Source organism: Sphingobacterium kitahiroshimense, from assembly GCF_025961315.1.
GTDB classification, from domain to species: Bacteria; Bacteroidota; Bacteroidia; order Sphingobacteriales; family Sphingobacteriaceae; genus Sphingobacterium; species Sphingobacterium anhuiense.
In genome coordinates this window covers 1-57,671 of record NZ_JAOQNK010000001.1, presented here as the reverse complement: position 1 = coordinate 57,671, position 57,671 = coordinate 1, and the positions used below count along the sequence as shown (strand labels likewise).

The following is a 57,671-nucleotide window of genomic DNA, read 5'->3' as shown; positions in this document are numbered from 1 at the left end:
TGACGGGCATCAAAGAAAACTGAATACCGAAAGAACAAGACTGCTTCAGCAAACCGCAAATATAGACAGGGAATTTTTCAACACGAAGAATGAAACCCGCAAAAAAGCACTCTTAGAACTCATTCGCTCTATTGATGAACAGTTGCAATCCATACAGCAACAAATCACGGATTACGATTCCCTGCTGAACTACTATCAGAAGCAAATTGCAAGCGGGCAAAGTTCAGTGATAGACTATATCACTGTGCTGCGTGGCAGTGCTTCCTTACAGATAAACCGGGTGGCTTTACAGACTAACAGACTGATAGCCGTCAACAACTATAACTATTGGAATTGGTAAGTAAAATTTAAAATAAATTAATGATAATGCGATTTTCAGTTATACCCTTATTAGCCATAACCTGCTGTTTTATGGCTTGTAAAAACAAACAAAACGAGCCTGATACTATCCAGCCGAAATCAACGGTCAGTGTTATATCTGCCCATACAGGAATGATGGCACACACCGAACAACTATCAGCAACCGCACACTATTTGCGCCGCAATACAGTTACAGCCCCCGTTGCTGGCTATGTCCATTTTGTGAAAATTAATTTTAACGACCATGTTGCCAAAGGGCAACTTCTTTATACCATTGAAACAAAAGAGCGTAGGGCATTGGGCAGTTTTGAAAGCCAAGATATGAACGATAAAAATTATGGGCTTATCAATGTGTATGCGCCGATGAACGGCATTATCACTGCCATACCACAATCACAGAATGGTGTATTTGTTTCCGAGGGCAGCGCATTATGTGATATTTCGGATAATCACAGCCTTTACTTTCAGGTAAATATTCCTTACGAGTATGCTAAATACGTAAAAGAAAATAAGTCCTGCATTATTACACTACCTGACAATACGTCTATTAATGCACAAATGGAAATGCCCATTATGCAATCTCTTACAGGATTGCAAACCATTCCATATATGGCAAAACCTCAAACTGATATTTATATTCCTGAAGGCATTATTGCGACAGTAAAACTTGTAACCTATCAAAATAGCGCAGCCATAATGTTGCCTAAGAAAGCCGTATTGAGCGATGAGCTAATGCAGGAGTTTTGGGTGATGAAATTAATAAACGATTCGACTGCCGTAAAAGTTCCTGTAACCATTGGAGCGCAGAATGACACCATGATTGAGATTAAACGTCCGGCGTTCAACAGCAGCGACAAAATACTCAATTCAGGTAATTATGGTTTAAGTGATACAGCACTCGTAAAAGTGCTTTAAAATATAGCCCAATCATATAAATGTACACTTGGTCTTATGAATCAAAAAAATTATTATAAAAAATACAGAAAGCCATTTTTGTTTATTGGCTTATTATTAGTAACGCTTGGGATTTTTACTTACAATAAAATGCAGACCGCATTATTCCCGGAAGTAATGTTTCCTAAAGTGAAGCTCATTGCAGACGTAGGTTCTACTCCCATAGACCGGATGATGGTAACAGTTACCAAACCTATTGAGAGTGCTGTTAAAAGAGTAAAAGGCGTAACAGTAGTAAAAAGTGTTACCAGCAGGGGCAGTTCCGATGTTCAGATATATTTCAATTGGGGTGTAGATGTGGATAACGCCAAGTTGCAGATAGAAAGCCGCCTAAATGAGATTAAAAATCTTCTGCCCACAGGAACGAATATCGCCGTTGAAGGGTACAATCAATCTTTATTCCCGGTTTACGGCTTTACGCTTGAAAGTGAAAATGAAGAAGTAGGGCTTATCGGATTGCGTGACCTTGCCATGAATACCGTTCGCCCTTTGTTCTCTCAAATTGAGGGTATTTCAACAGTTATTTTGCGGGGTGGTAAAGCCAAAGAATTTGAAATTGTACCGGATGTTATCAAAATGTCTTCATACGGCGTTAAGCCGGATGACCTTATCCAGCTTTTTAAGCAAAACAACTACGTCCTTTCCAATGGTAAAATTTCGGATTTCAGAAGACTATACCTGACCTTAACAGACAATCGTATCAATGATGCCGAAGAATTAGCAAATGTGGTTGTTAAGAACACACCGCAACGCCTTGTAAGGTTACGGGACTTTGCAAAAATAGAATTGCAGCAACAAACGGAGTTTAATATTATCAATGCTAACGGTCATCAAGGTGTTATTGTGGATTTGGTTAAGCAGCCCGGTGTTAATCTTGTCCAATTTGCCGATGCTGCGGATGCAAAAGCCGCAGAGATAACAAAGCTGCTTCCCAAAGGGATAAAATTACGACCGTACTATAATCAGTCTGCGTTTGTAAATGAAAGTATTAACAGCGTAGTGCATACCATATTGGAAGGGCTGCTACTGGCTATCATCGTGGTAATTATCTTCCTGCGCTCATGGCGGGCAAGTACGGTAGTCATTCTTACGCTACCCGTAATATTGGGGTTTACTTTGATTGCTTTGGGCATTTCCGGCATCACCATCAATGTCATGTCGCTGGGGGGCATAGCTGCCGCAGTAGGATTATTTATTGACGATATTATCGTAATTATAGAACAGATTTATCGTGGGCATGAAGACCACCCCGAAAAAGACAAATTTGAGATAGTAAGGGATGCGATAAAAGATTTGTTCCCTGCAATGGTTGGTTCATCCCTAAGTACCATTGTTATTTTTCTGCCTTTTGTACTAATGGGAGGCTTGGCAGGCGCATTCTTTAAGGAGTTGGCAAAAACAATGGAGTTAACATTGGTCTGTTCGTTTTTTGCTACTTGGATAGTAACGCCCGTGCTGCACCTTATTATCGGATATAGACCTCATAAACATTCACATGCGCATAGCGAAGAAGAAAGCCTGAACAAATACAAATGGCTGACAAATTTATATAGGTTGCCCTGGTTGGCAGTTGTATTCATTTGTGTTCTCATCATAGGCGGTTGGTTTGCTTCCGGTAAACTGCAAACAGGTTTCTTACCTGAATTGGACGAGGGAACAATTGTGATGGATTATTATTCACCAAGTGGAACAGCCATTGAGGAAACAGACAAGTTGTGTCAGGACATGGAAAAAATCATCCTGAAAAACCCCGATGTGGAAAGCTACTCCCGAAGAACGGGTTTAAGGCTCGATTTCAGGAACGTTGCACCCAATTATGGAGATTACCTGATTCAGTTGAAAAAAAACAGAAAGTATAAAACATCGGAAATAATTAATGAACTGCGGCGTGATATTCAATCTTCGGTTCCAGCGATGACTATTGAGTTTGGGCAACGCATACAAGATTTGTTAGGAAACTTAATGAGTACCCCAAGCCCGATAGAAGTCAAAATATTCGGTGATGACCAAAGGCAGCTTGAATTTATAGGACGGAAAGCGGATAGTATTATGCGCCACACCAAAGGCTTGGTAGATGTTTCTAACGGAATGATTTCTGCGGGACCTTCCGTTATCATCTATCCCGATGATGCAAAGCTGGCACAATACGGCGTTTCCCTTTCCGATTTTCAGAACCAATTAAGAATGTATACCGAGGGCATTGTGTTAGGTGATAACGCAAACGTTACGGAACCCTCGCCCGTACAGGCTTCCATGTTAGGCAATTTACAGGTAGGACAAATTCAGGATGGCGAACAGATGCGCAAAATACGCTTGCGTGTTACCAATTATCAGGATAATGATATGGATAAAATAAAAAAGCAGATGGTATTTTTGCCCGATGGGGCATTAAAGCCGCTTTCGTTCTTTTGTACCGTAAAATCTGAAAAGGGAGAAATTGATTATAAGCGTGAAGACCTTAAATCCTGTGTGGTGCTTACTTCAAGGCTTTCAGAAAGGGATTTGGGAAGTGCTGTCAATGAGTTAAAGGGAAGTTTTGCCAAACTCCTGAACCTGCCTCCAGGATATTATGTAAACTTTGGCGGTGCTTATGCAGAACAACAACAATCTTTCAAAGAATTGCTGACTATCCTTGCCGCAGCATGTTTATTAGTATTTACTGTGCTGTTGTTTTTGTTCAGAGAATGGGTACTTTCTTTTCTGATACTTGGCATTTCAATATTAGGTATTCCGGGATGTTTGTTCGCTTTGTACGTTACCCACATTCCACTGAATGTAAGTAGCTATACAGGCATTATTATGATTGTGGGCATCATTGCTGAAAATGCCATATTCACGGTCAATCAGTTTAGGTACAACATGCACATATCCGGTGGCGATGTGAACAAATCTGTAAACTATGCTTTAGCACTTAGAATACGACCTAAGTTAATGACAGCTATCGGAGCCATTTTAGCACTTATGCCATTGGCTCTTGGTATTGGCATGGGAGCGCAGATGCAGCAGGCTTTGGCAATCGCTGTTATCGGGGGCTTTGTTACGGGCATTCCGTTACTGCTTTTCGTATTCCCGACTTTTATACGAATCATCTATTCAAGAAAAAAGAACAAACAGGAATTATGATTACTAAATCTTTAAAAAGATACCTGTTCTTGTTGTTTACCTGTATTTGCGGAACAGCAGCCTTAGCACAAAATGCTGACAGCACATTAGCGAATGCCAACAGCACGTTTAAAGTAAAATCATTGAGGTACACCTTTAAACAGCTTATCATTCCTGTAAGCCTTGTGGGGATTGGCTTTGCTGTAAATGGAGCCGGTCGTGAATCCATTAAGAACGAAATAGTAGAAGAACGGAATGAGCATATCCCACATTTCAGAACAAGGCTTGATGATTATTTACAGTTTTCACCTCTTTTACTGACCTACGGCTTTGAGGCATTTGGCATGAAGCCCAAAACTGAACCGGTAAACCGCTCCGTCATTTTACTAAAGAGCGAATTGTTGATGATGGCTGCGGTTACGGCATTAAAAACCACCTCACATACTTTGCGTCCTGACGGAAGTGCGCATACTTCGTTCCCTTCCGGTCATACCGCAGAGGCATTTGCGGGCGCAGTAATGTTATCTGAAGAATATGGTTATCGCTATAAATGGGTTCCCTATGTATCTTATGGATTAGCATCTACCGTTGGTGCGCTTCGTGTAATAAACAATAAGCATTATATAAGTGATGTAATAGTTGCCGCTGGGATTGGCATATTATGTACAAAAATTTCTTACTGGACACATCGCTATAAATGGAACAAACACAATTCACATAATTACCACGTAGAATTAAATTAAACCTCACTATGTTAATCAAAGCATTCATGAACAGTCGCAAAAAGTGGATTTTGTCAATTAGTGCAATGTTGCTATCATTATTTAGCAATGCACAGCAAGTCAGTAAGCAGCCTGATAAACCCAAACTCGTTATTGGTATTGTAGTTGACCAAATGCGTTACGATTACCTGTTTCGCTACAATGATAAATTCAATACAAACGGCTTTGCTAAATTCCTAAAGAACGGCTTTCTGTTTAGGAACGCCGAATATCCTTACATCCCCACTTTCACAGCACCAGGACATGCGGCAATATATACGGGCGCAACGCCTGCAAATAATGGAATAGTAGCCAATGATTGGTTTGAAAGAGCCGTAAACGAAAGTGTATATGTAACAGAAGACAACACGGTGCAGGGCGTTGGAGGGACTGGCAAGGAAAATCAAATGTCGCCACGAAGATTGCTAAGCACCACTGTTACGGACGAGTTGAGGCTTTCTACTAACAAAAAATCTAAAGTAATTGGAATTGCCTTAAAAGACAGGGGGAGCATTCTACCCGCAGGGCATATTCCCAATGCTGCTTATTGGTATGACAGTCAAACCGGAAATTGGGTTACAAGCAATTATTACATGAACGATTTACCTAAATGGGTAAAGGATTTCAATGGGCAAAAATTAGCTGATAATTACCTGTCAAAACCGTGGACTACCTTATACGACATTGGTACCTATACTAACGGTTTGCCAAATGGAGCATTTTACCGGAATGCCTATAAAGGAGAAACGGAAAGCCGCTTTCCGCATGATTTGCCAGCACTAAAAGAAACCAACGGATATGAGCTACTAAAGAAAACGCCGTTTGGCAATACAATGACCCTCGACTTTGCCATAGCAGCAATTAAAGCCGAGAACTTAGGCAAAGGTCAGAATACGGATTTTCTTGCGGTCAGCTTTTCTTCCACCGATTATGTAGGTCATCAATTCGGCATTCAGTCTATCGAGGTACAGGACACTTATGCGAGATTGGATAAGGAAATAGAACGCCTGCTTGCTTTTATTGAACAATACATCGGTACAGAAAATGTGCTGCTGTTTCTCACAGCCGACCACGGTGCGGTCGAAACTCCTGCATATATGCAATCTATGAACGTTCCTGCCGGAATATTTAAGAGCAAGGGTATTAAGAAAGAGTTGAACAAACAGCTTTCGGACTTATTCGGAGAGGGAAAATGGATTTTAGATTATGAAAACCTCCAGTTGTATTTAAACAATACACTAATTGAAGAAAAGAGGGTTAATAAGGAGGTAGTAACAAATGCCTGTATTGCGCTCTTGCAAAAAATGGATGGGGTGTATAAAGTGTACGCAAGCAATGAACTACCATTAATTACCGACAACTACTATGTTACTGCTCTTAAAAAGGGAGTTCACCCACTACGTTCAGGAGATGTAATAATTCAATTGCTTCCCGGCTGGTTTGATGCTGATTATGCCGGAGCCGGAGGAACCACACATGGCACAGGCTATTCCTACGATACCCACGTTCCGTTAATATGGTACGGGTGGAAAGTAAAAGCAGGGTCTTCTGGACAAAAGGTTCCCATTACAGATATAGCACCTACCATTTCAGATATTTTAAATATCAGTTATCCAAACGGAACCGATGGCAATGTTTTGTCGGATATTTTATTAAACAAATAACATTGCTCAAAATGGACATTCAGAAGCTATCCAGGATTGACAGACACATGGTCGAATGGGTAAACCAGTACCGGATAAAACCACTGGATAATCTTTTCATCTTCATTACCGATACTGCATACGTTACGGCGGTTGTGATTGCGCTATTGGTATTGAGTATTGCACTGTATATAAGTAGAAAATCTTTAAAAATGAAGGCTGTACAATTGGTAACGGCTTTAGCAGCGAATACCATTGTTGTAACCTTATTAAAATTCACCATTAACAGGGAGCGACCTTATGTACATGACCCTCTTATCATGAAACTTACATCGGGTGGTAGCCCGTCTTTCCCGTCCGGTCATACTGCCGATGCTTTTGTTATTGCAATGTCCTTCACTCTTTTATTTAGTGAAAAAATCTTTCTGAATATTCTGATATGGTTATGGGTACTTGCCGTAGCCTATTCACGGGTAGTATTAGGAGTACACTATGTAAGTGATATAATCGGTTCTGCTATAATCGGCAGCCTTATAGCAATAATCGTAAATAAGTTCTTTAACCATAAATACAATTATAACATGATAACATTATGATAGAATTTTTGAAATATTTGGATATAAAATTGCTTCTCGAAATCAACAAGCACAATACCCCTGTCTTGGATAGCGTAATGTGGTTTGCAAGCGGGAAGTTGAGTTGGCTGCCTTTCTATGCTTTGTTACTTATACTTATCATTTATAAGTACAAAAAACAAAGCTGGTGGATAATCTTATTAATCCTGCCACTTATTACGGCAAGCGACCAATTGGCGGCATCGGTTATAAGACCATTGGTAATGCGCTTTAGACCGAGCCATGAACCTGGTTTAGAAAACCTGCTTCACTACGTCAATAATTATAGGGGTGGCAATTACGGGTTTGTTTCTGCGCATACGCTCAATGTTTTTTCATTAGCAACTTATTTAACCATCGTGGTTAAAGACAAAATAAAATGGTTGCCCTATGTATTGTTTTCTTGGGCTGTATTTGTCGCTTACAGCAGGATTTATTTAGGAGTTCATTACCCTACTGATGTTTTAGTGCCGCTCGTGCTTGGGCTAATATTGGGTTGTCTTTTCGCTTGGGTTTACAATCGGTTTAAAAATAAAATTTTCAAAAATACCTTATAGATATGTGGTGGATATATGCTTTACTTTCAGCCCTGTTTGCTTCTTTAACAGCCATATTTGCCAAAGTTGGTATTAAAGGCGTAAACTCCGATTTGGCAACAGCCATACGAACTATTGTTATTCTAATGGTAGCCTGGGGAATTGTGTTTGCCCGAAAAGAAGCCAAAGGAATAACCGATTTGTCCAAACAAAATATTTTGTTCTTAGTCATATCCGGTGTTGCAACAGGCTTGTCGTGGATATTTTATTTTAAAGCATTACAGTTGGGCAAAGTATCGCAGGTAGCACCTATTGACAAATTAAGCGTGGCACTAACCATTATATTGTCTGTACTCTTTTTAGGTGAAGCCCTGACCCTTAAAACGGCAGTTGGAGCAGTGCTAATCGTAGCAGGAACAATAGTGTTGATTTTCCCTTAGCTACACCAAATATTTAACACAAAAAGCTATAAAATTATGCAAGAACAATCTGGAAATTTTCAAAATCAAAATGGTTCTGCGGATATAGAAACGGCAACAATTAGTACGGGTCTTAATGATGCAGAAGTTAAGGCTGCTTTAGACGAGTTTGGATATAACGAAATAGCAGAAGAAGCGATACATCCATTTTTAGGCGTTTTAAAACGTCTTTGGAGCCCTATTCCGTGGATACTTGAAGCCGCCCTGATATTAGAAGTTGTTATGGATAAAATACTTCAGGCTTCTGTGATTGCAGTATTGTTACTTTTCAGTGCTATTGTCGGCGAAACACAGGAGCGCAGAGCGCAGAAAGTAGTCGGCTTTTTGAAACAACATTTACAAGTTACCGTGCGTGTGCTTCGTAATGGAATTTGGCAATTTCTTACTGCGAGAGAACTTGTTCCAAAAGATTATATTCACCTTAAAACAGGTGATATTATACCAGCAGATTGCACCATTGAAAGAGGAAATATTGAAATTGACCAATCTGCCGTAACCGGAGAATCCGAATTGGTAGCTCGTTCGGAAAAAGAAATCATTTATTCCGGTTCCATAGTCCGGACAGGTGAAGCTATTGCCATTGTTACTGCAACAGGGTCACGCAGCTTCTTTGGTAAAACTGCGGAATTGGTAAAAACCGCATCCGCTCCCGGACACCTTCAAAAACTCTTGTTTACAGTAGTCCGTTATCTTGCGATAATTGATGTTATACTGGCTGCTTTACTCTTGGTTGCTGCTCTTGTCAATGGTTATGCTATACTGCCTCTTTTACCGTTCCTTGTAGTATTGGTTATCGCAACCGTACCTGTATCTATGCCCGCAAGTTTTACTGTTGCCAATGCAGTAGAAGCCCGTGTGTTAGCAAAGGAAGGGGTTTTGGTTACGGGTTTAACTGCCATTCAGGAAGCCGCAACAATGCAGGTTCTTTGCATAGATAAAACCGGAACGCTGACACAGAATAAACCTTTAATTTCCTCTATCATATCTTTTTCAGGAAACAGTGAAGAAGAATTACTTGCTTACGCTGCGACCACTACGGATAATTCTTCACAGAATCCCATTGACATAGCCATATTACAGGAAGTAGAAAAACGCTCCCTGCCCCCGTTTATACGTGAGCAATATATACCCTTTAATCCGGTAAAAAAGTGTTCAGAAGCCTATATACGCCAAAATGGTAAAATGGAGAGGGTAATATTGGGTTCTCCCTTTGTCATGGAACAGTATGCGGGTGCTGTGCCTCAATTTAAAGATAAGGTTGCGGAAATGGCAGCCAATGGTGGAAGGGTTTTAGCCATTGCAGCAGGCGTTGAAGATAATGTATCGGTGCGTGGATTGATAACTCTTGCTGACCTTCCAAGAGAAGATGCGCCCGAATTAGTGCGAGCCATTAAGAATTTGGGCATTCGCCTTTTAATGATTACAGGTGATACACCTGCAACAGCAAAGATTATCGCCCAAAAATTAAATATAGGGGAACGGATTGCCGATTTGTCTGATGCGCTAAAGGCTCCGCTCGACTATGAGGGAATAGCCAACGTCTATCCCGAAGAAAAATATCAAATCATACAGGCACTTCAAAAGCTGGATTTAACGGTAGGTATGACGGGGGACGGCATCAACGATGCTCCCGCACTCAAACAAGCAGAAGTAGGTATTGCTGTCAGTTCCGCCACTGATGTAGCCAAAGCCTCCGCAAAAGTAGTTTTGACTGACCCCGGTCTTCAGGACATAGTTAAGATAGTTCATGGCGGGCGGCGGGTGTACCGCAGGATGATGACATGGACAATTACTAAGATTACGAGAACGGTAGAACTTGCGGTTCTCCTAACATTCGGATATATCGCAACCGGGGATTTTGTTGTTCCGTTAAGCCTAATTGTACTCATCGTCGTATTTAATGACCTTGTTACTATTACACTTGGAACAGACCGGGCATTGGTTTCGCCAAAACTGGAACAATGGGACGTTAAATCAATTTCCAAACTTTCCGGCATCCTTGCTGCGGGCTGGCTTGTTATAGCATTTGCCCTCCTTTGGGTTGCCCTCAAAATATTGAAACTTCCGTTTCCACAAATTCAGACGTTAATGTTCTTATACCTGATTTTTTCTGCACAGGCAACAATTTACATGCCCCGTGTACGAGAGCATTTTTGGTCTTTCCTGCCAAGCCGTTTAGTAATAGCTGTAACGCTGGGCAATATTGTGGTGTCAATTGTCCTTGCACTTTTCGGCGTTTTAATGACCCCTGTTTCATTGGTTTTAATATTGGGCATACTTGCCGTTGTTGTCGCTGCAAGTTTTTTATTGGATGTCTTAAAAATTAGTTTTTATAAGCGAACATACCGCTGACTTATAAATATATAAAAACCGATATGGTGCTTAAACCAACCTATAAGCAAACTGAATAAGCATACATTTCAAATATGCAGGCAGATGATGCCTGATTATTCTTTTACCTCGTTAAACACAGGGTATAAATGAGAGCCGGGATAATGCCTACATATTTTTTTCTATTAGCAATCCAAACATTAATATCCTAAAATAACCGCATGGAGAAATTTTATAATGAAACGTTATATAAACTGGAAACGGCAATCAACGAATTGGAGATAGAAGCCGATTGCCCGCTACAACGGATAGAAGCGGTTATAGACCTAATTGTTAATTGTTTATCCGAAGTGAAAGAGTATGTTTTAAAAAGAGGGTTTAAAAATTTGAATGAGGAAATTCGCTTTTTCAAATTTCTGAAGCCCACTATTGTTTCAAAGCTGATTTACTACAACGCCGTTTATAAAATCGAAACAAAAAAGCCTTACGGAGAAAAACAAATAAAAAAGTTCCTGAACAAAGAACTGAAAAAGCTAAAAAGGTTCTTTGACAATAACCTTGATTTTTACAAATATTACCGCAGCAATAATTCTTTCGTTGATGAGAAGTTTTTTGTACGTGGAAAGCATGATATAAGGTTATGGTTGGACACTTTTTATTTTGAGGCAGACCATCGTTTTTCTACTTCGCACGATTATAAAGTAGCCAAGATAATTGCCAATGATTTGATACAGGTGTATATCGAAGACCAGCTAAACAGCAATCATAAAAAAATATCAGACAATTCTACACTTAATTGGACAGCAAGCAAAACGGCATTGACCGAGTTGATATATGCCCTCTATGCACAAGGGGTATTCAACAACGGAAATGCCGATATAAAATTGATTGCCAAAACATTTGAAACTGCCTTTAATATTGAATTAGGCGATTTTTACCACACGTTTATGGAATTAAAAGCCAGAAAGATGAACCGAACAAAATTCCTTGACAGCTTGTGTGAAGCCCTGATAAAGAAAATGGACGAACAGGACGAAAAGTAAACAAGCATTACAATACGCCACGAGGCAAATGAATACCTTTTGTCCGTATAATGCTTTCCTGAACCTTTGGGGCTTCGTTCTGCTTTTCTGCCTGCTCCGGAACATCTTGTTTGGTTTCCGGTGTAATGGATAGCTGTATCTTTCTTTCTACGGCAGCCAGTTCCGTTTTAAGCTCACTCAATCGGCTTTCCTTAGACCAAGTACCGTTAACCACTTCCTGAAGTATAGGCAGGTCTTTTTGTATTTCAGCAATTTTCTCCTGTTCCTGCTTCACAAAGCCCGGCAATTTTTCCAAAGCCCTTAGAAAATTCATTGCAGCAGTTTCGGGGTCTTTTGCCATTAAGCCGTTATTGTAGGTGTATTTGATATTTCCTTCGCCCTGCACTAAAAATCGGTTTACCCGAATATCCGCACCTTCTTTTTCTGACATTTCTGTTTTTACCAACAACGTAAAGCCATACAAGCTGCCTATCTCTTCATACTGACCTGCGGTGCGGGCTTTGTCCGCAATCTCGTTCAGCTTCGCACCGATTTGTTTCGGATTTGCATTAGGCGGCAAACCATCCAACAACACAGGATTTTCTATTGTACCGTCCGAACGCTTTTGCAGGCGTTGCTGTAAGTTTTCCCAGTCGGTACTCATCCGGTTCAAACGGGATTGAGTGCTTTGCAACATTTCTGTATAATCCTGCACCTTAAATTTGGCACTGGATTTAGAACGGTTGAACGCCTGCTTTTCGCTTTCCAGTCCGGCAATCTGTTTTTCCAGTTTGGCTTTATCCAACAGGTCTGTATTTCCCGACAGTATTGCCACGTATTCCGAAAAGTTCATTCCCGATTTTTCGTCCATACTTCCCTCGTCAATCGTTCTTTTGGTCAGGTTGTTGGTCTTTAACTGGTCGATGAAAAGCTGCTTATTGTACAGCAGGTTGAATTTGTAGCTATCCAACGATTTTTCAACGGCATAGATAATCACAGCCACTTTATTATCGGCAAAGAATTTGGCAATCTCGTTGCCTTTACGGATTGCCCGCCCGTCCCTTTGGGCAAGGTCAGACGGTCGCCACGGCGTATCTAAATGATGAACGGCAACGGCTCTTTTCTGTGCGTTTACGCCAGTTCCGAGCATACTTGTAGAACCGAACAGTACACGGATTTTACCCTCATTCATCCCGTTGATAAGTTCCCTGCGTTGCTTATCATTTTTCGCTTCCTGAATAAACCGGACTTCGTGTGCAGGTATGCCGTGGTCTTCCACGAGCTTGCGTTTGATTTCGGAGTACACATTCCATTCGCCCGGCTTGTAGGTTCCCAAATCAGAGAAAACGAACTGTGTTCCTTTCTGTGCGTTGAACTGGTTGTAATACTTGGCAATGTTTGCGGCACAATGCGAAGCCTTGTTGTCGGGATGGTCGTCGTAGATACCACTTACCATACGCATATCGAGCGACATCTTACGGGCGTAGTCCGTAGCAATGAGCATCTTTGCTTTTTCTTCCCTTTGCGATAAAGGTTCTCTACCGAGCAAAGTTGCATCGCCCGTTTTGGCAAACTGCATCAGGCTTTGTATAAAGGCTTCTTGGTCGGGTGTTGGCGGTATATTGTACAATACCTCGTTCTTGTTGGGGCGGTCTATACCAATATCCTTTGCCGTTCTGTAATCCGTGATTTCAGAATAGAACTGCGCCAGTTCCGGCACTTTGATAAAGTAGCGGAAACGTTCTTTAGCGACAATATTGTTAGCTACCGAAAATTCATAATCGGTCGTTTTCCTTGCATAGATAGCTGCCCACGCATCAAAAGAATGAATGCCCTGTTTTTCCAGTGCACGGGGGCGCAGGTATTTAAACAGCAGGTACAGCTCCGTTAATGAATTGCTGATAGTTGTACCCGAAAGAAAGGTTGCCCCCATATCCGCATTGGTACGCTCCTGAATGGTGCGGATTGCAAAAAGCAGGTTCAGTGCCTTTTGGCTGCCGTCCACGTTCCCCAGTCCGGCAACCCGTGTATGACGGGTGTTGAACATCAGGTTTTTGAACTGGTGGCTTTCGTCCACAAACAAATGGTCTATGCCCATCATCTTAAAGTCCACAATATCATCTTTGCGGTTTTCAATATCGTGTTGCAGCGTTTTCAGCTTTACTTCAAGATTTTCTTTCCGTTTGATTACCCCTGCGAGCATTCCCCTTGTCACTTCTTTGCCCTGCGATTTCAGTGCATCGAGGTTACGTTCAACGCTGTCTAATTCTATTTCGAGAATTTCCTTTTGTATTTCGGGCGACTGCGGTATCATTCCGAACTGGTCGTGCGTAAGTATCACACAATCCCAATCATTATTTTTAATATCCCCGAAAATCCGCAGGCGTTTCTTTGGCGTAAAATCGTCAATACCTGGATAAAGGATTTTAGCGTGTGGATAGGCTTTGCGGTAGTCTTCAGCAATGGCAGGTATGTTCGCTTTCAGCCCTATAATCATCGGCTTATGGGCTAATCCCAAACGCTTCATTTCCTGTGCTGCGGTACACATTATCAGTGTTTTTCCTGCGCCTACTTCGTGGTCGCAGATAGCACCGTTGTTCAGCTTTATCATCCAAACGGTGTCCTTTTGGCTTGAATACAGGTCTTCAATGCCTGCTCCCTTACGGTCTAATCCCGGAAATTCCTGATGACTTCCGTCATAGTTCGGGCGAACGAAACAGTTAAACGTATCGTTGTACTGGTCGGTCAGCCTGTTTTTAAACTCATCATTTTGTGCGTGTAGCCAGTCGGTAAAGGCGGTACGGATTTCATCAATCTTGGTATTCGCCATTTGTATGGCTTCCATATCCCGTACTTTAACTTCTTGGTCGCCAACCATTACTTTTTTGGTAATATCAGGTGTGGTATTGACAAGGGCGTGTTTGAGCAGGGCAATACCGTCAAACGTGCGGCTTTCCGCTTTGACGGCATATTTTTCCCAAATGTGCATATTGCCCTGATGACACTTCACGGAAAAGTCGTCGGAGCTTTCGGAATAATGAACCAGTACATCCGCATCGAACAGGTGCGAAGCGAAACGGGCATAAATTCCGGTAGGCATCCATCGTTCGCCGAGGTTAAAATCCAATTCCTCAAATTCGATACGTTTTGGTCGGGCTTCCTCTAAAGCGGTAAGGCTTTCTTTGGCTTCGGTATCATCGGGATTGTTTTCAAGATAAGCTCTTACTTCATCGGCTTTCTCAACTACGTTGCCTGCAATCCACCGTTCGGCTATTTCGTATTCCTGTTGTAGCGGATTGTAGAACAACCGCCCGTGCAGGGCTTCTTTCAGGGTATCGGCAGGCAGGCTGCTGATTTCGGACATAAAGTCCAAATCCACGTTTCCGTACTTGTTTAGCGAGGCGGTTAAAGCCTCTTCGGGATTATCGGTTGCTAATGTGGTGGTAGAAAAGCTAACGGGACGACTGAAAATATCCGCTTTGTGGATTACGCCGCCAATGATACGCTCCAGATAAGGAATTTCTTTGCCTGCGCTGTCCGTCTTTATCAGCTTGGCATTGTCGGCAGCATTTAGATTGCCATATTTTTTGACAAAGCCATCGTACAGGAGGTTCAGGGCTTCCCGTTCTTCCTTGTGTTCGGTCTGCTTTTCAGCTTCTTTTTGGTACAGGTTGATATAACTGTCCCTTACGGCTATGTAGGCTTCGGCTCTTGCTTTCTGTGAGGTCGGCAATTGCAATGGATGAAAGATTGCTTTTTTGTCTTCCTTTTCCACCTCTTGCAGATAACCTACCCAACCATTATCCACCACAAGACAATCGTTACGGTGGAATGATTGCAGTTCACCTCTATACGGGGCAGGTTCAGGAATAGCATTAATATTGATAGCGGTAATGGCTGTCTTATCAGACTGGCCATTACCGTTTATTTGTGAAAACAGGTCGCCGATAGCTTCCTGTTTTTTGCCGTTAACCTGATTGGTTCCATTAGCAGCACCATTGGATTTTAGCGGCGTATAAGGTTGCTGCCTTGCACTGCTGAACAGGTCGGGCTGACGACCTATTGTGCCTCTTCTTTTTTTATTGCTTTGCCTTTTGGTTTGGGTAGTTCTTTTAGGCGGAGCAAGAACCATTACAGGTTCGCCCACACTTTCAAACAGGTCAAAAATGCTTAGTTGCTTTAATTCCTGCGGGCTTTCCTGATGGACTACCGGAGTTGTTACAAATTGCGGCTTTTGCTGAATGATTACAGGGTCGATAACCGGAGGTGTAACCTTTGGTTCAATCGGAATTTGTATCACAGGCTCATCGTTCCGTTCGCCTTTGTATAAGTTCAAATTTAGGTGCTTTCCAAAATCTTCGGAAAGCATTTGCTTCAAATCTTTGGCAATGCCCTCAACACCGTCTTTATGCGTGTAGATTAAGGCGGGTTGCCCGTATGGGTCGGTATCTAATTTTTGGTCGGTATGGATAATTCTTGTATTGTCCTGAAAGAGCGCATTGCCCGGCGTATTGTATTCGGATGGCTTGCTTTGGCAAAACAGATCTTCCCTGTCGGTCAGATTTTCTTTTGCCGTATTCTTTTGCAGGATAATCAGGTCGCTTCCGACTTCCGTACCTGCATATTCCGTAAACAGGTTGTTGGGTAATCTTACAACCGAAACCAAATTATTATTCTGCATTAACGCCCTGCGTATGGGTTCATTTTTAGGACTGTTCAGAATGCCCTGCGAAGTGATATAAGCCAATAATCCGCCCTCACGCAGCATATCTGCACCTTTCAGGAAAAAGTAATTATGTATGCTTCGAGCAGCCTGTACTTTGGCATCGCTGCTGCTTCGGGAAAAGGACAAATCAAATACAGAGGTATCGCCAAAAGGTATATTACTGGTAATTACATCATAGCTGTTTTGTTCCCTTTCGGGGATTTCCTCAAAACCGTTTATACGGATATTGCTTTCGGGGTAAAGATGCTTTAAAATCTTTCCTGTAAGCAAGTCCTTTTCATAAGCGGTAACACTGGTTTTTGGGTTTTCTGAAAAGGATTGAATGAATGAACCGATACCTGCGGAGGGTTCGAGGAATTTGTCAATGTGCAGACCATTATCCCGCAAGGCGGATGAAATGGCATCTATAACCTTTGGCGGTGTATAAAAAGCCGTAAGTACGGAACTTTTCATACTGTCCACATACCTGCGGTATTGCTTATCGTCTTCGGAATTTTCTTTGAGCAGTTGGTGGAGTTCCTGCGTGAGTGGAAAAAGGTCGTGTTCTGTTTTTCTCCAATGATTGATGTCTATTTCGTTTTCTACGGGGTTCAGAACGAATTTAAGACCGCCAAATCCGCTGTATCGCATCATTAGCAGTCTTTCGCCTACGGTGGCTTGCCGTTTCTCCTTTTCCAATTTAAAAACAATTCGCAGGGCATCAATATTCTGTTGGAGATGGAACCGCTTACTGAAGCCCATTTTCCTCAATCCATATTGAGATGGTTCCGGTCAGTTCGGTATAGAGTAAATCAAACTCATACCCGTAGGCGAAATCATCGGTTAATTCATATCCTGCGAAAACAGGCTCACAAACGGGAAACATTTTAAGGGCGAACGGTCGCAGTTCCTCGTCTGCCATTATAGTATCAAATTCATTGCATACCACTTTGAAAACCGTGTCGAACTTGGAGAAGTGCAAGCCCTCAAAAAGTATGTAGTTGGCTATTTCGTTGCATTGCTCAACGGCGTTTCCCGAACGGAAAGCCTCCTCATAAGCATTGGCAGCCCACGAAGACCGTTGGTCAATAAATTTTTGGTCGTGCGCCTTTTCGGGAAAGCTGCTGTTTAATAATTCTTGCAGTCGTAATCTGAAATACGACAGGTCTTTTTGCTGTACATCCATACTTTATTTTGTTTAGAATTTTACTTAAATCCTAAAATTATAAGCAGGAGCAAATGCCTCTGATAATGTTGTAGGGTTTGGCTTTGAAAGGCAGGATTTGGCTATTTACAATAGAAATTTGAAATGATAATTTGTACAGAATTGGTGCTTGGATATATGTTTTTTCACAAACTATTTTTGTGGTTTAAATATTTATCGTAATATTGCGATACACAATTACAGATAAAATGGGCGTAACAAAAACTGAAATATTTACAGAACAGCAAAACAGTTTAGCAACCTCTTTAAAGGCACTGGCTCATCCTGCCCGTATAGCTATCCTGCAATATATTGTTAGGCAAAATGCTTGCATTTGTAATGACTTGGTGGAAGAATTAGGATTGGCACAGGCTACCATTTCACAACATTTGAAAGAACTGAAAAACATTGGCATTATCAAAGGAAGCATCGAGGGAACCAGTGTATGTTACTGCATTGATGAAAATGTTTGGCAGAAACTAAAAAATGAACTCAATATGTTCTTTGTAGATAATGTAGGAGTTGATAAATGCTGTTAAGCATTTTTTTAAACGTATTAATCGCAATAAAGCAATATAACAATTAAATAAAAAACAATGAAACTATCAAAAATCAAAGAAATCTTACCAGCATTAGATAATGTTGAATTTCAAGTAGAGAACGGAACATTTGTACCGGAACATTTCCACGTTACAGAGGTAGGCGTTATTACAAAACACTTCATTGATTGTGGTGGAACTATCAGAAACGAAAAAGTTATCAATTTCCAATTATGGAATGCCAACGATTTTGAACACAGATTAAAGCCAACCAAATTATTAAATATCATCAAACTATCTGAAGAAAAACTGGGTATCGAAGATGCCGAGATAGAGGTAGAATACCAAAGCGAAACAGTTGGTAAATACGATTTGGATTTCAACGGAAACCATTTTGTACTAAAAAACAAACAGACTGCTTGCCTGGCAAGTGATGCCTGCGGCATTCCTGCGGAAAAACAAAAAGTAAACTTGGCAGAATTAAAAGATGCTTGCTGTACGTCTAATTCGGGATGTTGTTAAACTAAACTATCATATAAAAATCAATAAAATGAAAATTGCATTATTCAGCGACATTCACGCCAATCTACCTGCATTAGAAGCATTCTTTGAAGATGTAGAAAAAAGAAATCCCGATAGTATTTATTGCTTAGGCGATTTGGTAGGTTATAATATTTGGGCAAACGAAGTAGTAAACGAAATCCGTAAAAGAAAAATACCAACCATTGCAGGGAATTATGATTTTGGCATTGGACGTATGAGCAACGATTGCGGATGTGCATACAAAACCGAACCCGAAAAGGACAACGGCAGCATATCTATTTCCTTTACAAATTCTATTATGAAAGATGAAGAAAGAGCCTATTTGCGTACACTTCCGGCACATATCAAAGTAGAATTTCAGTTGAACGAGGATAAGCTCAATTTACTATTGGTACACGGAAGTCCAAGAAAAATAAATGAATATTTATTTGAGGATAGGGAAGAAAAAAGTATGCTTAGGATAATGGAACAAGCAGACGCAGACATTATGTGTTTTGGGCATACACACAAGCCATACCACCGTATTTTAAATTCCGGTATTAACGGACAAAATCATTTCAGACACGCCATAAATATAGGTTCGGTAGGTAAACCAAAAGACAGCGATGTAAGAGGTGGTTATGTAATGCTTACAATCAATGAAGATAGTTCTGTATTGGATAAAGACAGTATCAGTGTAGAATTTATACGCTTTGATTATGATATTGAAAAAGCAGCAAAAGCAGTTGAAGAAAGCCCATTGCCAAACGAATACGCAGAAAATTTAAGGAGAGGTTATTAATCTAAAAAATCAGAAAAATGGAATTTCCAAACGATGTAAAATATTCAAAAGAACATACGTGGATAAGCGTACAAGAAAACATAGGTACAATAGGAATAACAGAATTTGCACAAAGTGAATTGGGCGAAATCGTATATGCAGACTTACCCAATGTTGGATATAGTTTTCAGCAGGACGAAGTATTTGGCTCTGTTGAAGCGGTTAAAACGGTCAGTGATTTATTTATGCCTGTATCGGGTAAAATCATTGAAACCAATAAGCAACTATTACAAGAACCAACATTAATCAATTCAGCACCTTTTGAAAAGGGTTGGTTGATAAAAATAGAAATCAAAGACATTACCGAATTAGAAAACTTATTGACATCAAACCAATATAAAGAACTTACAAATTAGCCAAGCAATGCAACCAAAACTAAAATTCTTAGACAGATACTTAACCTTATGGATATTCCTTGCAATGGCAGTGGGTATAGGTTTAGGGCATTTCTTTCCAGGCATTTCAAGAATTACAAATACTTTATCCGTTGGCACTACAAATATTCCATTGGCAATAGGTTTAATACTGATGATGTACCCGCCATTGGCAAAGGTTGATTATTCATTATTACCCCAAGCGTTTAAGGATAAAAAAGTAATCGGTATATCCTTATTGCTCAATTGGGTTATCGGTACATTGCTGATGTTCGGATTAGCCGTTTTGTTTTTACGAAATGAACCCGATTATATGACAGGCTTGATATTGATAGGATTGGCAAGATGTATCGCAATGGTAATCGTATGGAGCGATTTAGCTAAGGCAAACAGAGAATATACAGCGATGTTAGTTGCCTTAAACAGCATCTTTCAGGTACTTTCTTATAGCTTCTTAGTTTGGCTGTTCATCAATGTATTACCAAGCAAATTAGGATTGGCAAATTTCAATGTAAGCGTATCAATGAAAGATGTTACAGAAAGCGTATTGATATACTTAGGTATTCCTTTCTTAGCAGGTTTTATAAGCCGTTACGCATTGGTAAAATCAAAAGGTATAGAATGGTATAACAGGAAATTTGTACCGAGAATATCGCCCATTACATTATATGCTTTACTGTTTACAATCGTATTAATGTTCAGTTTAAAAGGCGATAAAATATTAGAGTTGCCAATGGATGTGGTAAAAGTAGCCATACCGTTAGTAATCTATTTTGTACTGATGTTTTTCGTCAGCTTCTTTTTCAATAAATCCCTAAAAGTTCCTTACGACAAAAACGCATCAATCGCATTTACAGCCACAGGAAACAATTTTGAATTGGCAATAGCCGTAGCAATAGCGGTTTTCGGTATTCATTCCCCACAGGCATTTGTAGGCGTTATTGGACCATTGGTAGAAGTTCCAGTACTGATATTATTAGTAAGAGCAAGTTTATGGCTAAAGAAGAAATACTACTAAACAAGCCCTCCAAAAATTCGGAGGACTTGTTTTATCGCTTATTTAGGATTTGAAGCATCCTGCCGACTTCAATATCCATTCGTGAAAAGGCAAACCATTTTTTGCCCAGGTCTTTGAGTGATGCTCCTATGTGGTAGAGTTCTGTATGGTCAATAATCAAAAAACGGTCGTGGGCATCGGAAAACACTTCAATGTCTATCGGAGGATATTGGCTATTGTAGCGTTGTAAATCTAACCGTAACTGATTGCTGATGCTTTTGGTAAGGATTGTAGCGGTTACATTAGTCTTACGCTTACCCAACAAAGTAAGCACCGTATCATCCACATAATTATCAAGCAGGATAATAGAGCTTTCGGCACTTCGGATAATATCGGAAACAAAGGCGTAGGCATCAAATACCTGCCCGTTGTAGAAAATGCCTTTTTCGCTGTGCAGCTTGTCGCTTTCCAAAGCCTTAAAAATCTCTTCAAATTTTTGGTCTGCTTCCAGTTGCTTTAATTCGATATTATCCAAACGATGAAACAAAGAAGCATTGCTAATGAGCATACGCCGCATTTCTACAAAGGCTTCCATTATTTCCACACTCATTTTAACGGCTATATCAGACCGAAGTATGGCAGATGCCATTGCAACGCCTTGTTCGGTAAAAACATAGGGCAAATAACGCCTGCCGCCGTAGTTTAAACTTGAGGTTCCAATTTGGAACCTCAAGTTTTCAACTTCCTCTTCGGTCAGTTGAAAGCAGAATGATACAGGAAATCGCTCAATATTCCTTTTAACGGCTTTGTTCAGGTTCTTTGTTTCTACCTGATATAGAACAGCGAGGTCGCTATCCAACATTACCTGTTTGCTCCGGATAGTATAAATCAGGTTTCTGATTTCTTTGGGTACGATTGACGGTTTATTTTCCATTGCGTTTACTGCTTTTGTTTTTCTCAAACTCAAAGGCGCTTTCAGCGTTTTCTTTCAGAATGATGTAAGCATCGAATTTCTTTCCGGCTTTGCTTGTCATTCCTTTGATAAGAGAGGTTTTGCCTTTATTTACAAGGCTTGTTACATTTTCGATACTGATTTGTACACCGCAGACGGTGCGGAATTGCACCCAGTTACAAGCCTCATCAGGGCATTTCACAATCTTGTCACGGATAATGAGTTGCTGATTTTTGCATTTAGGGCAGGTCAGTTTGGGTTGGTTGGTGCTTGCAATTGATGTTTGCAGCAGTTCATCAGTAATGGATTTGGCATAGGTTTCCATTTCCTTTTGGAATGTTCCGGCATCCGCTTCGTTATTCTCGATTTTCTGCAATGCCAATTCCCATTCGGCGGTCATTGCCACGTCTGCAATTTTCCGGTCTTTGACAAGCCCGTACACCTGCAATCCTTTTTCCGTAGGGATTAAGGAACGTTTATCCCGTTGGATATAATTACGGGTAAACAAGGTTTCGATAATGGCGGCTCTTGTTGCAGGCGTACCGATACCGATATTTTTGAGGGCTTTACGTTCTTCCTCATTCTCGATTTCTTTCCCTGCGGTTTCCATAGCGGACAAAAGCCCGGCTTCGGTATAAAGCACTGGAGGTTTGGTCTGCTTTTCCAAAACGGTGGCTTCCTTTATTTTGAGTTCCTCACCTTTATTCAGTTCGGGTAGTTCCTGCACTGGCTCTTCGCCGTCATCGGTAAAACTTCCCTTAATGGAACGCCAACCTGCTTCCTGAATTTTACAGCCTTTTGCCGTAAAGTCGTAATGCAATACCTGTAATGATACATCGGTTATTTCTTTGACACAGGCTTGTGATATGGCTTCGAGCAATCGAAACGCAATCATATTGTAAATCTTGTTTTCGTCTGCATTAAGTACGGACGGTACTTTGTCCGTAATCAACAAACCGTGATGGTCCGTTACACGGAGGTCATTCACGATACGTTTGTTGAACCGTCCCCATTTAATTTTGGCAAGGGCTTGTTTGCAATCTTCACGGTTCTGCAAAGCCCGCACAAGATTGGGAATTTCTGCCCACATATCTTCAGGGATATATTTGCTTCCGGTACGTGGGTACGTGATAAACTTCTTTTCGTACAGGCTTTGGGCAATATTGAGCGTTGCTTCAGCAGATAATTTCAGCCTTTTGTTGGCTTCTTTTTGTAAGCCTGTCAGGTCAAAAAGCAAGGGCGGTTGTTCTGTAACGCTTTTGGTTTCTACCGAGGTAACGGTTGCCGTTGCGCCACGCTGAATAGCTTTAAGGGTATCATCGGCAAGCTGCTTTTCGTCCCATTTGGTTGCGGAAATACTTTTGAAATCAACCTGCGCTTTATTGTGCGTTAATTGTATCTGCCAGTATTTCTTTACCGTGAAATTCTTATTGTCGAGGTAACGTTTGCATATCAAAGCCAGTGTAGGCGTTTGCACTCTTCCGAGCGAATAAATTCCACTGCCTGCGGCAATGCTCAATGCCTGCGTAGCATTGATGCCCACAAGCCAATCGGCACGGCTTCTGCCTTGTGCTGCCTGATACAGCCCATCAAATGCTGCCCCATCTTTCAGGTTGTCGAAGCCCTGTTTTATTGCCTTTTCGGTAAGCGAACTTATCCAAAGGCGTTCAAAGGGCTTGTTGCATTTCAGGTATTCATAAATGTACCTGAAAATGAGTTCGCCCTCACGACCTGCATCGGTAGCAACGATGATGCTGTTGCTTTGCTTAAAAAGTTGCTCAATGACTTTCAGTTGCTTTAATGCGCCAGTATCGGCGATGTATCCTTTATCTTTTTTGACCTTGCGGACGGTCAATAAAAACGGGTTGGGCAATATCGGCAGGGATGCTTTATCAAATCCCGAAATGCCATAATCTTCGGGCATTCCCAGTCCTATTAAATGACCGAATGCCCACGTAACAAAATAGCCGTTACCTGTCAGGTAGCCGTCCTTTTTATCGGATGCGCCCAACAAGCCGGCTATCTCTCTTGCTACGCTTGGTTTTTCTGCAATAATTGTTTTCATATCACATTACATTTTTCTGCCTTTGGATTTTGCAGGCTTATTGTCCTGTTGTTCCTGCTGCTTTTCATTTTTCGGTCTTTGCTGCCCAGACTTCAAAGGTTCTTGGACGTTCTTGGTCGCTTCGTTGGTTTTGCCCTCCGAATTGACGGCAGTCTGCGTTTTATGGCTTTCGGCAGGTTCTACTCTTGCTTTATACTGACCGGGAAACTCAAAATTGGTCTTTCCGGTATCTTTGTCGAAAGTGATATAGCCCTTATACGGTTGGTCTTTTTTATCTTTCAGTTCAACATATATGGTTTGTCCGGCTTTGAACTTGTTGTACTGCTCATCATCCAGTTCTTTGCCCCTGAAAGTTCTTGGAGCTTCCTGGGGTTGGCTTTGCTGGGTGTTCTGTTGGTTCGTTTGCGCTTGCTGATTGTTGTTGCTCCTGTCAAACAGGAACTCAACATATCGTTTGTCCGCATTGAATTGTACGGTTGCCGAAAACTCCGTTCCTTTCGAGGAAATCATACCCTCTAAATAGAGTGGTTTGCCCTCCATCAGCGTTTGCTTTTGTTCCTCATTCAGCTTTACACCCTTAATTTCATCGGGGATTTTTATAAACTCCGTGCGTAGCGCAATCACATCATTGGTCAGCCTATCAATGCTGATAATGGACGGCATCAGGTCGCCTGTTTTGGAATTTACGAGATTGACCACACGCCCCATATTGCCCGTTTCGAGCAGGTTTTTCTTGTCTTCATCGGTAAACTTGTGACCGAAAAACTCAAAGTGCAGGTTAGGTTCTTTTTTGATACCGTGTATTGCTACGATAACATTGCCGTCTTCGCCTTGCTGCAAAGACAGGCGGGCATCTGTGCGGAGGATAGAGCCACCGAGGTTAATACCTATCGGTAAAAGTTCATTGGTTTTGTAACCTCGTAACAAAGGGTCAAGCAAGTTTCTTTTTTCAAGATACTCTTTGCTTAATCCGAGGTTTTTCATTGTGTCCCAATCAATCTGCTCCGGCTTGTAGCGGTATTCGCTTGTTTCCGTTGTTGTTTGTGCTGTTGCCATATTATTTTGATTTTCTTGTTTTTTATCGGGTTGGGGTTCTGCTTTCACTTCGTGTTCTTTCAGCACTTTTTCGCCCTCCGGTGTGGGCTTATCTACGTGCTTTTGGAGTTCCTGTGCTTTTTCAGCAGCAACCGGGGTAGGCACTTTGAAGAAAGTAAAGTTTGTAGGGTTCTTTAACTGGCTGAAAAAATTGGAAAAGAAGTTGGAAAAGAAATCGCCGCTTTTGTCCACACGCATAAACTGGTTTTGGTTTTTCTTGGTGGGTTCCACGGTTTCCATTTTCCCGTTTTCGTCAATACTCTTTACCGCCTGGATTTTCATTTTCTCTTTATCCAGTACGAGTAATATGTCCGAAAGCTGTTCGGGCATTTCCTGTTTATTTGTTGTTTCTTCGCTCATATTCTGAAAATTTTAAAATTTTACGGTCGAATGTAAAGGAAGCCTTCACTGATTTGCGTTATGTGGCACTCAAAGGCAGTGTTTGTCACTTATTGGCATCCAGTTTGGGCAAGGGCGGGTTAAAACTTTCCCTGATGAACTGATGCACATCGGACAGTTTGTAATACAGTTTTCCGCTAATGGTATAATATGGGAGCTTGCCTATGGAGCGATACCGTTGCAGGGAACGGTTACTTATTTTCAGCATTTGCAATAAGTCCTGATTATCCAGTAGTTCCTCGCCGTCTATGCTGTTGCGCTTCTTTTGTAAATCGTCTATGTGGTTGCCGAGAATGTCAAGCCTGTCCATTATGCGTTCCATCCACGCCACAAATTCCATTTTGTCGATATTCATACGTGTACGCTTTTAATTATTACCTGATTTCAGCTTTCTGCCTTTTTCGATATAGCTTTTGCCTTTCGCCATAAGCTGCTCTACATATTCATCGGTGGTCTGCACAGCGTTAGCGTTGAGCATTTCCTTGATAGCACCAATCGTATAGTAATACTGCCCGTACATTTTTGAAAAGGCTATCTGCCCATTGGTGCGCATACGCCACAATGTTTTTTCGCTGATGTGGAGATACTGGCAGACTTCGTGATTGTTGAGCCACAAACTATCGTAGCTTGTATCTTCCAGTTTGAGGATATATTCGCTAATGGCTTTCAACCGTTCGTTGAGGTGCTTCCACACTTCTTCGTCAACTGTTATAATATTCATAGCACTGTTGTTTAATATTCACAGGACAAAATTCAGAAGTGTGGCAGTGTTTGTCTGCCAATGCGTACCCATTGGTTTGGCACTTTTTTGATTTTTTTTGCAATGAGAAAAACCCTTGTTTAATAAGGGTTTTAGCGGGGTTGGGATATTTTGCGGGTAGTCTTTTGCCAACATTTGCCAATTGGCAGATATGGGCAAACAAAAAGCAGTAAACAAAATGTACTGCTTTAAAACACCTATGCTGATACAGCTAAAGGTCTTTATCCATATATTCTTCGAGGGAAATTTTGAGTTGGTCTAAAAATACCGTCCGGGAGCCTGCCCTTGTTTTCATTCGGTGGAAAGAATGATGTATATCGTTCAAGGGCGTTCGGAATAAGATTTGAAAAATCAATGCTAATTTTCTGATACCTATTTTACCGTGTGCAATAGATTTGGAAGCATACAGGGCGTAAATCAATTCAATAAGTGCATTTTGCGAGTTAGTCCACGAAATGTCTTTGCTCGCATCCCCGTTCATTAAAATGGTATCGGGATTTTTTTCAGGGTTTATTTTGGTAAGCAAAAAAGTATAAAGTAATTCATTGGCTATAATATGGGCAACTTTGTTATCGTAATAGGTTGAAAAACTAAGGTCAATTTCAAACACGGCACTCTTTAAACCATCGTGGTAATTGACTTTTCCGAGCTTGAAATAACTGTGGTCACGGTCTGTTCTGCCTGCACGGTAGTACCTGTAAAAATCCTCGTTGGATATACTTTCCTTATATTCGGATTTGAGGATTTTCAGTTGATTTTCAAAATAACTTTGGTGTATTCTCCCGGTACTTACTGGGCAGGTAGTTTCAATGCGGAATACTTTATTGTAATAAATAAGTTTTCCTAAAATCTGCGGTTTGATGTTCTTGAAAAAATTGATTTCCTGCTGTTCGTCCTTAAATCCGGTTTGTAAGACTTTCATCTTTATGGTAAACAGCATTTCCTTTAGGAATAAGGTCATTTGATAAGCCTCATCCGCAGTTTGCATCATTTGAGAAGACAGCTTGTCTTCCTGATGCTGAATTTCCGATAATATTTTGTTCAACACGATTTCCATAGCTTAGAACGTTTAGAGATTAGCACTATTTGTTTCGGAATTACATCTTCGTTGATTTGCCAAAACTTGGAAATATTAATGAAACCAATATCACAGGTTGCCCCCATATTGGGGAAGATTTATTTTCAACTGGGATTTTTTACGAATATTTCAAAACGGAAAAAGGGTTAAGTATGCTACGACTTAACCCTTTTTTTATTAAATTTGCAGTAATGATTTACAAGGTAATCAGATGAAAGCGAGTGCAGTAAGCACCATTACTAAATCGTTACCGATAGCATTTTCGGTTCTTGTAAACTACTCTTTATTAGCCACTTTGGGCTATATTAATCTTTTTTACAAAAAAAAATCGATAAGTGCTATATTATCTTCCACCGTAAAATTGTCTACAAAAAAAGAAGAAGAAATAAAATCTTCGAATTGATCAACATCAAACGTATAAACACCTAAACTGATCAACGAACTTATAGGCTCTAATGGTGGTATAAAAGACGAAGTAGTAAAATTTCCATCGCTATTCTCATTAATGAAATTAATTAACAATTGACAATCAATCACCTGAGTAATCGCCGATCTATCATAGATCGCTTCATCTATCTTGAGCAAATCTCCATCGTTATTTGGGATAAAGGATATAGTAGACAGGGCAATTTCCAATCCCTCATTAAAACTGCGACTTAATTGATTTCCTGAAAGTTTAGAAGGAATTACGGCTAAAATATCTTGTCTGTAAGCGCTATCTTTATGAGCCAATTCTGCAATCCATGAAAAATATCGAAGTGGGATTTCCTTGAATAACCAATTATTCCAGACCACATCTTGATGCAACTGCTGTCGTCCTGCATCTGTTAAAAAACTCCCATTAACCAAAAATGGTAAATTATAATTAACAGAGGTCGGCAAATAGGTAAAAATAAGTCTATTACTCGAATCAACAGCTCTTAATCTACATGCTTCCAACTGTACAGCAAATGCGATTTCCGTAAATTTTGCCTCTATAAGTTTTTTTGGTGATTTATCATCTGCACTAATCGCGGATTGTATTTCCTCATTTATTTCAAATGTTTCAGTTTTAATTAACCAATCACTCAGTTTAATATCGTTGCGCACTAAAGAAGTGATATTCCCGTCGGTTAATTTCTCTAGGGTAAGCGATTCTTCGGCATATATCGCAATCCTTACTTTTTTGCTCCTTAAAAAAAGTACTATTTGGCTATCAGAGAACAATGCATTTATTGATGATTTTAATTCTTCAATTTTATCGTAAGCTATGACCGTGGAAACATTATAGTCATTTAACTCTGGTAAGACCTTAAAATGCTCGGGCAGATCATTCCAAATGGGAATAATCTGCCAGGGCATCTTTATATTTTCTTCTTTGTTTTTAATTCTTCTTTCAGACTCCCACAGCTCTTTATTGCCCCATGAGCTATTCCAATGCTCTTTCCAGTAATTTCGATCAAATTTAAAACAGTACTTTCCCGATTTGATATACACTAATTTCGAATGTGAAAAAACAGACTTGAAACCGATGCCTTTAAATCCCGTTTTTGTAATGTCACCTGTTTTTGTCCCATCCCCTGCACTTGATATACTTTCAATGTCTACTTTAGTAAAAGAAGCTCCCTTGTGGGAAAAGATAACAAACTCATTAATAAAGTCTATTCTGACATCCAATGATCCACTTTCGTTGCTCGAGTCATCCGCATTTTGAAGCAACTCATAAATAAACCGCTGACTATCCGTATTTATATCTCGTGAAATCGTATCACAAAGATTGGAAGTTGTAATAGCCAGTTCTGGATTATTATAATCAGAATTATGCGTGGTAAGATTATTAATAAATTCTTTTTCGTTCATCATATTTCTTTAAAAATAGGTTTTTAATATAGCTATATTGTAACTACATGTTGCCAGCTTCGACATGCAGTTTCTTTTCATTTTTGAAGGATTATCTTTATCTTATATAGTATTCAAATGTTCACTATATAATAGGGAATCCAAATCTATTCCTGTATCCCTTAAAAACTGTAATAGAGTCTGAGAAACATTTTGGATCTCAAAAGCTGAAAACCCAAAATTAATATCATCTTTTATTAAGACAACTGACTTAAACCATGTCTCGCATAAGGCGAAGAGTGCCTCTTTGATGAATAATATCTCAGGGTCATCGTAACTTATAAAATAAGTGTCTATTTTGGAGAGTATTTGATATTTCGCCACGATAATGTTCATAGATTCTATTAACGGTATTCCTACATTCAGGTATTCCTGATTTTGATCATATATCTTACGCAATTCCTGCAATAAGATATCCATTGCATTCTGGATAGTAGTCTTTAGATCCCTGTGTTCAGATTGAAGTTGTACTACCTTTTCTAGATATTTATTCATACCCATCTTTGATTATGATCTCGAAAAAGAATAGCGTTGAAATAATTCTCGTACAATTTCTTCAATTGAATCTCTAAATGTAACAGGTGCAATAACCTCAACATCATTGCCAAATGAAAGGACTATGCTTTCAAGCTCTCTATTGAGCTTAAGATCAAGATAAATCAATCCATTTTTATAGCGCTGCGATCCATGAATTGGCTTAGACAATACGTAGGGTAATCGATTGGGTTTGAACTTTAGCACCACTTCCACTGTTAGTTGATCAACCAAATTAGTGACGCCAACGATATCATAAAAATAGTCATCAAAGTCAATTTGAGAATTTCGATACGTAATAGTTTCTAATGGCTGAACGTCACGGATACGGTCTAATGCTAGATTTTGAATCTGACCGTTTTCTTCATTGCACCCAAATAAAAACCAGCGGTTGTTATATTGCTTTAGAAAATAGGGATGTATGATATAGTCCATTGGTTCCGCTTGTTTAAACCCTTGATAATTGATCGATATAACCTGACTATGGATTATATTTTGGTAAAGTGGTTCGAGATATTCGAGTCCTTTTAAGAATTCATTATCTTCAAATGAAATGACAGAACGTTTTTGTTGATCTAACTTGAGACCAGAACTTAGTTTTGCTTGAACTGTATTTAACCACTCTAACTGGGGCATCCCCTTAATCCTGCCTAAAGTCTCCAATGTCTGCTGTATCTGTTCCTGTTCCGCAGGATTGAGTGGCTGTTTGAGGATCGAGAAATCGACAGAGCCATAACGATAATAGACACGCTTTCCTTCTTTCATGGAAACTATGGGTGCTTGATAACCTGCCTCACTCCGCATAAATGTAATATCGTCCAACAGCTGCCTACGTGACACTTTAGTTTCTGAGCCTACATATGCTGATAGTTCACTGGTACAATATGCAATAAGATCAGCAATAAAGTATTTCTTCCATTTGTTGGAAAAACATTTATCAAGTAATTTATAACGTATTAACGCATGTTTGTTTGTTGCCATCTGATAATCAATTTTTTAGAATCTGATTTAAGATTCTATTAACTAAGCTATCCTACTCACCTCGAGAACAACTAAACCTTTTTCGAAAGCAGGAAAATCTGTTCGCTGGACTTTAAATTTTCTAGCATGTAAAAACTCCACCCACCGGTCTATAATAATCTGTTCGTCTCTTCTATTAGCGTCGTCCATAATTATAACCATCTTATCAGAAAAAAAATTGTAAAGCAAAGGTACCGCAGGATATCGAGCTAAAGGTTGCGTTGATCCTGGAGGTCCATCTATTACTAAACAATCAATCCCTTCTCTTTTCTGAATAGTTTTTAAATCATACCATCTATAGGTAATTCCTTCTACTTCCACATTGACTAATGGACAAACTTTGACACTACAATTTTTATCAATTCCATTCAACTCAATATTAGCTCTTGTTACGTTAGCATATGACTCTTCGTGATCAATAGACAATAGGTGCCCTAATTGATTTAACTGAAGCGCTGTTCCCAATATAATGGAAGAGACACCACTACTCAACTCAAAAACAAATTGGGGTTTCCTTTTTAATACTATTTCAACAAGTTTTAATAAAAAATCTGGCGATCCTACCCAACCACGTGTATTTGGTAAATGCTTAAGATTAGGCAATGATCTATAAATAGATAGTAAAGATTCCATCTGTTGAAAATAGTTCTGCATATTAAGATTAATCTTTCTTTCCAATAACGAAAAGTGATCTTGCAAGACGAAAGCCCCTTCCTTAAAGTCTTTAGATGAGGCATGAACATCATGTTGCATTTTCATTGCTATCAACTGGTCCGTAAAATATCTTAATTGGGTTTCATTCCGTGACAATATCTCTTTATATTCATTAAATATTGAAATAAATTGCGGCAAGCTTTGGATAGCTTTTAGAAAAGTGCTTACCCCCCTAAATAATCTCATAAAATATAATTGTTAAAATTCCTTTAAACATTTACAATGTAATCTGAGCATTTAGAACACAGTTTATAATTCTCTCTTAGCCCCTGTCTCAAATCATTGATTTGTTTCTGTCGTTTTTCCCCATACCATATATCAATTATATGCTCATCTTGAATGCGACCAATACTGTGTAAACCGTAATAATCAATGCAACACATTACGACAGTGCCGTCATATCTGATATCTAATTTATTCTCGATTTTTGAACATGCGGCCTTGATCGGAAAAGTGTATTCTTCCTGTTTAAAATCTACGTAACCTGCCCTATTAGAAAAATCTTCACCTCCTCCTTTCACGACATAAAAATCCCATGGATGTGTCTTTAACCCTAGAATACTTTCAAATTCATTCACTTTAAGCTGAAAGTCTTCCTCCGATTCCCAGTCATATACAGATAGTGCAAACTCTTTAATATTATAAATACTCAATTTTTCCACAGTATCTTTCGTCAGGAAATCACCATTAGTTACAAGATAATTATTTAGACCTAGATCTTTACATCGTTGAAAAAACGAAAATATCCTTTTATCAGTAAACACTTCATTATAAAAATGAAATGCAATCAAACCAGAATACTTTATCTCGGCCAATTCATCTAATACTTTATAAACAAGTTCCTCAGGCATTCGAGCTTTTATCCTATTATCACTCGTACGAGTACAAAAAGAACATGTTCTATTACAAAATGAATTACACTCAATCGAAATCTTTTCAAAAAGTGGATATGGTTTTACTTCCATTGTTTCTTATTTTATTTATAAAACCTTCTATACCATCAAAATACGTGATATACTTCCGGGGGACTTCAAATATTGAATTACAATTTTCTGCATTTCCCTCAATACAGGTCAATGCATTGGTAAAACCAATTTTCTTTACGATTTTTCTGACCCCTATATTGTAAGCACCATGTGGATAAGAAAAAGAATTCACTTCTCTGCAAGTAATTTCTTGCAAAAGTTCTTTACTTCTATAAATTTCGTCATAGGCTACTTCCTCGCTTAACTGGGTCAATTTATGATGATTCATCGTATGTGCACCAATTTCCACCCCCATGTCGCTTAGCTCCTTTGTCTTTTCTTTGGACAAAATTTTGAGCTCTGGATTTCGGATCTTTCCCCAATTGGCCGGCTTTCCTAAACACCCAGCGACAGGATAGATTGTGCATGGAAATCCAAACTGATCTAAAATGGGGAAAGTAATATCATAAAATCTTTCACATCCATCGTCAAATGTCAATACAACCAAGTCTTCAATTATCTCTTGTTTATTTACGATCATATTAACAGCTTCACCTAACGATACAACCTTTTTCTGCGAATCTCTAAGATATTCCATTTGTAATTTAAACTTTTCGATATTGCAAAAACAATCCAAATTTGCATGAATACCTGGCTTTTCGCCTATCTGATGATACAGTAAAATACTAATTCCGATACTCACTATAAAGATTCACTAAGTTTTTTGCCTGCTAATTCCTCAATGTTTTTCACAGAACATTCTACACCATTTATATCTATTGTTAAATGTGACGAAGTAGATCTATTAAATTGCAAAATAATTTTTTCTATTAGAACAGGAACTCTTAGATCATCATAGTTCAAAATATCGAGACACCCTTTACGTTGGAAATATGCTATTCGTAAATCTTGTTCAGAATTATTACCCTTAAAGACCCTATTATAGATAAGCAATGATTTCTCTGTAGAAAGTGATTCTACCATAGAATTATATCCGCCCAATGAAATAATCATTTTTGCATCTCCCATTTCTGTTAAATACTCTGTTCTATTAAATTTTCTCAATTCTATTGTATTTGAAAATAGTGACGCGACCTTAGCTTTTTGTCTTTGAAAATCAGACTGGAATGCGCCAGAGAACAAAATCATTTTATGATCTAATTTTTCAGACAATGGCAAATGGCAATCTATCAATGCATCTAAAAGTTCATTACCCAAACGACCGCCAGCAACAGAAACTAAAATAGTTTTTGACAATTGTGATTGGCTAAGTTCAATTTCTTTTGAAACAATATAACCAGTATGGACAATCGGAACGCTAATCTTGTCGAGCATAGGAAAAGAATCTAAAAGTTTGATATGTTGTTTATCACCATGCACTAGAACCAAATCATATAGCTCATTTATAATATCACATATATAATCATCCCTTTCACTTCCGGTACTCGAATCTATTATTTCTCGCACACTACAGATAATCTTTGATTTACCATTTATTTTTTTAACTTGTTTTATTAATTTTCCCACTTCATTTTCAAACAGCAATCCAAATGGAAAATGTTCTGTGATTAAGATATCTACATTAATTGATTCTATTATATTTGATATTATATTCCATCGATCAGCAAAACAGATATCCAAAGAAATATTGCTATCTATAGGAAGCAAATACTCAGCACCTTCCTCTTTATATATAGCAGGTATTTGAACTATATTTATGCCCTTTGGAATTTCAAAATTAGGAACAGGTTCTCCACCGTTTATAAAGTATACATTAAAGCTATCAGTCAGCCCTTTTGCTAATTCAATCATTCTAACAAAATGCCCTAATCCATATACATATTGACAATGAATCAGCAACGTCAATTTTTCTTCACCTATTATCATAATCTAAAAAACACATCATTAATACTACGACATACAATTCTCAAGGAAAGATTTCCCAAAAACACTATCGGAACTGATCGAATAAGACGCCACCGATTTGTCAATATTTGAACGGTAAGTGCCACTCATAATTTGTACTGGAAAAAGATGGTCATCCAATAAAGATGTCATCTCGCTTTTTAATTTTTCACTAGATAGATAGGCTACAAATTCTTCTACTACTTTAAATTTAACCCATTCCATCGTAATCATGTTACCTGATTCTTTTGGACTATCATTTATTAGATCAGACACTTTGTAAACTTGTGGCTGTTGCAGACCATTGGAGATTAATGGATTTCTAAATACATAAATATCGAAATGGTTCTTTCCGCCCAAGTCCTCCTCTATAGCATGAGTATCATGCCTATCATTTCCTTGATAAGCATGTATTTGAATACTTTGGAATGGTCCTTGTTGAATTATATAATTCTCATGTTTGATTCGTCCATTTCCCTTATATAGATCATTTCTAGGGGTAACCCAGGTTCTTCCAGCAAAGCCGTTATGAACTAGGTTTACAGAAAAATTAGCTACAACTTCCTTTTCTTTTTTCAATGTCAGAATGGAAGAAAGATCCATCTCTCCATAATGGGCAAAAACTGAAGATAATTCCCTGTCTGTCCATCGATGTACAGCATTGTATTTATGACCAAAAACAAATTTATAGTCGTTCTCAGTAATTTGCTTAATGAAACCATTTGGCCTAACAAATGAACTGAAGACATCCAATTGGTCGGCTATTTTCTCCTTATCTATGGATGCTTTATAGAACTGATATATAGTATCAAATATGTGATACCCACTGTGAGATGCTTTTCCATATCCTGTACAGTATGGGTGATAATTTTGTGTTACTATTTCATTGGGTAACCTCCATTGACCGTCACTGTGGTAAGCTTGAATGAAAGTAACTGGACATTTGGTCAAAGTAGCAACTTCTCGTATTTGCTCCTGAACAAACTGAAATCCTTTATGAAATCTACGATGTGAATTTATGATAAAAACAGTCTCTTTTATATTCTGAAGTCGATTATAATCATGAAGTAAATCTTCATAGTCATCAAGGATACCTTTGGCATCTTCATAACTTGACACGACATTCGCTCTAGTTGTGATAGGTTTGTCCATCAAAATATTCAGTCCATTTGCCAAAGCCCACTTGGCATATGCATAATGAACCAAAGGTTCAGTAGCTATTACTACCCCATCGATTTTGTTATTACGAAGAAATTCAGAAAGATCACCCACCACACTATCTGGTAGACTTCCTTCAAAAGGATCAATAAACATAAAACTGGTTTCAAGACCAACGTCTAAACTTTCCCTAATTTTAGCTTCTTGATCTTTCAGATCGATGATCAACGCTATGGTGGCATTTTCTATTTGTTCAAATGCTGGAATATAAACTCTTCTTGCGTGAGGTCCACAACCAATTAAGATAATATTTATATGTTTCTCTAATTCACTTAACATTCAATAATATTATTTATATTTTTATCCCCAAAATTTATAAATCTTACTAAAAATATCCTATTTAAACTTTGGATATTAAAAAAATCAAAATGGATATTCACCAGCAATACTGACCCTTTTTAAAACTCTCCTTACAGTTGAATCAAATGAGGGTCTATAGTGTAATGTTGCCCTATTATCCCAGAATACTAGATCACCATTTTCCCATCGATGCTCATATTTACAATCTATATGTTGAACGTGGCGGTACAATTCTTCAAGTAATCTAGTTCCTTCTGCTACAGAGAGATTTTGAAATTCAAGCTCGTACGCAAAATTTATATACAATATCTTTTCACCCGTCAAAGGATGAGTCCTAACCAATGGATGTGGATAAACATTCCCTGGGGGGATATCTATTGCCCGATCCACGTACTTACATTTTACAGATCCAAAAGGTCTATGGAAAGGATTATAAACAATAGTTTTAATACTCTCAATCATAGCTTTCATATCACTATCCAAAAGTGCATATGCTTTGGCAATGTCATACCAAATAGTATTTGCTGATCTCTCATTTACATCAATTGCATATAACATCGATGCCGCACTTGGATATTTTAGCCACTGATGGTCTGAATGCGGCAGAACTTCTTGATGCCCTAAATACGACTTTTCAAATTCTAGAGCTTGATTTCCAACAACAACAATAGAACTCTGTCGATCTTCACTTCCCAAGACCTGATTCTTACTATCAGTAGTAAAGGGAGCACCAAACCTAAATGCAAAATCTTCAAATTGTTCATTATTCAAACTCTGTTTTTTGAACACAACAACACGATATGAATTAAGCAAAGTTTGAATTTCAACAATCTTAGCTGATGTCAAATCAGTTTTTATATTAAAGTTTTCTATAACAACACCGACTCCATTCTCGGTATATTTTAATTCCATTGTAGACATCAACTATTTGTTAAAAGAGAGAATCTTAATTTATATTTTTTCATATTTAAACTCAAGAAATTACAGAGTACTGTTCAATAAAATATGCGATTAATTCGAAATTCATCAAGCTTATTTTAATTGCTAATAGGTTTTTTGTTCGTGAATTCAACACAATCTACAAACAATTTACATCATCTTCAAGTTTCTTTAATAAATTGTTTAAAAAAGCATGAATTCGTTTAACTTACAAAATTGATTGATTTTTCACCAATTACCATTGAAACTGATAGATCTTGCCTCGGATAGGAATATTGAGCAGCATGCCCTCCATTTTTGATTTTTTGACGTTGACATAACCGATAACACGAGAATGTGGCATAATGGTGTTGATCTTTAGATAGCCCTGCGAAATACTGTTCCGGATATCGTACTGGGCATTGTCGTATTTCTGAACATTCTGCTTTGCTTGCTGGTCTGCTGCATACTGCGCCGAACCGCTGTGCCCTACTGCAACATTTTCTCCATATGCAACCGCTGCACCGCCATGATTGTTGACTACTCCAACTGCACCTGCTGATGCCAACGCTGAATACCCTGCTTGACTGGCAGCCTGGCTTTCGGCAAATGCATTGAAAAATGAGCTCCACCCCTGCTTGCGCTTGACTTTTTTCATATACTTATCATAAGGGATGATTTCTTCTTTACTGGCCTTTCCACCTTTGAAACTAATGACACTAAAATCGTCTGGGTTGAGCACGATCTCTTCATCTGTTCCATTCTCTATAGTGATATAGCTGGCATAGTATTTTCCATAAAGATTTTCTTCGGTAAATTGCACTGCAATCGATACGCCATCAACATAATAATACTGGATAACACGTCCATCGTTATAATTCACCTTCCGCTCAATAAGCGGATATATATCCTGATCTTCGGTAAGGGCATTCATAGGTAAATGGTTGAGATAGGATGTCTTCACAGGATTTCCTTTTTCATATCGGATATACCAGTTGTGTGCAGGTAGACCGTTGGTGTATTCTTGAACCATAAATGGTTGTTCTTTGCTGTCGTAGGTGGTAACGTTTCCATGTGGCTTACCACTAGTGGAAAAATTGCCTTCTTGTACTTTCTTTCCTTTTTTATCAAACACTGTTACTTTACCTGTCCATACGGTCTTTGAGTCATCGTTCTTATCAACATGTAGAGCTCCTTCGGCAATACCTTGCAACTTCCCATTTTTCCAGTAATCGCGGATTTCGCCTATTGGTCTTTTTTGATCGTCAAAACTCATTTCACGGTAGAATACACACTGCTTTTTAGATTCAACGCCTTTGCTGTGGGCATCGTAATACAAAGTCACCTTACGCTGGGCAAATGTCAGGTTCATAATACTGGTTAAAACGGCAAGGGTTAGCATTAAAATTGCTCTTTTCATATACAATAGTTTGTGCCACATAATCCCCGATGTGGCGGTCAAAAAAATGATTAAAAGGAAGTGCGGGAACGAAAACAGATGCTTGCACGACCAACATAGACATACTCTTGTGTCTTGTTGATACAAAAATATTACGGTACGATGCAGTGGATGTGCATCAATAAAATGATTGGCTAAAGAATGCTAGTGTTTAAAGATCTCTTTGATCTGATCACCTTGGTCTCTAAGCAGCACGCTGATACGATCGGCTACTTGTAAATGGTGTTTGTGGACAAGTGCATACGGTACTTGATAACTAATCTTATCCGCTGATACGAAGGTGGCACGACCTGTTGTTTCGTGAAGTGCAGTCACTAAGCCCTCTACAAGATTCTTCTTGGTCCAACGACTCTCATTATGTTCGATAACCTGATTTTCAAATAGGAATTTCCCAAAATAGCTCAAGAGTTCTAATAGATTGTTGAGAATAGAGATTGAAAGGTAATTTGATTTATAGTTGCTCGCGTATTCCAGAACGCGCAACTGCAACCCGTCATTGTAGTGGGATCCATCCTGCGTAATTTTTAGGTTCTGCACAAACAATTCTGCGATCAAGGGGTGTACGATATCTTGATGGTAATCGTATGCCCGGTGTCGTTTGCTGAGAAAGAGTCCAACTTTATTGAGTTCACGGATACTGGGACAAATGATTCTTAGATTTTTTAATTTGTCTACGAGCAGTTCAAGGATGGTGCGAATAGCATTAAACTCACTAAAAAATACAGTTTTATCGGAATGATAGGAACGTAAGATCTGTAACAGATGGACAGAATCTTCGAATCGTAATAATCCATTGAAAATCTGAAACGCTGCTTGATACTGATGTTTGAGCTGGGTATCAAGATTTCGGGATGAATCATCTTTCAAGCGGTCAAATAGCGCAATGATCTGCCGATCATCTAATTTGTCGTATATGTCGCCTAGCTTATCCTTGGAGTTTAGGAAATCATTGTCCTGTTTGATTTTATCTTGTCCTGTAAGGATGTACCAAGGCAGTTTTTTCTTGGAACTGATCTTGTCCAGTATCTCAACGACTTTCATCAGTCCGACTTGATTGGTGACATCTCCCTGCTCGTCTGCCTTCTGATAGAATATGCCATCGAGTATGACGGCATCGTAATGCATATAATGTAGTTCAAGATCGCAAATGGCTTCTTGGGAATTGGTAAATGCAATGAGCTCAATATGATGATCGACCGCTTTCTGACGAATATTAAATAGGTGATTGCACTCATCATCCACCCAAAACACACGAAATATATTTTCCATAAGATCTTGAATTAAATAATGTAAGGGATAGAAAGTTCGAAGGTGGTGACAAGATCGGTATACTGCGACCCTTGATCACTGGATTCGTCTAAAATAAACCAGTCACCATTTAAATAGCCTACTATCGTTGAGATGATATAACCGCCAAGACCACTTCCTGCGGTATCACCATATTTGACACCTCGTTGTTTAAAATCACTCAGACTCAAGCTTACTGGAAATGGCTTTCCTGTATTGGCAATGTAGACCAATACTTTGTTTTCGGTATTATTAAGCACTACCTGAAGCTCTATTCTTCGATTTTCAAGTTCCTTCCAATCAAAAGCATGTTGACGGATATTACTCAGGATATTGTCAAATAAAATGGTCAGTAGTTCGTCGTTTGCATTGATAATCAAACCCATTGTTTTGCCTTCGGGATCAGCTTCAATAATTTCATCGGAAATCTGCAAGCTCATCTGTATATTTGGATACAGGCTCTTAATTTTTTTGAAATAGTCTTCAACCCAAACGAGCAGGTTTACTTCATGTAAATGGTATTCATGGACATGAAACTCATGGGTATGATTGCGTAATTCACGTCCAATTTTTTTTGCGTCTAGCATCAGGTTGTCCAACAGTTGGCCTAGATTCAAAATCTGTTTTTCATTGGTTTTCGTTTGAAAAAGATCGGGCACCGTTTTGAGTATTCTTTGCTGTAAAATATCCTTAATGGTCTGTGCATAAAACTCGAGATTGGAAACTGGACCGGCAATCTTATGTCGAAGCAATGCGTTGTTTTCATTGATGGCAATATCTTCAACATTTGCTTGATTGATACCGGTGGAAGGTTCGCTCAAGAAATATAATTCCTGCTCATCTGATCCATCTGGTTCAATACCATAGCTGATCATGAATTGATCTGAAGAATCATCGGTCTGATCAATCTTACGTTTCTTAAACAGATTTCGACTTTTTTCAAGTCGGGGTTTACGGATACGGATAGCCAGAAAACTGTCCAAACTCAGTTTGTGCATGGACGAACTTGAAAAAGCATTGACCTGGTTAAGCACATAGTCCTGTTTGAGCTGTTCTACCAAATAACGATAGCTAAAAATGGATTTCTTTTTAACTTTAAAATGATAAATAACTGCCGAAAGCAATGCCTGATAACTTCCATTAAAATGACTTGCTCGAAGCTGTCGCCCATGTAGGGTAAGTAACAGGCCTTCATCCTGGACAATATAATAACTGTTACGCTGGCGGTCGATAATACCGGGAACAAACTTGGACGGAAATATATTGTTGCCTGTTAAATTGGAAACGCGAATTACATATTCTGGAAAATCTTCTTCTACAGTAGGCAATATTGTGGGCACCAACACTTCTCCAAGGGGTACATACTCGGGATCATCGATGAAGAATCGGTTACCGAGTAAGGCACTTGGATTGTGTAACAATGCGCCATTGTCCATATAGAGTGTATTTCCTAATAGACTTTCATCTAAATAATGATCTACATCTACTCTATTCCAATCGATCTGTTGTCTCCTATTTTTATAAAAATTGAGTTGATCTCTAAAATCTACGATAGCGATCTGATCATTTGTCTTATGCTTGTTGATCACCAGCGTCATTACTTCCGTACCGTTATGACGAAATACACCGGAAGGAAATAGTAGTACCTTTTCAATGTAATTCTGCAAAATTAAACGAGAGAATGTTTCATCATCAGAATCTATTAAAAGGTTGATGAAGTATGATTTATTCAATAAAACGATCGCCCTACCACTTTCATTGGTAGCGTTGGTTGCTAAATCTATAATATAGGTCTCTGCGTCGTAGTTTTGTTCTTCGATACCCTCAAATTGAAAGGGAGAAGTAAAGTTCATAAATACCAGATCGAATTTTTCATGATCGGATGAACTGGCCAAACTGCTTTCACATCGTAAGATAAACTCTTCTGTTTTTTTATAGACATAAAGCCGCAACTGACCGATCCGCCATAGATCTTCATTGTATTCCTGACCGTAGTACTTTTTGTTGTCTGATATTAATGGAATAAGATCCCCATTGCCTGCAAATGGATTGTAAATAGTGCTATAACTTGGAAGATCTACCGTGGAGAAAATAAGTGATGCCATCTTGGGATGCATGATATTTCCACGATTTTTATAAAATACAGATTCTGTAATGGTACGGAAAAATGTTTCAAATAACTCGACAAAGCCATGCTGAAAATGTGCTTCTGATAATTCTTCAAATTGAGCCAACAAGAATTTCAGATCATCTGCTGTAAAGGATGAAATAACCGGAAAGGAAGTTAAAAGGGAATACAATCCGTAGCTACTGCCGTCGTTATTTATCAATTTAAGTACTACTGCGTCTTTATCTAATTGATGATCGACAATATCTTCTTTAAAAATACAAAGTAAATAGAGCGTAACCGAATAATCCATTGTATCGATACCACCTTTATTGGTATAGAATCCTGTAATGGTATTCAAGACTTTATTTACTTCATTTCCTTTCATACGGCCGTCCTTTGTATTTGATTATTTTTCCTACACGAAGATGCTGCAATCGACACATAATAAAAAATAAAAAGATCAAAATAGTGCTACTATTTTGATCTTTTTATTTTTTAAATCACTTTCTACTTCGTAAATCACTGTTAAGAGCCTTCATAATCCGAATGATGTTTATCTGAACTGCTAAATTTATCAAATATTTTACGATAAATAGATTTACGGGATTCACGATCTTTCTGAAACATAATTTCGATACCATTGGTATTTTTGTCGAAACTGATACTATGTTTGATCGCTATATTTTCTGCAGCCTTGGTTACATCATGATCTGTACCGATATAGGTAAAATTCCAATTGGATTCACTGAGTTGCCCAATGAGTTGTCGAATTGCAAGGGCTGAATATTCTGTTGATGCATTTTCCTCACCATCGGTCAAGATAGTAACTAATACATGGTAACTCTCTTCTTGATTGAGAACCAGTTTTAATTTGTTTACTGCAAATCCGATGGCATCGTATAGCGGTGTAGATGCATCGGGTATATATCTTTTTTCATCGATAAAGTCTACGCTTGTTACAGGATCGCAAAAATGAAGCATTTTCTTGCCAAAGCCATTAAAGCTTATAATTGAAATGGTATGTTGCTGCTCAGGGTAATTTTGTTGTTCTTCCTTGATGGTGCTAATGGTCTTGTTGAAACCTTTCATGACCAATGATTTGATACCTGACATCGAACCACTCTCATCGAGAATAATCAGATTGTGAACTTTTGTTTGTCTCATAATTTTGCTTTTTAATTTGTTAAAACCATTATTATAAAACCCAATATGTTTCTTTTATAATAACGATGTTGAACAAAATTATACAGCACCTGTGCAGAGGATGTGCACAGATGTTATACAAAAACAAAATAGTACGATGAATAACCAGAAATCATAAACGACATAAATTAAAATTCATGGTTAAAGATTAAAAGCAAAATACTTATGTATTCTGCAATTGCGCGCAATAATAAGTAATCTTATTTTACCTTGTATACGGGAAACCGTAAAGGCGAGAAAAAGAGGAAAACATTCGGCTTTATCGAGTCTGCTTAACAGACCATGCATAATTTATACTACCGATTGCAATTGCGCCTTTTTCTTTCGATTCGTTTCAGGAATCAAAATGATAATTACACCTTTTATATTAATTCAAAATCAATTACATTCATCGCTGATAAAAGTCTTTTTTATTTCCTTTTGTAGTATATTAGCAAATACTATATTTCTTATGCTAACCGTGATACAAATTTAAAATTCAGTTTGCCATTTTCGCCAAGCCACAAACCATCTGTAATTTTACAAATACGACAAATAAAAAATGAGAGTTTATAAAACGGGAATTATTCTGATTATTTTAAGTTGGATTGCTTGCTTAAATCTTTATTGGATAATATTTGGAGGACCAGTTTTTATAATCGGACTTTTGATCGTATGGCTCTCTAAAATCAAGCTAAAGACAAAATTACTAACGACCTTTTTACCACTGCTACTTTGGTATCCTGGAATGCTTGCATTCGTCTTTTTAGCCTCAAAGCATATGACACCAGAGACCTTTCTTATTCCTAAAGACTTTAGAGGTCAAATCACGCTAATTTATAATGAGCCTTGTGGACAGACTGTTCCAAAAGTAGACGGAAGACTGATTTACAAAATTCCAGATAATGGAGTTATGATACTCACAAACAAATTTGAGACTGGTATCATAGACCAAGAGTATTATTTTGTTTATAAAAACTGGAACAAAATAGAAAAAATACCAGAACTTATACAGCAAGACTTTAACGAAGACTACACACTTGAAAAGAACAAAAATGAGCCTCCAAGAAATAAGGTCGGTATATTTTTACTTGGGACAGCTAGTGGATCTACTGCAATGAATGAGAATTATGAGTTTCATATGATGGCAGTCACTTCCTGGGACAATTTTAGAGTTCAAGACTATGGAGGTATTCCGGACAAATTAATCGACAGCTTATTATTCCAATGCAGGAAAAAATAACCATACAATATTTAATTGGTGTAGGACTTGCACTTTTGACAATTCCAATAGTTGAAGGGGCGCTTGCGGTACTTCCGAACATTGGTTGGTATTTTTTTACTGTTATGTATATTACGGTATTTACTTTGCAAATCACCTTTTACTACTTGACAACAAACTTCGAATTTGGCTGGACGGTTTTGAGTTTTATTTTGAACTATATACTCTGGACATTTGAGCAAGTAACTATTGAGAAGACTTTTCACGACTCCATTATTTACAATGGAGAGAACGGAAAACTTGGCGTATACATTCTTGGCGGACTACTTTGGGTAACAAATAAAATTCTTATTGATAAACTTTTTGACCTTAATAAATCCATTCACAAGCAGAGCAGTAGAATAAATGCATAGTGAATTTTGCATATTGCTTTTGGCTTCTTTGGTACTTTTACTTGTGAATACTTGATGACAATAAAGAGGATATCATTTTAATGAATTTTTACACTTGTAATTGTAAAGCATATATTTTGTTTACGAAATGATTTAACATGAGCTAGTTAGAAAATTTAACAAAGCCTATTTATCCAAAGCAAAATATCCTCCATCTTTTGGTGCACCTCGAAATTCTATCAACATGTTTTCGCGGAGTAGCTTAAGATAACGTTCAACAGTAGAATGACCTTTACCGATAGCAATAGCAAGTTGTTTAGCATTCATACCAGGAGTAGTATTTATAAGGGTAATAAGTCTATTAAGACTATCATTTACACCCTCACGTACACCTTCTACAACAATATCATTTACACCCTCACGTACACCCTCACGTACACCCTCACCTATTCCAAGTCCAGGAAACTCAAGTATAAGATGATCACCATCTTCTTTCCAAATAGGATCTGTTAGGCCATAAGTCTTACAATCCTTCTCCATCCGTCGATTAGAGGCTCCTGAAGCGCGATCTCCAGTAAGATGATGTCCAGTTACCTTCTATCAAGAACTATACTTCTAATCATGCTGAATGAGCGATTACAAGATGGACAATCATCGGTATTATAATGACGATTTGGGGAAAGATTCTGTATATTAGCCTTACTAAACAATATTGCCATTAATAAAAACAAACCTCAATGAAACTGACATTTTATATATTAATGCTTTTAATCTTTTCAACAAATTGTGGAAATAGTCAAACAACAAATTCACAAGAAAATTTGACTGGAAATATTCAGTCTGACTTGAAGGAGCTACTCCCAAATAAAAATGTGCAAGCTGATATTATGGACAATATTTTACAAAGTCCGAGGCAAGTTGAACTGACAAAAAAAATTCAATCAGCAATTACAGAAAACTATGAGTGGTTTTTAGAGTATATGAAAACTGTTCCAAATGGAGAACCTATGCCTTATAATGAAAGGTTGGGTGTGACAAAAGAAGAATATACAGAACTAATGGCTTGGATGAATAATGTTGAAGTCGTTTCGACAGGAAAAGAGAATATCTTTATTGAAATTAAAGATGATTTAATTCGCTTTAAATCACATAACAAACTTGCGAAATTAGACTCACTGACTATTGACTTAAAAAATAATACTGTAAATTATGGACAATATAAAATGTTATTGGCCGACACAATAAATGTTACAACAGACAAAAATGCACTAAAGAGCAAATGGAAGGGATATAGTTGGAAATTTGAAATTCCTAAAAATCTTGACATGGCTGATTTTAAAAACCGAAACACATTAAATGTGATTCAGTACAAATTCACAATAGGACGAATTGAAAAAAATGGTAAAACTTATATGAGCTTAAAAGGTATAGAATATGAAGATGGGACAAAGTCTGTTGATTTTGAATTACCAGTTCAGTTCTGAGGCAAATTTACTATTGCTAACAAGGTATTGCCAAAAGCTGGGTTAAATGGCTTCAATTGGGCATACCGATCAAGCTTCTTTATAAAGTCTTGCTAACCCATGTTTTCTGCTGTTAATAAGAGCGGTATAATAGGAAACTATACTAATGGGTAATTGATGTAAATCATAGCTGAACAATAGAGCAAAACAAAAACTTACTTATCGACAATGAAATACACCATAACATGCATTCTTCTACTTATTACGACTCTCATATTTGGACAACAAATAACGTATTCAAATTGGAAAAAAGAAGCAAAAACTGAAATACGTCTTCTACCTAAATATGGAAATGCTGTCAAGACTAAAGAGCAAAAAACAATTGATCAGGAACTTATAAAGTCGTATTTAGAAAAAGCTGGAACGAATCGTAAAGCTTCTGAACTTTTGATTAAACTGGGCTTTGATTATTTATATAAGCAGGACTTAAAAACAGCCATGTATAGGTTTAATCAGGCCTGGCTTCTCGACCCGACAAATGCAGATGTGTTTTGGGGATTCGGTGCTATTTATTTTTCATTCGAGGATTTTGAAAGTGCAATGCAGCAGTACGACGAAGGTTTGAAATTAAATGCTAACAGTTCCAACATTCTGACCGACAAGGCAACTGTTTATATGACAAGGTTTATGGAAAATCATGGAAATAAAGATTTCAATTTGGCTATAAATAACTTTAAAAAATCTTATTCTATTGATCCCAAAAACCAAAATACCCTTTTTAAAATGTCAGTATGCTACTTTGTAAAAAAGGATTGTGAGAATGCTTGGAAGTATTACAATGAATGTAAAAAACTTGGCGGTCAACCAATAACAAAGGAATATACAGAGGCTTTAACACAAGGTTGTAAGAAATAAACGCCTGCTGATCATACCATATAAATATAGATCCTATAACAATTATTAAAACAAATATTTAAACTTTTTTAATAAAGACACTTTGTTGTCTAACCTTATCCGTAACTCTTCTTCGTTAATATTAAAGCCATCATTAGGGTCATACAATTCTTCTGGATTATATTCGTCAATATCAAGAAAAATTGAATCCATAATACTGTTGACTTCATCATCGAAAGATGAGGTCAACCAATAGTTATCTTCTCTTCTAGTTTGAAGAAAATACTCCAAAAAACATGAAACTGTAATTTCATTAGATAAAAACACATCAATAAGATAAATATACTTTTGTAAATTTATTTTATCTAATAATTTTATATAATTTACCATAAAAATCCTTTTGTTAATATCCCTTGAATTTGCGCGGGACTTAAAGTGGCTCAGCTAATAAAATGCCCTGATGGAGATGCCATAACATTCAATCCGGTTTGTGGATTTAAATAAAATGTTGCGGGATTATTTGCATTCCTATATGTCCCCTGAATTATTTGTGTTCCTGATGCGTTAATATGTTTCAAATTAAAATCATCAGAGAATTTTTCGAATATCTTTTGTGCACTATTAATTTTGTTCATTGATTACAAATTAGGCTTTCTATTAAATCTATTAATAAACTTGGAATTTAATCATATTTATTAGATTCGAGAAAATAAATTAAGTATCCTTAAAAGGAGTATGGCTAGCAAAATGTGCCAAAACTGCTTAATTTGAGATTTCCAACTTTCTTAGCTGATGAATTGCTTCCTGTAAAATAGTAGAAATAACAATATACTCAAGCCTATTTTAACGAGCATCCAAGTTTCCAAGTCTTGGTTAGTTTCATACCATCCTAAAGCAAACTCTAAGCTAAAAACACAAAATAAGATCAGTAGCCTAGTCCACTTACTTTGTCGAAAAGACAATCTTACAGGAAGAAACAATAACACTACTTCAAGTATTGGAAGAGAAAGCAACATAAATACCGCCAAGAAAAACCCTTCAACGTTAACCCTTCCAAAATCCCATTTGGAATTACCTTCTAAAAAAAGATAGATATAAAAAATTACCCATTTCACCGCGATATATCCACCAAATTTCGCAAATGCTCCCATATTGTTTTATATGTTATTATGGTAATCTAATATAAAACTAAACTATCATCAATAGCTAGATTTTTTGTAATATTGGGTTCAACACATCATAATCTGGCCAATCACCAAAACCTTTAAATTTCAGATTTTGACTCCACGAAACCATGGCTCTACATTCAAAACAGATTTTAGCGATTCCGATACACTTTTTGTCTTTATAAAAAACTAGGATATCACGAAACTCTTGTATGCATGAGGTATCGAGATAATGCTTTCGAACTTTTGAAAAAAATAAAGAATCTATAGGTCTATAAAGTGACTTATTGATTGAGCGATTTGAATATCCTATTTCTTTCAATCTAGGTAGCAAAGAAATATCAACCTGATTATCTTGCAGTACAGACAGCAAAAGGTTATCTTTCTCGATTTTATTTTGCTTATCCTCCAATTCGCTTATTTTATAAAGATCAATTGCAATCGAATAATGCTCTAATGAATCAAAATTTGAGAATACTAAAGGTGATCTTTCCCCGGTGTTAGATTCGCTATTATTTATACAGCTCTGTAGGTAAATAATACTAAATATACTGCAGGCTATAAAAAGAGATGCTATTTTCATATTTATCATTCTCATGTCTATAAACAGCTATTGCTGTTATTCTAATTTTCAAAAACCAAAGCTCTTTTTATCTGAGAGAGTCGTTTCTTTCAAAAGTCTTATCATAACATTTAAAATTAGTAATTCATCTCAGAATGCTATACTTTTAAAATGTATTTTTTTGGGGAGGATGTCACCTCATATTGAGAATTCCTAATTCATCACTAAGATCTACCTTTTGCCTCCATTCTGCTTCTTCTTTGCAACTAACATTTAACAAATCCACCTCTTTTCTAGCCGCCTTTAAAATTATATATTCATATTTATAATTGTAGGGAGACCAGCGTCTATACTGCTCTGCCAATGGATCAATCCCATTCCACCTGCCGATCTCTGCATCATAGGATCTAGCTCCGTAATCGTATTGTCGTGCTTTTTCATTAAATTACATACCTTTCATATAATCGGAAAATATTTTTGAATGTCCATACATTTTTTTCAATTTGATTTTTTTCGCGCCTAAATACTCAAGAGCTCTTTCTTTGTTAAAAGGGCCTTCACAATATTTATTAATGCTCTTTTCACAATCAACAACGCACGTATCCAAATGAAAACTTAAAGATTTATTTATGAACCAATAATTTGTATCTGCGATAAATTTATTAAAAGTTTCTACAGCTATTACGTTGTTACTTACAGCAGCACCTAGGACATGTACATGAAACTTACCTATCGAGTCATAATGTAGATCGTAACTTGGCACAATATATACACCTGCAAAGCAACCACTATTATCCTTCTCCTTACAATAAACCACCACGTCATCTTCTTCTCTATCGCCTTTCATGATGTGAAATCCATTGCCTAAATTATTCTTCTCACTATTTGAACACGAAAACAATGTCATAAAAATAAGAGTTGTTATAAATATCTTCATCTTATCAAAATTTTGATTCACCTACTTTAGGATACTGTGGTCTAAAAATTCGTTTCTCGTTTAATGTCCCTGTACCATAATAATATGTCCTAAAGCCCATTCCATCTGCCAATCCCGTTCTGGCTCGCTCGACTTGGATTAAAGTATTTCGAACTTTACCACCTCCCGAATTCCAATCATAATCGGTAACTTCATTATTGACTCTAAAAAGTAGACAATGCCAGTGCACAACTGGGGCTTGACTATATCCCAACTTTATATTAAATTTGGAGATAGGCTCAAACTGGAACGCGGTTTTTAAGTTTTTAATCCAATGGCACAGTTCGAGTTACACTCCTAGCCATTAAATAAATCTTGATCGCTCGTATTTTTATCAATTTTCTACTTTTAAAATGTTCAGTTTTTTGGGAGGAGGTTTCTCCTTTACATTATTAAGCGCTCACTTCTAATATAACACTTCCTTATCTCTATTTCCGACATTCTGTAAACAACACTAATAAACAGAAAGCAACTTAACATGCAAAAAATAGTCTTTCATTAACCTTTTGTTCAATTTCCAAACGTTATTAATCCAATTTTGAATAAATTACATTTCCTAAGTGTTTAAAAGTTTCAATTCCATTATTTTTATTGAATATCCTTGTTTCTATTGTATTACCGTCCGAATTTGGCATAGAAATAATATAATCATTATTAAAGATCAGTTTTATTCCAAAAGGCTCTACATTATACTCGATGAAAAGTAATTTTATATCAATAATTTCAGAACCAATAATATTCTCAAACATTTCACATTTTGTTACATCATAATATTCTTTATCAATTATAAAATTATCATCTTCTCCTTTCATCCACATCTTTATTCTTTGATTATAATCTCCACCATCATATTCGTTTTGAGGTAATGATTGATATAAAATATGAGGAAACCACAATTCATCTTTATCAACACTGATAACACATAATTTGTTATTGTTACTCTGGAAAATAAAACCAAATGAAACATCAATATCACTTAGTTCTTGTTCTCCGAAAGGAGGCCATATTATAAGATATAATTTTTCAACTTTCTGTCCAATTAGCTCTTTAAATTCTGTCATCTACTTATTTAATTGGTATTGCTTTCACATAATGTGAGTTTGAAGTCTTGTTAATTACTGCAATGAATTCCCCATTTAATTTTGTAACTAGCATTTTCCCGTTATTGGTAATATGCATTAATACATTATCTGCCTGACCAGGTCATGCACCAGTTCTTGTTAATGTTGAATTAAGATTATTATATAGTTGATTTGCGGCACTCCTCAATTGTGGCACTATTTTTTGAAGTTGTTGAATGCTATATTCTCCAAATCCGATTGCATTAGACATACCTAAATAAAATGTACCTCTGTTAGCAACTTCCTGCTATTTCCTTTTCTCTTCCTTTAATTTCGTTCAATCCTAAACTAGTTTCGTTAAATTCCAATTCATTCTCATATACTTTAAAGTAAGAAGCGCCGACATAGTATTTTTCATTTTTAGTTTCTATCTCAAATAAATAATTTTCGTTAGTACTCAAAAAAGAATTTACCGTGGAGTAGTTAATGATTTCTTTATTGTTCTCTACCAAACTAATTGATAAACCAGATAAAGATGTGAATAATTGAATATATCTCGTGCCAAAAAATATGATATCGATATTCTTAAAATTATCCTCATCCTTACTGGCTCTTAACAATAATTGACCATGACTAATTACAAAGTCAAAAACTGTAAAATATTTATTTGATTTAAAAATTTCTTTGCTCATAATTTATCGTTTTAAAATGGACTAGGTATTACTTTTCCATTGAAATAGAAAGTAGTTCGCTCTAAAGCTGCTGGATTCGAATATAATTGAAATAATTCCGCTTAAGCTGAGTAAGCTTTAAAATGTTCAAATAATATTAAATCATTATCCATTGCCGATCTTTTCTCAAGGTCATCTTCATATGGATCAAAACTTATATAATAAAATCCATCACATTTTAAAAGTTTAAACATTTCTATGTTGTAAAAATAAGACATAGAACTATAATTAAATCCATATTCTTTGACAACCTGAAATATGATTTTCAATTCATTTGCTTTCGAATTATGAATTTTAAAATATACTTCTACACATAGGATCTCGTCTATCAAACATATATTAATGCTGGATATTACAGCATTTGGCAAATATGCTTGATTTACTAAAATATCCATTAATTTATCATCTTTTGCTAAATATTCCATATTACTTCTTCAATTATCTTGACGTTCTTTTTGTCTTTTTTGATCCTTCTCTAATTCGTCCTTTTTTGGAGTTCTTCCCTGTTGTCTTTCAGATGGTTTAAGGTCATTTGGATGAGGATTGGGTTTTGGTTTATGATCATGCACGTGATCATCCCTCTCACTTTCAATAGACCAACTTTTCCCATGCCCTTTACTATATTCTTTTTGCACACTTCCATCAGGTCCATGTACATTGGTAGTTGTTACTGAGCATTAGTATCAGGCTATCCTTTATCATCCAGCCTATTTTTTCTGCGAGTCCTGAATTATTAGCAATTCAATCCTTACTGTCTTGATTATTACTTGAATTAAGCATCCTCGGATTCAACTGAACATTGCTCCGTGTACAATCATATCTCACAGAATATCCCAATTGTGAAGAAACTAATTTGCATTAGATACCATTCCGACAAATACTACCATAAAAATTGCAGTAGTGACAGGGTAAACTTCCCTGTTTTTGAAGACTTACCATTTTTCAAACATTTAATAAATATAAAAACCTTAAAAAACTTCACTCATAAACGATACTTCTACTTATAAGATTTTTATCATCCACTTCTTTAAATCTGATTCAAACTTTAGGATGTCAAAATCTTCCAATTTATATTTCCTAATTATAACAGGAACCTCATTAATCAGCTTTTCAACTACGATTTTCTTTCGTTCCTTCTGTTCAATTTTCAAAAATTGGTTTAGATCAAGCATAATATCCATGTAAATAGTCTTCTCCTTTTTTGACAGTCTAATTCTTTGCTTTAGATTCAGACTCGGATCTTGACACATTAGCACGATCGCTACACAATCCAAAGAACTACCATAATATTGCTCTTCAAAAAAATGAGTATAATCAGTTTCATAAAGTAGATTAGTTATGCTATTAATTTTTGCTTCCCAATCACTATCACTTGTTAAAAATAATTTCATATTTTATTTTATTATTTTTTTTAATGCTTTTTGAGCTTCCTTTCTTACGAGAGGTTTAGGGTGATCTGTCAATATTGCTATTTTATCTTTTGCTTTTTGTGATTTAATTTTTCCAAGTGCTATTAAAGCGTGAGCAACTACTTCATCATCATTAAGCAAATTTATTAGTACATCTTCTACTTCTGCAGATTTAATTTTCCCTAAAGCGAAAACAAACATCTGTCTTGAGGTTCTGTTTGTTTTATCCTGAACGATTGGTAAAATGCTCTTGACGTCATCTTGAGTAATTGTCATATCTATAGTATTGCCAATAGCCCAACGTAATGAATCATTATCTTTAGGGATTTGGTGATACATAGTGATTAAATAAGGAGTTGCCTTTCCTTTTGCTTCCTTTACAGCTAATGCCCTTATTATTCCTTCTATATTTCTTTCATGATAATCTTTTTGTAGGTGATCTAATAGAATTGGGATAGCATCAGGATATCGTTCATTTGTATTAACCAAGTCCCATACAGAATTTATTTTAATTCCTATTGAATTAAGGTCGTTCACTAATTCTGCGAGCTCCTCTCTTAAAGATTTTTCTAAAGCAATTCTTATTTCTTCTTTTAATTTTAAATCTTCACTAGATTTAAGTGGTTTAGTGATTAATTCTTTAAATTTCTCATTCAATTCATGTATGTTCAAATTCATGACTATCTATTTAACTGGAATATGTTTATGAATTATTTTTCTTGCCTCCATTAAAGTTTGCAATGGAGTAGAAATAGTAGTATTTGGTCGTGTGGTATAAATTTATACTTTCATTTAAAAAAAAAATGAAAGTAGTACTTGCCACTTATTACATATATCTAAACAGAATCATATAAACAAGCTTTCATGTCCATTTTGAACTTTTCTTTATCAAAATCTTTTACAGCCTTGGGCAGCTTATCTAAATTTGATAAGGACTCCAATATTCTAGTTTTTAAAAGTTCCATACTATCATAATCGTTGCCGGAAACAAAACTTTCATACTCATCAGAAGTTAAAACAATGTTATCAATGAATAATTTTACCATTCTCTGCATCTCTCCTGTAAATCTGTTTTTTGTTGTTTTATCACGAACGTACAAAGGTTTCTTGGCTTTAAAAAGATGCTCAAAACCTGGAGGGGTTAAAACACTTGTAAAACCGATAACATAACTTTCTAGGTCTGAACCATAAAATCTTCCTTCAAAAAAAATTTTTAATTTTTTTTGAAGATCGCTAACAAGATCTAATTTATGATTAGATCCTGCATCCATTATTAAGCTTATATTAAAATGCATAAATAATTATCTAAAAATTTTATTTCCTGGAGGCAATTGCCCATGGGTAATAAAATAGTTGTATATCTAAAACTTGTCTGCAATTTTTATCTGCATCTGATTTCCATAAAATTGAGGATCCATTTTGGCACCCATAGGACCTATTGATCTTAAATAATTAAGATTGGAGTTGATAACTTATTCGACAGTGTAAGTTAAGAACATTAATAATTGTAATGATAGCATTTTAAAATGGAAATGAAAGGCCATTTTGGTTACATCAGCAGCACTTTCCATGCATCCATTACACGTCCATTATCTAACAATTGCTGAGCTTTTAATTGCAGGAGCACCGTGCGATTCTTGATATTGGTATTAAGCAGCTCTTTTACTTCATCAGTTTTACTAAAGGCTTCTACCTCCTCATCTGAAGGCAGCGATTTAACAAGTGCCAATAAACCCAAATTATTCCCGGTTAATACGCTGGAGTTTTTAATCTGTTGAGGAAAAGCATCTATGCCGATACCTACTCCTCCATTATCTATGGGTTTGGCTATTTTAAATAAACTGTCGCTGGTTACCCTACAATACCAATCACCACCTAAACGAGCCACCAGATCCATTTTATGAGGGTCTAATTTACCATTATCATCCAAAATATCTTCATTGATATGAATGCGTTTTACTTCAGCAATAATCAAATTACCTGCTCCTCCGTTTCTCCCTAACGATATTACATCATTCACAGCACATTCCAATTGAATGTTAGATTCTGCTACTCTGGGTGGTTTTACCGTTTCTGAAGGCAGTTCAGTAAACCCTGCTTTTAAAAACTCATTTACTTCTTTTGGATAGTCGGTGCTTGTTAAATAGGTCTGTTGAACCATATTATAGCTCACAATATTAATCACACATTCAGGTATTTCCAAAACGTTTTCAAGCGTATGCTTATTGCTGTTATCCCGAGCCCTGCTTGTCACCGAAAAAACGCATATCGGAGGATTCATACTGACAACATTAAAAAAACTAAACGGACTTAGATTAATCTTGCCGTTTTTATCAATAGAGGATGCGAAGCATATCGGGCGGGGTGCAATGGCAGCGTGCAAATAACTTTGTATTTCCGTTTGCGTTAATGATGAAATATCAAAAGTTTTTAAGCCCATTTAAATTTTTATTAACGTGAGTTTGGAATTAGAAAAGTATACAAAAGATATGGTTTCTGCCTGCTAAATGATTGCCAAAAATATATACACGAATACCAAAATCCTGTGCTTAGAAATGAAGTTACAAAAATCTTTGTAAACACTCCTACTACACCATACAGAAAACATTGATCAATGCAATAAAACTACCCACACGTCTACAACAAAGTCATAAAAAAACCGCTTGGTCATCCCAAACGGTTCTGTATATTTTAGAACGATGTTCTATTTCAGTTTTTCGATTTTACTGCATAGAATCCTTCTAATTTTTTCTACGCTAACTTACACACCTTTAGTAATATTTTGACATAGGCAGACTTAAATATTTAAGATAAAGTTTTGTTCGTACGAAATTTTTCCTACCTTTATAATGTAAAAAATAATAAACCCAATATGAACCAAAAAAATGAACCAACTAAAGCAGAACTTGAAATACTTCGAGCGCTATGGAAATTAGGGCCTTCTACTGTAAGACAGATCAATGAGGCAATTAATGAAGAACGACCGGTAAACTATACTTCTACTTTAAAACTGATGCAGATCATGACTGAAAAAGGACTATTAAAGAGAGATGAAAGTCAAATGAAGCATATATACCACGTGGTCGAAGAGGAGGAAACAACAAAGAGTAATTTACTGGATAGCTTTGTAAAAACTATTTATCAGGGATCAGCGAGCAACTTGGTGATGCAGTTACTGGGAAATAAAAAAACTTCTCAAGAGGATCTTCAAGCTATCAAAAATTTAATCGAGAATCTTGAAGATAATAAATAATATTAAATGATAACTTAAAAATCAGGAATTATGGAACTTTCATCACTAAATACAACATTTGTTGATCTCTTAATAAGAGCTATAGGAAATACCATCATACATTCATTATGGCAAGGTGTCATAATTGCATTATTTGGAGGAATAATTTTATTATTGAGATCTTATACCACTGCACGCATTCGGTATACATTACTCTCTGGAGCATTGATTTTATTCACCGCAATTACGTTATTGACATTCATACATCAGTTTAATGTAGCAGATAATATATTGGGAAGTACCCCTAAAACGACACATACTGGAAATGTGATAGAAGAAACAGATTATATGCAGTATGCCACGAGTTCGGGCTTTAGTGCAATAAACAATCTGACGGATTATTATATATTCCTTGTCCTAATCTGGTTTTTTGTGATATGTATAAAGGCTGTGCGAATGGCAACTGGTATGCATACTATATATAAGCTTAAAAAAACTAATATTGTTCCAGCGGATGCTTATTGGCTCCAAACAATGACTGCGCTCTGCAAAAGAATTGGTGTAACTAGAACCATTTCTTTGGTCGAATCGGGGCTTGCACAGGTGCCAATGGTTATAGGACATTTAAAACCTGTTATCCTAATGCCGATTGGTTTAATAAATAGGCTACCCGTACAGCAGGTAGAAGCTATTATAGCACATGAGCTAGCCCATATATACAGAAAAGACTTTCTGATGAATCTACTGCAAAGTTTTACGGAAATTGTGTTGTTTTACAATCCTGCTGTTTTATGGATTTCATCGTTGATCAGAGAAGAACGTGAAAATTGTTGCGATGATATAGCTGTTACAATAACGGGTAACAAACTTGAATATATCCAAGCACTCGTAGCGTGTGAAGAATACCAAGAATTAACTCCTACATGGAGTATGGCATTGACAGGAGATGGTGGATCTCTATTAAATCGGGTAAAAAGAATAATAGGAACTAAAAAATCATCTCTAAATCTGATCGAAAGATTGATTATAACAGTATGTTTCGTATGTACATTACTAATCACGGCAGCATTTACCATAACTCCTCCCTCCCGTTATACTGAAGCACCAACAAGTATAAATGATCAATCAAAACCGATAAAGGGTGAACGCGTAAAGGGTAAGGAAATGGTAGCGGACTTAATGAACCGAAAATTAATACCTAATAAAAACAAATTTACCATTCGAATTACGAATAAGGCTCTATATATCAATGATGAAAAACAAAGTGCAAAGTTACATCAGTATATATTAAATAAATATGTCCAAAACCCGTCAGACCGACTCAATTATACGCAATCTGTAAGTATTAACTAAGCTTCTCACTACTGGTATTGTCACCTGCTTTTAGCGGGATGGAATACCTATGTCCAAAATTTAAACGCAACAACATCCTAAATGAAACAATTTATAATAACAATAATAGTCATACTGATTACAACTACACAGATAGTAGCCCAGGTCTCTACGGGTATTTCAGGTAGTGTTGTCAATAGGAAAGGGGATTTTGTAGAGGGAGCTACCGTAAGTCTTTATGCTACAAGCGATTCTTCGATAGTCCAAATTAAACAGACTAAAAAAAATGGGAGTTTCCAATTTGTTCCGATTTCTTTGGGTTCATATAGGATAATCATAAGCTTTATGGGGGAAAAAAGATATAACAGTGAAGTACTTGTATTAGATGCGTCCAATAACAGCATCATT

Annotated in this window: 59 protein-coding genes (1 of these 59 running past the window's edge); 22 read left to right on the top strand and 37 right to left on the bottom strand. The window is 37.2% G+C overall.

Annotation, left to right across the window (positions count from 1 at the left end; translation table 11 throughout):
- The 10 genes from M2265_RS00295 to M2265_RS00250 form a co-directional block, all read left to right on the top strand.
- A protein-coding gene (locus M2265_RS00295) for a TolC family protein (RefSeq protein ID WP_088161954.1) crosses the window boundary here: on the top strand, window positions 1–340 show its 3' portion. It extends 959 nt beyond the left edge of the window; the window shows 340 of its 1,299 coding nt (coding positions 960–1,299); the start codon falls outside the window, past its left edge; its stop codon occupies window positions 338–340.
- Window positions 341–411: 71 nt separating this feature from the next.
- On the top strand, window positions 412–1,275 hold the full coding sequence (locus M2265_RS00290) for an efflux RND transporter periplasmic adaptor subunit (RefSeq protein ID WP_185291061.1): 864 nt from the start codon (window positions 412–414) through the stop codon (window positions 1,273–1,275).
- A gap of 36 nt (window positions 1,276–1,311) precedes the next feature.
- Window positions 1,312–4,437 (top strand): efflux RND transporter permease subunit, encoded by a 3,126-nt coding sequence (locus tag M2265_RS00285; protein WP_088161952.1) that lies wholly within the window; start codon window positions 1,312–1,314, stop codon window positions 4,435–4,437.
- On the top strand, window positions 4,434–5,159 hold the full coding sequence (locus M2265_RS00280; protein ID WP_088161951.1) for a phosphatase PAP2 family protein: 726 nt from the start codon (window positions 4,434–4,436) through the stop codon (window positions 5,157–5,159). Before M2265_RS00285 ends, M2265_RS00280 begins: the two co-directional genes overlap by 4 nt.
- A gap of 8 nt (window positions 5,160–5,167) precedes the next feature.
- A complete protein-coding gene (pafA, locus tag M2265_RS00275; RefSeq protein ID WP_088161950.1) occupies window positions 5,168–6,841 on the top strand; it encodes an alkaline phosphatase PafA in 1,674 nt (557 codons plus the stop codon).
- 11 nt (window positions 6,842–6,852) lie between these two features.
- Window positions 6,853–7,416, top strand: coding sequence for a phosphatase PAP2 family protein (locus tag M2265_RS00270; RefSeq protein ID WP_157698499.1), 564 nt, complete (start codon window positions 6,853–6,855; stop codon window positions 7,414–7,416).
- Window positions 7,413–7,991: a phosphatase PAP2 family protein gene (locus M2265_RS00265; RefSeq protein WP_198385925.1), complete on the top strand. Its 579-nt coding sequence runs from the start codon at window positions 7,413–7,415 to the stop codon at window positions 7,989–7,991. The genes M2265_RS00270 and M2265_RS00265 overlap by 4 nt, the downstream gene beginning before the upstream one ends.
- A 2-nt stretch (window positions 7,992–7,993) precedes the next feature.
- Window positions 7,994–8,410, top strand: coding sequence for an EamA family transporter (locus tag M2265_RS00260; RefSeq protein WP_088161948.1), 417 nt, complete (start codon window positions 7,994–7,996; stop codon window positions 8,408–8,410).
- A gap of 36 nt (window positions 8,411–8,446) precedes the next feature.
- Window positions 8,447–10,801 carry an HAD-IC family P-type ATPase gene (locus M2265_RS00255; RefSeq protein WP_088161947.1) on the top strand — a complete coding sequence of 785 codons (2,355 nt, stop codon included), beginning with the start codon at window positions 8,447–8,449 and terminating at the stop codon, window positions 10,799–10,801.
- A 200-nt stretch (window positions 10,802–11,001) separates the two neighbouring features.
- Window positions 11,002–11,823: an RteC domain-containing protein gene (locus M2265_RS00250; protein ID WP_088161946.1), complete on the top strand. Its 822-nt coding sequence runs from the start codon at window positions 11,002–11,004 to the stop codon at window positions 11,821–11,823.
- Between the two features lie 7 nt (window positions 11,824–11,830).
- On the opposite strand, the gene M2265_RS00245 is transcribed toward M2265_RS00250, so the two are convergent.
- Together M2265_RS00245 and M2265_RS00240 are read right to left on the bottom strand one after the other, a co-directional pair.
- A complete protein-coding gene (locus M2265_RS00245) occupies window positions 11,831–17,269 on the bottom strand; it encodes an N-6 DNA methylase (RefSeq protein ID WP_088161945.1) in 5,439 nt (1,812 codons plus the stop codon).
- Complete coding sequence (locus M2265_RS00240; protein WP_088161944.1) at window positions 17,256–17,693, bottom strand: DUF1896 domain-containing protein; 438 nt, start codon at window positions 17,691–17,693, stop codon at window positions 17,256–17,258. Before M2265_RS00240 ends, M2265_RS00245 begins: the two co-directional genes overlap by 14 nt.
- A gap of 227 nt (window positions 17,694–17,920) precedes the next feature.
- On the opposite strand from M2265_RS00240, the gene M2265_RS00235 reads away from it, so the two are divergent.
- Genes M2265_RS00235 through arsB form a run of 5 tightly spaced genes read left to right on the top strand, consistent with a single transcriptional unit; the run spans window position 17,921 to window position 21,005 of the window.
- On the top strand, window positions 17,921–18,250 hold the full coding sequence (locus M2265_RS00235) for an ArsR/SmtB family transcription factor (protein WP_088161943.1): 330 nt from the start codon (window positions 17,921–17,923) through the stop codon (window positions 18,248–18,250).
- 57 nt (window positions 18,251–18,307) lie between these two features.
- Window positions 18,308–18,772, top strand: a complete 465-nt coding sequence (locus M2265_RS00230) for a DUF6428 family protein (protein WP_088161942.1) — start codon at window positions 18,308–18,310, stop codon at window positions 18,770–18,772.
- Between the two features lie 28 nt (window positions 18,773–18,800).
- Window positions 18,801–19,574, top strand: a complete 774-nt coding sequence (locus M2265_RS00225; protein WP_088163586.1) for a metallophosphoesterase family protein — start codon at window positions 18,801–18,803, stop codon at window positions 19,572–19,574.
- 17 nt (window positions 19,575–19,591) lie between these two features.
- Window positions 19,592–19,969 (top strand): glycine cleavage system protein GcvH, encoded by a 378-nt coding sequence (gene gcvH / locus M2265_RS00220; protein WP_088161941.1) that lies wholly within the window; start codon window positions 19,592–19,594, stop codon window positions 19,967–19,969.
- 7 nt (window positions 19,970–19,976) lie between these two features.
- A complete protein-coding gene (gene arsB / locus M2265_RS00215; RefSeq protein ID WP_088161940.1) occupies window positions 19,977–21,005 on the top strand; it encodes an ACR3 family arsenite efflux transporter in 1,029 nt (342 codons plus the stop codon).
- 31 nt (window positions 21,006–21,036) lie between these two features.
- Here arsB and M2265_RS00210 read toward each other — a convergent pair whose 3' ends face one another.
- The 19 genes from M2265_RS00210 to M2265_RS00120 form a co-directional block, all read right to left on the bottom strand.
- Window positions 21,037–21,918: an ORF6N domain-containing protein gene (locus tag M2265_RS00210; RefSeq protein WP_088161939.1), complete on the bottom strand. Its 882-nt coding sequence runs from the start codon at window positions 21,916–21,918 to the stop codon at window positions 21,037–21,039.
- Window positions 21,908–24,001: a type IA DNA topoisomerase gene (locus tag M2265_RS00205; RefSeq protein ID WP_088161938.1), complete on the bottom strand. Its 2,094-nt coding sequence runs from the start codon at window positions 23,999–24,001 to the stop codon at window positions 21,908–21,910. Before M2265_RS00205 ends, M2265_RS00210 begins: the two co-directional genes overlap by 11 nt.
- A 6-nt stretch (window positions 24,002–24,007) precedes the next feature.
- Entirely contained in the window at window positions 24,008–25,456 is a 1,449-nt protein-coding gene (locus tag M2265_RS00200; RefSeq protein ID WP_088161937.1) for a DUF3945 domain-containing protein, read from the bottom strand.
- A gap of 85 nt (window positions 25,457–25,541) precedes the next feature.
- Window positions 25,542–25,850, bottom strand: coding sequence for a helix-turn-helix domain-containing protein (locus M2265_RS00195; RefSeq protein WP_002978404.1), 309 nt, complete (start codon window positions 25,848–25,850; stop codon window positions 25,542–25,544).
- Between the two features lie 12 nt (window positions 25,851–25,862).
- A complete protein-coding gene (locus M2265_RS00190; protein ID WP_024566644.1) occupies window positions 25,863–26,216 on the bottom strand; it encodes a helix-turn-helix domain-containing protein in 354 nt (117 codons plus the stop codon).
- Window positions 26,217–26,466: 250 nt separating this feature from the next.
- Entirely contained in the window at window positions 26,467–27,312 is an 846-nt protein-coding gene (locus tag M2265_RS00185) for an RteC domain-containing protein (protein WP_088161936.1), read from the bottom strand.
- Window positions 27,313–27,648: 336 nt separating this feature from the next.
- On the bottom strand, window positions 27,649–29,175 hold the full coding sequence (locus M2265_RS00180; protein WP_132768724.1) for a sacsin N-terminal ATP-binding-like domain-containing protein: 1,527 nt from the start codon (window positions 29,173–29,175) through the stop codon (window positions 27,649–27,651).
- A 99-nt stretch (window positions 29,176–29,274) separates the two neighbouring features.
- Complete coding sequence (locus M2265_RS00175) at window positions 29,275–29,706, bottom strand: hypothetical protein (protein ID WP_132768725.1); 432 nt, start codon at window positions 29,704–29,706, stop codon at window positions 29,275–29,277.
- A gap of 12 nt (window positions 29,707–29,718) precedes the next feature.
- Window positions 29,719–30,726 carry a helix-turn-helix transcriptional regulator gene (locus M2265_RS00170; protein ID WP_132768727.1) on the bottom strand — a complete coding sequence of 336 codons (1,008 nt, stop codon included), beginning with the start codon at window positions 30,724–30,726 and terminating at the stop codon, window positions 29,719–29,721.
- Window positions 30,727–30,768: 42 nt separating this feature from the next.
- Window positions 30,769–31,665: a class I SAM-dependent methyltransferase gene (locus M2265_RS00165; RefSeq protein ID WP_132768729.1), complete on the bottom strand. Its 897-nt coding sequence runs from the start codon at window positions 31,663–31,665 to the stop codon at window positions 30,769–30,771.
- A 23-nt stretch (window positions 31,666–31,688) separates the two neighbouring features.
- Window positions 31,689–32,444 (bottom strand): radical SAM/SPASM domain-containing protein, encoded by a 756-nt coding sequence (locus M2265_RS00160; protein WP_132768731.1) that lies wholly within the window; start codon window positions 32,442–32,444, stop codon window positions 31,689–31,691.
- Window positions 32,416–33,042: a polysaccharide deacetylase family protein gene (locus M2265_RS00155; protein WP_132768733.1), complete on the bottom strand. Its 627-nt coding sequence runs from the start codon at window positions 33,040–33,042 to the stop codon at window positions 32,416–32,418. Before M2265_RS00155 ends, M2265_RS00160 begins: the two co-directional genes overlap by 29 nt.
- A gap of 104 nt (window positions 33,043–33,146) precedes the next feature.
- Complete coding sequence (locus tag M2265_RS00150) at window positions 33,147–34,331, bottom strand: glycosyltransferase family protein (protein WP_132768735.1); 1,185 nt, start codon at window positions 34,329–34,331, stop codon at window positions 33,147–33,149.
- A gap of 24 nt (window positions 34,332–34,355) precedes the next feature.
- Window positions 34,356–35,846: a Gfo/Idh/MocA family protein gene (locus M2265_RS00145; RefSeq protein WP_132768737.1), complete on the bottom strand. Its 1,491-nt coding sequence runs from the start codon at window positions 35,844–35,846 to the stop codon at window positions 34,356–34,358.
- Between the two features lie 84 nt (window positions 35,847–35,930).
- Window positions 35,931–36,788, bottom strand: coding sequence for a TauD/TfdA dioxygenase family protein (locus tag M2265_RS00140; RefSeq protein ID WP_132768738.1), 858 nt, complete (start codon window positions 36,786–36,788; stop codon window positions 35,931–35,933).
- Window positions 36,789–37,041: 253 nt separating this feature from the next.
- Window positions 37,042–38,205, bottom strand: coding sequence for a hypothetical protein (locus M2265_RS00135; protein ID WP_132768740.1), 1,164 nt, complete (start codon window positions 38,203–38,205; stop codon window positions 37,042–37,044).
- A gap of 183 nt (window positions 38,206–38,388) precedes the next feature.
- Entirely contained in the window at window positions 38,389–39,513 is a 1,125-nt protein-coding gene (locus M2265_RS00130) for a hypothetical protein (RefSeq protein ID WP_132768742.1), read from the bottom strand.
- 11 nt (window positions 39,514–39,524) lie between these two features.
- Window positions 39,525–42,026 (bottom strand): N-6 DNA methylase, encoded by a 2,502-nt coding sequence (locus tag M2265_RS00125; protein ID WP_132768743.1) that lies wholly within the window; start codon window positions 42,024–42,026, stop codon window positions 39,525–39,527.
- 140 nt (window positions 42,027–42,166) lie between these two features.
- The gene (locus M2265_RS00120; RefSeq protein ID WP_132768745.1) at window positions 42,167–42,805 is read right to left on the bottom strand and encodes a vWA domain-containing protein; all 639 of its coding nucleotides are present in this window, start codon (window positions 42,803–42,805) and stop codon (window positions 42,167–42,169) included.
- A gap of 580 nt (window positions 42,806–43,385) precedes the next feature.
- Here M2265_RS00120 and M2265_RS00115 point away from each other — a divergent pair.
- Together M2265_RS00115 and M2265_RS00110 are read left to right on the top strand one after the other, a co-directional pair.
- Window positions 43,386–44,066 (top strand): DUF6843 domain-containing protein, encoded by a 681-nt coding sequence (locus tag M2265_RS00115; RefSeq protein ID WP_132768747.1) that lies wholly within the window; start codon window positions 43,386–43,388, stop codon window positions 44,064–44,066.
- Window positions 44,051–44,458, top strand: a complete 408-nt coding sequence (locus tag M2265_RS00110) for a hypothetical protein (RefSeq protein WP_132768749.1) — start codon at window positions 44,051–44,053, stop codon at window positions 44,456–44,458. Before M2265_RS00115 ends, M2265_RS00110 begins: the two co-directional genes overlap by 16 nt.
- A 165-nt stretch (window positions 44,459–44,623) precedes the next feature.
- Here the strand turns inward: M2265_RS00110 and M2265_RS00105 are convergent, their stop codons facing one another.
- On the bottom strand, window positions 44,624–44,977 hold the full coding sequence (locus M2265_RS00105) for a hypothetical protein (RefSeq protein WP_132768751.1): 354 nt from the start codon (window positions 44,975–44,977) through the stop codon (window positions 44,624–44,626).
- Between the two features lie 197 nt (window positions 44,978–45,174).
- Here M2265_RS00105 and M2265_RS00100 point away from each other — a divergent pair, with 197 nt between their 5' ends.
- Together M2265_RS00100 and M2265_RS00095 are read left to right on the top strand one after the other, a co-directional pair.
- Window positions 45,175–45,921: a hypothetical protein gene (locus tag M2265_RS00100; protein WP_132768753.1), complete on the top strand. Its 747-nt coding sequence runs from the start codon at window positions 45,175–45,177 to the stop codon at window positions 45,919–45,921.
- A gap of 207 nt (window positions 45,922–46,128) precedes the next feature.
- Complete coding sequence (locus tag M2265_RS00095; RefSeq protein WP_132768755.1) at window positions 46,129–46,815, top strand: tetratricopeptide repeat protein; 687 nt, start codon at window positions 46,129–46,131, stop codon at window positions 46,813–46,815.
- 45 nt (window positions 46,816–46,860) lie between these two features.
- On the opposite strand, the gene M2265_RS00090 is transcribed toward M2265_RS00095, so the two are convergent.
- The 15 genes from M2265_RS00090 to M2265_RS00020 form a co-directional block, all read right to left on the bottom strand.
- A complete protein-coding gene (locus tag M2265_RS00090; protein WP_132768757.1) occupies window positions 46,861–47,184 on the bottom strand; it encodes a colicin immunity domain-containing protein in 324 nt (107 codons plus the stop codon).
- A 50-nt stretch (window positions 47,185–47,234) separates the two neighbouring features.
- Window positions 47,235–47,429, bottom strand: a complete 195-nt coding sequence (locus tag M2265_RS00085) for a colicin D domain-containing protein (RefSeq protein ID WP_132768759.1) — start codon at window positions 47,427–47,429, stop codon at window positions 47,235–47,237.
- A gap of 150 nt (window positions 47,430–47,579) precedes the next feature.
- Complete coding sequence (locus tag M2265_RS00080; protein WP_132768761.1) at window positions 47,580–47,945, bottom strand: hypothetical protein; 366 nt, start codon at window positions 47,943–47,945, stop codon at window positions 47,580–47,582.
- Between the two features lie 55 nt (window positions 47,946–48,000).
- Complete coding sequence (locus M2265_RS00075) at window positions 48,001–48,543, bottom strand: hypothetical protein (RefSeq protein ID WP_132768762.1); 543 nt, start codon at window positions 48,541–48,543, stop codon at window positions 48,001–48,003.
- 288 nt (window positions 48,544–48,831) lie between these two features.
- Entirely contained in the window at window positions 48,832–48,963 is a 132-nt protein-coding gene (locus M2265_RS00070; RefSeq protein ID WP_262708408.1) for a hypothetical protein, read from the bottom strand.
- A 4-nt stretch (window positions 48,964–48,967) separates the two neighbouring features.
- Window positions 48,968–49,459 (bottom strand): hypothetical protein, encoded by a 492-nt coding sequence (locus M2265_RS00065; protein WP_132768764.1) that lies wholly within the window; start codon window positions 49,457–49,459, stop codon window positions 48,968–48,970.
- Between the two features lie 4 nt (window positions 49,460–49,463).
- A complete protein-coding gene (locus tag M2265_RS00060; RefSeq protein ID WP_132768766.1) occupies window positions 49,464–49,712 on the bottom strand; it encodes a hypothetical protein in 249 nt (82 codons plus the stop codon).
- Between the two features lie 313 nt (window positions 49,713–50,025).
- Window positions 50,026–50,559 (bottom strand): hypothetical protein, encoded by a 534-nt coding sequence (locus M2265_RS00055; RefSeq protein WP_132768767.1) that lies wholly within the window; start codon window positions 50,557–50,559, stop codon window positions 50,026–50,028.
- Window positions 50,560–50,852: 293 nt separating this feature from the next.
- Window positions 50,853–51,251: a hypothetical protein gene (locus M2265_RS00050; RefSeq protein WP_132768769.1), complete on the bottom strand. Its 399-nt coding sequence runs from the start codon at window positions 51,249–51,251 to the stop codon at window positions 50,853–50,855.
- A 101-nt stretch (window positions 51,252–51,352) separates the two neighbouring features.
- Window positions 51,353–51,715 (bottom strand): hypothetical protein, encoded by a 363-nt coding sequence (locus M2265_RS00045; protein ID WP_132768771.1) that lies wholly within the window; start codon window positions 51,713–51,715, stop codon window positions 51,353–51,355.
- Between the two features lie 9 nt (window positions 51,716–51,724).
- The gene (locus tag M2265_RS00040; protein ID WP_132768773.1) at window positions 51,725–51,925 is read right to left on the bottom strand and encodes a hypothetical protein; all 201 of its coding nucleotides are present in this window, start codon (window positions 51,923–51,925) and stop codon (window positions 51,725–51,727) included.
- Between the two features lie 366 nt (window positions 51,926–52,291).
- Entirely contained in the window at window positions 52,292–52,681 is a 390-nt protein-coding gene (locus M2265_RS00035; RefSeq protein WP_132768775.1) for a hypothetical protein, read from the bottom strand.
- 3 nt (window positions 52,682–52,684) lie between these two features.
- Complete coding sequence (locus M2265_RS00030; RefSeq protein WP_132768777.1) at window positions 52,685–53,377, bottom strand: HEAT repeat domain-containing protein; 693 nt, start codon at window positions 53,375–53,377, stop codon at window positions 52,685–52,687.
- A gap of 158 nt (window positions 53,378–53,535) precedes the next feature.
- The gene (locus M2265_RS00025; protein ID WP_132768779.1) at window positions 53,536–53,970 is read right to left on the bottom strand and encodes a hypothetical protein; all 435 of its coding nucleotides are present in this window, start codon (window positions 53,968–53,970) and stop codon (window positions 53,536–53,538) included.
- A 278-nt stretch (window positions 53,971–54,248) separates the two neighbouring features.
- Window positions 54,249–55,139 (bottom strand): flavin reductase family protein, encoded by an 891-nt coding sequence (locus tag M2265_RS00020; protein ID WP_132768781.1) that lies wholly within the window; start codon window positions 55,137–55,139, stop codon window positions 54,249–54,251.
- A 432-nt stretch (window positions 55,140–55,571) separates the two neighbouring features.
- On the opposite strand from M2265_RS00020, the gene M2265_RS00015 reads away from it, so the two are divergent.
- The 3 genes from M2265_RS00015 to M2265_RS00005 form a co-directional block, all read left to right on the top strand.
- On the top strand, window positions 55,572–55,952 hold the full coding sequence (locus M2265_RS00015; RefSeq protein WP_132768783.1) for a BlaI/MecI/CopY family transcriptional regulator: 381 nt from the start codon (window positions 55,572–55,574) through the stop codon (window positions 55,950–55,952).
- Window positions 55,953–55,982: 30 nt separating this feature from the next.
- The gene (locus M2265_RS00010) at window positions 55,983–57,284 is read left to right on the top strand and encodes a M56 family metallopeptidase (protein ID WP_132768785.1); all 1,302 of its coding nucleotides are present in this window, start codon (window positions 55,983–55,985) and stop codon (window positions 57,282–57,284) included.
- 81 nt (window positions 57,285–57,365) lie between these two features.
- On the top strand, window positions 57,366–57,671 hold a 306-nt coding region (locus tag M2265_RS00005; RefSeq protein WP_264599335.1), incomplete at its 3' end, for a carboxypeptidase-like regulatory domain-containing protein.

Coding starts and splice junctions, on each gene's coding strand:
- gcvH (WP_088161941.1), top strand. CDS start 19,592: ATGGAATTTCCAAACGATGTAAAATATTCAAAAGAACATACGTGGATA.
- M2265_RS00135 (WP_132768740.1), bottom strand. CDS start 38,205: ATGAAAAGAGCAATTTTAATGCTAACCCTTGCCGTTTTAACCAGTATT.
- M2265_RS00045 (WP_132768771.1), bottom strand. CDS start 51,715: ATGGAATATTTAGCAAAAGATGATAAATTAATGGATATTTTAGTAAAT.
- M2265_RS00180 (WP_132768724.1), bottom strand. CDS start 29,175: ATGATGAACGAAAAAGAATTTATTAATAATCTTACCACGCATAATTCT.
- M2265_RS00285 (WP_088161952.1), top strand. CDS start 1,312: ATGAATCAAAAAAATTATTATAAAAAATACAGAAAGCCATTTTTGTTT.
- M2265_RS00095 (WP_132768755.1), top strand. CDS start 46,129: ATGAAATACACCATAACATGCATTCTTCTACTTATTACGACTCTCATA.
- M2265_RS00260 (WP_088161948.1), top strand. CDS start 7,994: ATGTGGTGGATATATGCTTTACTTTCAGCCCTGTTTGCTTCTTTAACA.
- M2265_RS00100 (WP_132768753.1), top strand. CDS start 45,175: ATGAAACTGACATTTTATATATTAATGCTTTTAATCTTTTCAACAAAT.
- M2265_RS00170 (WP_132768727.1), bottom strand. CDS start 30,726: ATGGCAACAAACAAACATGCGTTAATACGTTATAAATTACTTGATAAA.
- M2265_RS00185 (WP_088161936.1), bottom strand. CDS start 27,312: ATGGAAATCGTGTTGAACAAAATATTATCGGAAATTCAGCATCAGGAA.
- M2265_RS00205 (WP_088161938.1), bottom strand. CDS start 24,001: ATGAAAACAATTATTGCAGAAAAACCAAGCGTAGCAAGAGAGATAGCC.
- M2265_RS00120 (WP_132768745.1), bottom strand. CDS start 42,805: ATGAGACAAACAAAAGTTCACAATCTGATTATTCTCGATGAGAGTGGT.
- M2265_RS00115 (WP_132768747.1), top strand. CDS start 43,386: ATGAGAGTTTATAAAACGGGAATTATTCTGATTATTTTAAGTTGGATT.
- M2265_RS00065 (WP_132768764.1), bottom strand. CDS start 49,459: ATGAAGATATTTATAACAACTCTTATTTTTATGACATTGTTTTCGTGT.
- M2265_RS00150 (WP_132768735.1), bottom strand. CDS start 34,331: ATGATAATAGGTGAAGAAAAATTGACGTTGCTGATTCATTGTCAATAT.
- M2265_RS00155 (WP_132768733.1), bottom strand. CDS start 33,042: ATGGAATATCTTAGAGATTCGCAGAAAAAGGTTGTATCGTTAGGTGAA.
- M2265_RS00190 (WP_024566644.1), bottom strand. CDS start 26,216: ATGAATATTATAACAGTTGACGAAGAAGTGTGGAAGCACCTCAACGAA.
- M2265_RS00025 (WP_132768779.1), bottom strand. CDS start 53,970: ATGGATGCAGGATCTAATCATAAATTAGATCTTGTTAGCGATCTTCAA.
- M2265_RS00240 (WP_088161944.1), bottom strand. CDS start 17,693: ATGGATGTACAGCAAAAAGACCTGTCGTATTTCAGATTACGACTGCAA.
- arsB (WP_088161940.1), top strand. CDS start 19,977: ATGCAACCAAAACTAAAATTCTTAGACAGATACTTAACCTTATGGATA.
- M2265_RS00225 (WP_088163586.1), top strand. CDS start 18,801: ATGAAAATTGCATTATTCAGCGACATTCACGCCAATCTACCTGCATTA.
- M2265_RS00245 (WP_088161945.1), bottom strand. CDS start 17,269: ATGGGCTTCAGTAAGCGGTTCCATCTCCAACAGAATATTGATGCCCTG.
- M2265_RS00130 (WP_132768742.1), bottom strand. CDS start 39,513: ATGGAAAATATATTTCGTGTGTTTTGGGTGGATGATGAGTGCAATCAC.
- M2265_RS00165 (WP_132768729.1), bottom strand. CDS start 31,665: ATGAGATTATTTAGGGGGGTAAGCACTTTTCTAAAAGCTATCCAAAGC.
- M2265_RS00140 (WP_132768738.1), bottom strand. CDS start 36,788: ATGTCTACAATGGAATTAAAATATACCGAGAATGGAGTCGGTGTTGTT.
- M2265_RS00070 (WP_262708408.1), bottom strand. CDS start 48,963: ATGAAAAAGCACGACAATACGATTACGGAGCTAGATCCTATGATGCAG.
- M2265_RS00160 (WP_132768731.1), bottom strand. CDS start 32,444: ATGGAAGTAAAACCATATCCACTTTTTGAAAAGATTTCGATTGAGTGT.
- M2265_RS00210 (WP_088161939.1), bottom strand. CDS start 21,918: ATGGAAAATAAACCGTCAATCGTACCCAAAGAAATCAGAAACCTGATT.
- M2265_RS00235 (WP_088161943.1), top strand. CDS start 17,921: ATGGGCGTAACAAAAACTGAAATATTTACAGAACAGCAAAACAGTTTA.
- M2265_RS00075 (WP_132768762.1), bottom strand. CDS start 48,543: ATGAAAATAGCATCTCTTTTTATAGCCTGCAGTATATTTAGTATTATT.
- M2265_RS00230 (WP_088161942.1), top strand. CDS start 18,308: ATGAAACTATCAAAAATCAAAGAAATCTTACCAGCATTAGATAATGTT.
- M2265_RS00280 (WP_088161951.1), top strand. CDS start 4,434: ATGATTACTAAATCTTTAAAAAGATACCTGTTCTTGTTGTTTACCTGT.
- M2265_RS00270 (WP_157698499.1), top strand. CDS start 6,853: ATGGACATTCAGAAGCTATCCAGGATTGACAGACACATGGTCGAATGG.
- M2265_RS00145 (WP_132768737.1), bottom strand. CDS start 35,846: ATGTTAAGTGAATTAGAGAAACATATAAATATTATCTTAATTGGTTGT.
- M2265_RS00010 (WP_132768785.1), top strand. CDS start 55,983: ATGGAACTTTCATCACTAAATACAACATTTGTTGATCTCTTAATAAGA.
- pafA (WP_088161950.1), top strand. CDS start 5,168: ATGTTAATCAAAGCATTCATGAACAGTCGCAAAAAGTGGATTTTGTCA.
- M2265_RS00030 (WP_132768777.1), bottom strand. CDS start 53,377: ATGAATTTGAACATACATGAATTGAATGAGAAATTTAAAGAATTAATC.
- M2265_RS00200 (WP_088161937.1), bottom strand. CDS start 25,456: ATGAGCGAAGAAACAACAAATAAACAGGAAATGCCCGAACAGCTTTCG.
- M2265_RS00110 (WP_132768749.1), top strand. CDS start 44,051: ATGCAGGAAAAAATAACCATACAATATTTAATTGGTGTAGGACTTGCA.
- M2265_RS00015 (WP_132768783.1), top strand. CDS start 55,572: ATGAACCAAAAAAATGAACCAACTAAAGCAGAACTTGAAATACTTCGA.
- M2265_RS00020 (WP_132768781.1), bottom strand. CDS start 55,139: ATGGGCTTAAAAACTTTTGATATTTCATCATTAACGCAAACGGAAATA.
- M2265_RS00250 (WP_088161946.1), top strand. CDS start 11,002: ATGGAGAAATTTTATAATGAAACGTTATATAAACTGGAAACGGCAATC.
- M2265_RS00290 (WP_185291061.1), top strand. CDS start 412: ATGGCTTGTAAAAACAAACAAAACGAGCCTGATACTATCCAGCCGAAA.
- M2265_RS00055 (WP_132768767.1), bottom strand. CDS start 50,559: ATGACAGAATTTAAAGAGCTAATTGGACAGAAAGTTGAAAAATTATAT.
- M2265_RS00085 (WP_132768759.1), bottom strand. CDS start 47,429: ATGAACAAAATTAATAGTGCACAAAAGATATTCGAAAAATTCTCTGAT.
- M2265_RS00125 (WP_132768743.1), bottom strand. CDS start 42,026: ATGAAAGGAAATGAAGTAAATAAAGTCTTGAATACCATTACAGGATTC.
- M2265_RS00035 (WP_132768775.1), bottom strand. CDS start 52,681: ATGAAATTATTTTTAACAAGTGATAGTGATTGGGAAGCAAAAATTAAT.
- M2265_RS00050 (WP_132768769.1), bottom strand. CDS start 51,251: ATGAGCAAAGAAATTTTTAAATCAAATAAATATTTTACAGTTTTTGAC.
- M2265_RS00255 (WP_088161947.1), top strand. CDS start 8,447: ATGCAAGAACAATCTGGAAATTTTCAAAATCAAAATGGTTCTGCGGAT.
- M2265_RS00080 (WP_132768761.1), bottom strand. CDS start 47,945: ATGGGAGCATTTGCGAAATTTGGTGGATATATCGCGGTGAAATGGGTA.
- M2265_RS00195 (WP_002978404.1), bottom strand. CDS start 25,850: ATGAATATCGACAAAATGGAATTTGTGGCGTGGATGGAACGCATAATG.
- M2265_RS00175 (WP_132768725.1), bottom strand. CDS start 29,706: ATGAATAAATATCTAGAAAAGGTAGTACAACTTCAATCTGAACACAGG.
- M2265_RS00105 (WP_132768751.1), bottom strand. CDS start 44,977: ATGGAGAAGGATTGTAAGACTTATGGCCTAACAGATCCTATTTGGAAA.
- M2265_RS00090 (WP_132768757.1), bottom strand. CDS start 47,184: ATGGTAAATTATATAAAATTATTAGATAAAATAAATTTACAAAAGTAT.
- M2265_RS00265 (WP_198385925.1), top strand. CDS start 7,413: ATGATAGAATTTTTGAAATATTTGGATATAAAATTGCTTCTCGAAATC.